Raw genomic sequence first — 56066 nt, forward strand, 5'->3', positions numbered from 1 at the left:
CGGCGACGCGGTCTTCCTGCACCTGGCCGCCACCGTCGCCGACCCGGTGCACGACCTGACCCTCATCTTCTACGACTGCGAGGAGATCGCCGCCGAGTACAACGGGCTGGGCCGCATCGAACGCGAACTCCCCGAATGGCTCGAGGGCGACCTGGCGATCCTCGGTGAGCCGTCCGGCGGCTGGATCGAGGCGGGTTGCCAGGGCACCCTGCGGGTCCGGCTGACCACCGCCGGCGTCCGCGCCCACACCGCGCGAGCCTGGCTGGGGGACAACGCCATTCACCGCCTCGCCCCGATCCTGGAGCGGCTGGCCGGATATCAGGCCCGCGAGGTCGAGATCGACGGCTGCACCTACCGCGAGGGCCTGTCCGCGGTCCGCGTCGAGGGCGGCGTGGCGGGCAATGTGGTGCCCGACGTCGCCACCGTGGACGTGAACTTCCGCTTCGCCCCCGACCGCACCCTGGACCAGGCCACCGAGCACGTGCGCGAGGTGTTCGCCGGACTGGAACTGGATTTCGAGCGCACCGACGGCGCGCCCGGCGCCCTGCCCGGCCTGTCGAATCCGGCCGCCAAGGACCTCATCGAGATCGTGCACGCGCACGGCTCCGGCGGGGTGCGCGCCAAGTACGGCTGGACCGATGTCTCGCGATTCGCCGCCCGCGGCATGCCCGCCGTGAATTTCGGTCCCGGCGACCCGAACCTGGCGCACAAGCGCGACGAGCACCTGCCCGTCGACCAGATCACCCAGGTGGCCTCGATGCTGCGCAGCTACCTCACCGGCGAGAAAAGCCGATGAACTGTTCAGCACCACGCTGAACGAGCGACCGACAACGGCCATTCGCTCGCTGTACGGTTGCCATTATGTCTGCTGACGGCGAAAACGAGGGTGTGGCTTTGTCGAAGACACCACGGTTCCGGGGCCCGATCATGTTGCGGCGGGACCGCAAGAAGGGGATCGGGACCACCGATCAGCATCTGCTCGACGAGCGCGGTCCGGCCGACTGGGTCCACACCGACCCGTGGCGCGTCCTGAGGATCCAGGCCGAATTCGTCGAGGGCTTCGGCGCTTTGGCGGAGGTGCCGCGCGCGGTGGCCGTCTTCGGCTCCGCCCGCACGCCCGCCGACTCGGCCGAGTATCGAGCCGGGGTCGCGATCGGAAGCGCGTTGGCCCATGCCGGTTTCGCGGTCATCACCGGCGGCGGGCCGGGCGTGATGGAGGCGGCCAACCGGGGCGCGTCGGAGGCGGGCGGCTATTCGATCGGCCTCGGCATCGAGCTGCCGTTCGAACAGCACCTCAACGAGTGGGTCGACCTCGGCATCAACTTCCGGTACTTTTTCGCGCGCAAGACCATGTTCGTGAAGTACTCCCAGGCGTTCGTATGCATGCCCGGCGGCTTCGGCACCCTCGACGAGCTGTTCGAGGCGCTCACCCTGGTGCAGACCCACAAGATCACCCGCTTCCCGATCATCCTGTTCGGCACCGAATACTGGGCGGGACTGGTGGATTGGATGCGCCACTCGCTGCTCGGCTCGGCCAAGATCGCGTCCGGTGACCTGGGGTTGCTGCACGTCACCGACAGCGTCGACGAGGTGGTGGAGATCGTCACCCTGGCCGCGCGGGCACGCCGGGAGATGAACGAGACAGGGGCGGAGGAGCAATGGTGAGCGATGCCTACGCGGTCTGCGTGTACTGCTCGGCCAGCGTCGACGATCCGGTGGCGCTGGACCTGGCCACCCGGGTCGGCACCGAGATCGGTCGTCGCGGTTGGCAATTGGTGTCCGGCGGCGGCAACGTCTCCATGATGGGCGCGGTCGCGCAGGCGGCGCGGGCAGGCGGGGCGCACACCGTCGGCGTCATCCCCAAGCACCTGGTGCACAAGGAGGTCGCCGACACCGACGCCGACGAGCTGATCGTCACCGACACCATGCGCGAGCGCAAACAGGTCATGGACGAGCGCGCCGACGCCTTCCTCACCTTGCCCGGCGGCATCGGCACGCTCGAGGAGCTCTTCGAAACCTGGACCGGCGCCTATCTGGGCGTGCACGCCAAACCGGTGGTGGTGCTCGACCCGCAGGACCACTACCGCGGACTGTTCGACTGGATCGGTGAGCTGCGGGTGCGCGGCTACGCCGGGCTGGAGGCCATCGACCGGGTGCTGGTGACCAAGAGCTTCGACACCGCCTTCGCCGGGCTGCGTCCCACCCGCTGACCGGAACTCCTCGGTTTCACTCGACAAGATCGGACAAATCGGTCAGGGTAGGCACACGAGAGCGGGGCGTTCGCACGACCCGGTGAGGAGCACAACGAAGTGATTACCGACGCCCGATCGACGGTCAGCCTGCTCGACCTGGTTCGCGCCCTGCCCGGCATGGCATTGCAAGCACCCGGCATGATCCGCAATGTCGGGCGCCTGGCGGTGAAAGCCGGCGACAAGGCGTCGATCGGACTGTTCTTCCAGCGTGGCGCGGCCAAGCACCCGGACCGGCCCTTCCTGAGATTCGAAGGGCGCGAATACACCTGGGGCGAGGCCAACGCGCTGGTCAATCGGTACGCGAAGGTGCTCGCGGCGCACGGCGTCACGCGCGGCGACGTGGTCGGCATCCTCATGGTGAACCGGCCCGAGGCGCTGTTCACCGTGCTCGCCACGGTGAAACTCGGCGCCACCGCGGGCCTGCTCAACCACAACCAGCGAGACGTGGTGCTGCGGCACAGCTTCGGACTGCTGAACTCGGTGCTCGACGTCATCGGCGAGGAGTGCGCCGACGCGCTGGAGACCCTCACCGAGACCCGGCCCGCCCTGCTGTGGACCGAACAGCTGGAGGCCGAGGCCGCCACCGCCGACCCCTCGAATCCCGCTGTCACCGAACAGATCACGGCCAAGGAACGCGCCTACCTGATCTTCACCTCCGGCACCACCGGCCTGCCCAAGGCCAGCGTCATGACCCACATGCGCTGGACCAAGTCCATGGCCGGGATCGGCGGGCTCGGAGTGCGATTGGACGGCAAGGACACGCTCTACAGCTGCCTGCCGCTCTATCACAACAACGCCCTCACGGTGGCCTTGTCCTCGGTGATCGCGGGCGGCGCCACCTTCGCGCTGGGCCGCAAGTTCTCAGCCACCCGCTTCTGGGACGAGGCCATCGCCAACCGGGCCACCGCCTTCGTCTACATCGGCGAACTGTGCCGCTATCTGCTCAACCAGCCGGCCAAGCCCACCGACCGGCAGCACACGATCCGGTTGTGCGTCGGCAACGGCCTGCGCCCCGAACTGTGGGACGAGTTCCAGCAGCGGTTCGGCATCGCGCGGATCGTCGAGTTCTACGGCGCCAGTGAGGGAAACGTCGCCTTCATCAACGCCTTCTCCGTCGCCCGCACCGCCGGATTCACCCCGCTGCCCTTCGCCATCGTGGAATACGACGACGCCACCGGCAAGGCGCTGCGCCACCCCGATGGCAGGCTGCGCCGGGTGCCCGCGGGCGGGGTCGGGCTGCTGCTGGCCAAGGTCACCGACCGCTCGCCGTTCGACGGCTACACCGATGCCTCCGCCACCGAATCCAAGCTGGTGCGTGACGGTTTCGCCGACGGCGACTGCTGGTTCGACACCGGCGACCTGGTCCGCGACCAGCGCTTCGGTCACATCGCCTTCGTGGACCGGCTCGGCGACACCTTCCGCTGGAAGGGCGAGAACGTGGCCACCACCGAGGTCGAGGGCGCGTTCGACGGCATCGGCGAGGTCACCCAGGCGGTCGTCTACGGCGTCGACATCCCCGGCACGGACGGCAAGGCGGGCATGGCCGCGGTGACCCTGCACGAGGACGCGCACTTCGACGGCAAGGTCGCCGCCAAGGCCCTCTACGACCGCCTGCCCACCTACGCGGTCCCGCTGTTCATCCGCGTGGTGCCCGAACTGGAGCAGACCTCCACGTTCAAGAACCGCAAAGTGGAACTGCGCAAACAAGGCTGTTCGCCGGACGCCGAGAGCGCTCTCTACGTCCTCGCGGGCCGCGCAGAAGGCTACGTCCCGGCCTATCCCGAATACGTTGCCGATGTCGCCGCGGGGCGCGCGCCCGGCAACTGAATATCGCACCGTCGGTCGCTCTCTCCAAATCCCTTTACAGCCAGGTCAACCCGGTGTTCGCGGCCCGCCCCGATCTGGACTGACGGAGCGGGGGAGCGAAGCGGAGGAGCGGAGGAGGGAAGATCGGGGTTACGAGGGCCGCGAACCGCCGCAGCGAAGCGGAGGCAAATTAGACGCAGTACAGTCGGGGGCATGTGTGCGCCGTTGCCGACATTGTGCGGGAAGCCGGTGGCGACGGATCGGGCGCTTGTCATGGCGATCGTGAACCGGACGCCGGACTCCTTCTATGACAAGGGCGCGACGTTCACCGACGAGGCCGCCCTGCGGGCCGTGGACACCGCGGTCGCCGGCGGCGCGGATCTGGTCGATATCGGCGGGGTGAAGGCCGGGCCCGGGTCGGAGGTGGACGCCGCGGAGGAGTCGCGCCGGGTGGTGCCGTTCGTGGCGGCTATCCGCGAGCGTTATCCCGAGCTGCTCATCAGCGTCGACACCTGGCGCGCCGATGTGGCGCGGGCCGCGGTCTCCGCGGGCGCCGACCTGATCAACGACACCTGGGCGGGCGCGGATCCGGAACTGGTCGGCGTGGCCGCCGAACTGGGTGTGGGAATCGTCTGCTCACATACCGGGGGCGCGATTCCGCGGACCCGTCCGCACCGGGTGCGGTACGCCGATGTAGTGACCGAGGTCACCGAGACGGTGGTGGCCGCGGCCGAAAATGCTGCGGCGGCCGGGGTGGCGAAGGACTCGATTCTGATCGACCCGACCCATGATTTCGGGAAAAATACCTACCACGGGCTCGAATTGTTGCGGGCGATAGACGTTCTTGTGAAAACCGGATGGCCCGTCTTGATGGCGCTGAGCAATAAGGATTTCATCGGAGAGACTCTTGGTGTCGAGCTGTCCGAACGATTGGAGGGCACATTGGCAGCGACTGCTTGGTCGGCAGCCGCGGGTGCTCGCGTCTTTCGAGTGCACGAGGTGGCCCAGACCCGCCGGGTCGTGGACATGATCGCCGCCATCCAGGGTCACCGCCCACCCGCCCGTACTTTGCGAGGTCTCGCATGAAAACAGACTGGGTGAACACCAACACCTTCGACCGTCCCGACTGGTCGGTCCCCGAACTCGTCGCGGCCAAGGGTGACCGCACCGTCTCGGTGGTCCTGCCCGCCCTCAACGAGGAGGCCACCGTGGCTGCCGTGGTGGCCAGCATCCGGCCCCTGCTCGGCACGCTGGTGGACGAACTCGTCGTCCTGGACTCCGGGTCCACCGACGCCACCGCCGCCCGCGCACAGGCCGCCGGGGCCCGCGTGGTCACCCGTGAACAGGCCGTCCCCGAACTCGACCCGGTCCCCGGCAAGGGCGAATGCCTGTGGCGGTCGCTGGCCGTCACCAGCGGCGACCTCATCGCGTTCGTCGACTCCGACCTCATCGATCCCGATCCGAACTTCGTGCCCAAGCTGCTGGGCCCGTTGCTCACGGTCGACGGCATGCACCTGGTCAAGGCGTACTACCGCCGCCCGCTGCGCACCGGCGAATCCGTCGACCACCACGGCGGCGGCCGCGTCACCGAACTGGTGGCCCGCCCGCTGCTGGCCGCGCTGCGCCCCGAACTCTCGAATGTGCTGCAGCCCTTGGGCGGCGAGTACGCGGGCACCCGCGAACTGCTCACCGCGGTGCCCTTCGCCCCCGGCTACGGCGTGGAGATCGGCCTGCTGCTCGACACCTACGACCTGCTCGGACTCTCGTCCATCGGACAGGTGAATCTCGGTGTCCGCCAGCACCGCAACCGCCCGCTGGCCGACCTGGGCGTCATGAGCCGCCAGATCCTGGGCACCGTCCTGGGTCGCAGCGGGATCCAGGACTCGGGTGCCGCGCTGACCCAATTCCCCATGGTGGCAGGCGAATTCATCGCGAACACGACCGACGTCTCGCTCGCCGACCGCCCGCCCATGAACACCCTGCGCTCCGAGGAGGCCGCGGCCTGACCCGCCGCGGCAGCCGCGATCAGGCTCGGTCGTGGCGATAGATCGGAGTGAGCAGGTCCGCTTCGATCGGCTCTCCCGTGGAGCGGTCGTAGCGGACGCCCACCACCGTCGAGAACGGGTGGGTGGCCGCCCGCTCGTGCAGGGTCGCGAGCCGGGTGGCCAGCAGCCGGATCGCCCCCAGGGAGGCGGGCGGGTGCAGGCCGTCGATGACCAGCACGCTGCCCTTGCCGTCCGGGCGGGGGAGGCGGGCCAGGTAGGCGATGTCGTAGGGCTCGGTGCCGCCCGGGCGGTAGACCCGCCGCGCGGCCCGGTCCTCGATGCCCCGCCGCACCCGGCCGGCCCGCGCCACCGTGCGGCGCAGCCGGGGATCGGCGGCCACCAGATAGCGCAGACTGGGCGACAATTCGGGCCCGCCCAGCACGATCAGGCCGTCCCGGTCCAGGTCGAGCGGGCGGCCGGGTAGGAACCGCTGGACATTCGCGGTGAAGCCGAGTTCGCGCAGCAGCTCCACCAGCCGGTGCGGCGCGGCCGCGTCGGGTGCGCCGACCAGGGCCATGGAGCGGGTGGTGCTGCGCACGTCCGGCGTGAGGATGGTGAGCGGACCGTGACCGAAGAACAGGCCCTCGGGCACCGGGCCCTGCGTGCTCACCTGATGGATGCGGGCGCGGGAAAGACCCGCGGCCGCACCGATTCTGGCGAACGTCCAGCCCTCGGCATGTAGTTCGCGGATGACTGCGCGGCGGATGCGCGTCAGCTCATTGATCTGCTGCTGCGCGGCTGCCACGCCTTCGGTGGCGGCTTTCAGGCGTTCGACCTTGTCCTCGATCGCGAATACCCGGGCCACCTCGTCGGCCGACATGTGCGCAGTCTAGATAGCTGGACAGCATCATGTGTCAAGTCCGGTAGACAGAATTGATCTCAGGTGGCGTCGGGATCCACCGGCGGACGTTCGTTGCGCTCCAGTGGTTTCTGTTCCGCCGGCATGGAAATGGGGCCGTATCCCGTATTGCTGGAACCGTTTCCGCTGTTCGCGGGGCTGCCCGGCTTGTCGAATTTGGTCAGATCGGTGAAGCTGTTCAGGATCGAGTCGTCCCCGTCCAGCAGGTGTTTGGTCACCATCGACCGTGGATTCATACCCCGCAGTTCGTTCAACTGCTCCAATGGTTTACGGATCTCGTCGAATTCCGGGCCGAGCTCATTGCGCAATTGCTGGGAAGCGCCGGTCGCGTAATCGCGGGCCTGTTTCAAGGCGTGCGCGGTCCAGCGAACGGCGCCCGGCAGTCGCTCCGGACCCAGAATCACGAGGGCGGCGACAAGCAGAATGAGCATCTCGCCCCAGCCGATATTGCTGAACACGAGTACAGGCTACCTACTCGTTCTTTCTATCCGTTTCCAGCGTCACCGGAACATCCACCTCACGACCGTCGCGAATGAGTTTCACGTTCACGGTCTGACCGATCTCGTGGGACTGCACCGCCACGGTGAGCTCCTCGGGACCCGCCACGTCGCGGTCGCCGACCTTCACGATGACGTCGCCCTCGACGATGCCCGCCTTGGCCGCCGGGCTTCCGGCCTGCACGTCGGCCACCGCCGCGCCGCTCATCACGTCATTGGCGACCAGCTTGGTCTTGGCGCTCACGCCCAGCATCGGGTGGTAGACCTTGCCCTCGCGGATCAGCGCCTGCGAGATGCGCTTGACCTGATCGACCGGGATCGAGAAGCCCAGGCCCACCGAACCGCCGCTCTCGGACTTGATGGCCGAGTTGATGCCGATCAGCCGGCCCTGCATGTCCACCAGCGCGCCACCGGAGTTGCCGTGGTTGATCGCGGCGTCGGTCTGCACGGCGTCCAGGGTGGCATCGGTGTCGGTGCCCTCGCCGCCCACCTTCACCGGCCGGTGCAGCGCCGACACGATGCCGGAGGTGACCGTCTTCTCCAGGCCCAGCGGGGAGCCCAGCGCCAGCACCTCGTCGCCGACCTGCACGTCACCGGAACTACCGAGCTGGATCACCGACAGGTTCTTCACGTCGACCTTGAGCACCGCCAGATCCGTCTTGGTGTCGCGCCCGACGATGCGGGTCGGCACCCGCTGGCCGTCGGAGAACACCACGTCCAGCTTGGCCTTGCCCGACTTGTCATTGGCGGCCAGTGAGATCACGTGGTTGTTGGTGACGATGTAGCCCTCGCCGTCGATCACCACGCCCGAACCGGTGGAACCGGTGTCGCCCAGCCAGGCGCGGACCGTCACCACCGCGGGCATCACCGCGTTGACCACCTTGGTGATCTGGTTGTGTGATTCGGGGGCCGCGGGCGCGGACTGCAACGACACCTTGCGGGAGGTCAGCACCGACGCCGACGAACCCGTGAAGGCCCCGACGACCCCACCGATCAGGCCGATCACCGCGGCGATGGCCGCCAGCAGCGACAGCGCCCGCCACGACACCCGGCCACCGAACAGCACCTCGCGCGCACCCAGCTTGGGTCCGGGGGCGAGCGGCGGCGCCGGGGGCTGCGGCACGGCCGGAGTGCCCAGGCGCGCGGCCGAATTCGGATCCCGCCACGGGTCGGCGGGCGCACTCGGCGCGGCGCTCTCGCCCTTGGCTTCGGGATCGCGCTGCAACAGCTCGGACGAACCCTCCGGGCGTCCGAACGCCTCGGCCAGCACCGCGTCCGGCGGCCGGTTCTGAATCTCGGAGCCCCCCGGCGACGCCGCGGCCGCGGCACCCGCGGTGCGGGCCGCGAACGAGCCGTTCTGGCCGTTCGGGCGGCGGAAAGCGCGCGCGGTGTGATTGTCCACGTGCGGCCGGTACACCGGCCGCGGCCCCAGCACCGGTGCGTCCGACGGCCGCAGGTTCCCCCGATCGGCCGCCGAATCGGAGGTCGCCTCCCGTTCGGGCTCGGGCCCGGTGTTCTTCGATTCGGTGGTCACGCTATGGACTCTACTTGCGCCACCATGAGGTCCACCGTCTGCTGTCGAACGAATCTTGGCGCAGTCCGAAGGAACTCATGCCGCGCGCCAGCGGACCCCGATCCCGATCGGCCGGATCCGGCGCGGGGTGATTGGCGCACTCCTGCAACAGCGCCCGCGGAATGCGGCTCAGCGTGTCGTGCAGGCTCAGCGGTGCGGAGATCTGGTCCGAGGACTGCCGCAGCGCGATCCGCGCCTGCTGCTGGGCGTCCACCTCGGCCGCGCACTCGCGGCACACGGAAATGTGGTGGGCGGCACGCAGATACGCGTTCATCCGTAGTTCGCCGTCCACGTAGGCGGCGATGGCCTCACTGGCCAGATGCTCGGTGGGGGCGAAACGCGGGGGACGACGGTGCGGTCGGTCCTCGCCGTTCATACGCTGCACACCCTTCCGGACGATTCGAGGTCTTCGGGCGAGCGCTGCCCGCGGGTCACCCGATCTGCTCGGCGGCGACGCGCCGCTCCACCCCATTATGCTCGAGTTGCTCGCGCAGTGCCTGACGTCCTCGGTGGATGCGGCTGCGCACGGTGCCCAGCTTGACGCCCAGCGTCGCGCCGATCTCCTCGTACGACAGGCCCTCGATGTCACAGAGCACCACGGCGGCACGGAACTCCGGGGCCAGCGAGTCCAGCGCGGACTGCAGATCCGGATCCAGGTTGGCGTCGTGGTAGGCCTGCTCCGGATCGGGACCCTCGGACGGGACGCGGTCGTAGTCCTCGGGCAGCGCCTCCATGCGGATGCGGTTGCGGCGGCGGACCATGTCCAGGAACAGGTTGGTGGTGATGCGGTGCAGCCAGCCCTCGAAGGTGCCGGGCTGATAGTTCTGCAGGGAACGGAAGACCCGGATGAAGGTCTCCTGGGTCAGATCCTCGGCGTCCTGCGGATCACCGGTGAGGCGATAGGCCAGGCGGTACACGCGGTCGGCGTGCTCACGGACCAGTTCGTCCCAGGTGGGCATGACATTGCGGTCGCCGGTGGCGTCGAAGGCGGCGGTCCCGGTGAGGGCGGCCTCGTCGTCGGCAGGGGACAGCAGCAGAGCACTGTCCAGCGGGGTGTCGCTGTCGTGCGGCTGGATCTGCGGGTGCAGGGTGTTGGCGTGTTCACGCGCCGCGTCGACCATGTGGATGGGGTTACCTCCTACTCGGGACCGTGAACCTCGGTTACCGGTGTCAACCCATCCGTTCGATCGGCTGTTCCCGTTCCCCGAGACCGCGGTCGCTGGCCTGGCGTGAGCATTACTCTGGTCGGTCGTGATGAGGCAGCCGTATGCAGAGGCTGAGGGACACCTGAGAAAAATCGCCACACCGGCCGGTCACCGCCACGCCTTACCGGTGTATCGCCATTAGCCTCTACTGCGTGAGCCTGACTCCCGCGGCACAGAACCTGCAGCGCAACCTCGAATACGTCGAGGAATCCGTCGCCGAGGACGACATCCTCGTCGGCGCACGCGAACGCGCCCTCGAACTCGGCGCCGCCCCGGTCGCGCCGGCCGTCGGTGCGCTGCTCAGCATGTACGCCCAGTTGCTCGGGGCGCGGGCCGTGGTCGAGGTCGGCACCGGGGCGGGGGTGAGCGGGCTGTGGCTGCTCGACGGCATGCGCGAGGACGGCACGCTGACCACCATCGACTCCGAGCCCGAGCATCAGCGTGCGGCCCGTGAGGCGTTCCGGTCGGCCGAGATCGCGCCCGCGCGCACCCGGCTCATCAACGGCCGCGCCCTCGACGTGCTGCCGCGGCTCGCCGACGGGGCCTACGACCTGGTCTTCATCGACGCCGCGCCGCTCGAGCACCCGCAGTACGTGGAGCAGGCGGTCCGGTTGCTCCGCGAGGGCGGGGCGATCCTGCTGCACAACGCGCTGCTCGGCGGGCGCGTGCCGGATCCGAACCAGCGCGACCCGCAGACGACGGCCGTGCGCGCCGCGACCCGGGCGATCGCCGAGGATCCGGATCTGACCAGCGTGCTGATCCCGGTGGGGGACGGCCTGCTCTGCGCCTCGCGCGGCTGAGATCATTGCGCCTCGCGCGGCTGAGATCACTGTGTCTCGCGGCTGAGATTCCAGCGCGCGGGGCGAGAACCTCACGCCCGGTGATGATTTCGACGTCGCCGGGGTGTTCCGCCCGGCGATAGTCCGCGCGGCGATCATTGCTCACGGGCGTTTTTCCGCGCGCGGAAAATCCCCTCTGCGCCCACTGGATTTCTCTGATGACCAATCGGACCGAATGTGTCCCGCGCTCCCCCTTGCGCTCGCGTTGAACGAGTGTTTAATCTGTTGAACGTGCGTTCAATCGACGATCTGACCACCCGGGCGCGGATTCGCGACGCCGCGATCACCGTGTTCGGGGAGCAAGGGTTCGGGGTCGGCGTGCGTGCCATCGCCACCGCCGCCGGAGTGTCCCCGGGGCTGGTCATCCACTATTTCGGGTCCAAGGACGGACTCCGGGAGGCGTGCGATGACCAGGTGCGCGCGACCGTCAAGACCGCCAAGCTGGAGTCGGTCCAGGACCCCTCGCCCACCGCGACGATGCGGCAGCTCGCCGAGATCGAGGAATTCGCGCCGCTGATGGCCTACCTGATGCGCAGTCTCCAGGCGGGCGGGCCACTGTTGCGGAACTTCTTCGAGCACATGGTCGAGGACACCGAGTTGTACCTGCGGGCCGGGATCGCGTCCGGCACCGTGCGGGCCATGTCCGACATCCCGGCCATGGCGCGCTACATCGCCACCCAGAACGGCGGCGGCATGATGATGTTCCTGCAGCTGTACGCGGCCGAGCACGACGGGCCCGTGGACTACCGGAAGGCGTTGCGCGAGTACGCCGATCACATGATGCTGCCCGCGCTCGAGCTCTACAGCTCCGGCCTGCTGGCCGACCGCACGATGCTGGACGCCTACCTCCAACAGCAAGCCGAATAGACCATCGGCTCCCCACAATCGTTTTCCTGCAAGGAGATTCGATGACCACTCCCGCCAGCCCGGCGATCGAAGTCCGGGATCTGCACAAGAACTTCGGGCAGGTGCGCGCGCTGGACGGCCTCGACCTCGAGGTCGCGCACGGCGAGGTGCACGGCTTCCTCGGGCCGAACGGCTCCGGGAAGTCCACCACCATCCGCGTCCTGCTCGGCATCCTGTCCCGCACCTCGGGCGAGGCCCGGGTACTGGGTCGGGACCCGTGGACCGACGCCGTCGCGCTGCACCGTGACATCGCCTACGTGCCCGGCGATGTCACGCTGTGGCCCTCGCTGTCCGGCGGCGAGACCATCGACCTGCTGGCCCGCATGCGCGGCGGCATCAACCAGGACCGGCGCGCCGAACTGATCGAGCGCTACGAGCTGGACCCGACCAAGAAGGCGCGCACCTACTCCAAGGGCAATCGGCAGAAAGTGGCGCTGGTGTCGGCTTTCTCGTCGGACGCGCGACTGCTGCTGCTCGACGAACCCACCTCCGGCCTGGACCCGTTGATGGAGCAGGTGTTCGGCGAATGCGTGGCCGAGGCGGTGGCGCGCGGCACCACCGTGCTGCTGTCCAGCCACATCCTGTCCGAGGTGGAGAAGCTGTGCCAGCGGGTCACCATCATCCGGTCCGGCAAGACCGTCGAGACCGGCACGCTCGCGCAGATGCGGCACCTGTCGCGCACCTCCATCACCGCCGAGATGATCGGCAGCCCGGGTGATCTCAGCCGGGTGCCCGGTGTCGAGGACATCAGCGTCGAGGGCAACACCCTGCACTGTCAGGTCGACAGCGAGCACCTCGGCGAACTCATCCGGGTGCTGGGCGACGCGGGGGTGCGCAGCCTGGTCAGCCAGCCGCCGACCCTGGAAGAACTGTTCCTGCGCCACTATTCGCTCGACGGCGGCGCGCCCGCCGGCGAGCGCGAGAAGGTGTCGAAATGACCGCCGTCACCGCCACCGCTCCCCGCATCGCCGAATCACCGTTGCGCGCTGCCGATTTCACCGGCACCGGCCAGCTGCTGCGGTTGTACCTGCGGCGCGACCGGATCGTGCTGACGCTGTGGGTGCTGCTGCTGTCGCTGCCCCTGGGCAGCGTCTACATCAAGAGCGTGGAGAAGGTGTACAGCACACCGGAGGATCTGGCGCACCTCGCGACCAGCATCCTCGCCAGCCCCGCGCAGCTCGCCATGTACGGGCCCGTCTACAACCCCACCGACCTGGGGGCCGTGGGCATCTGGAAGGCGGGGATGTTCCACACGCTCATCGGCATCGCCACCATCCTCACCGTCATCCGGCACACCCGCGCCGACGAGGAGACCGGCCGCACCGAACTGCTGGCCGCCACCCGGGTGGGACGCTTCGCGGGCCTCACTGCGGTGCTGATCATGACCTACGGTGCGGCACTGGCCACGGGACTGCTCGGATTCGTCAGTCTCGCGGGCACTTCGGTGCCGAGGACCGGGTCGCTGGCGTTCGGGCTGGCGCTGGCCGCGTCCGGCATCGTGTTCGCCTCGGTCGCGGCGGTCACCGCGCAGCTGTCGGTGAGCGCGCGGGTGGCGCGCGGGCTCGCCTTCGCGGTGCTGGGCGTCACCTACACGCTGCGGGCCATCGGCGACGCACGCGCCGGAGACGGGCCGACCAGTCCGCTCACCTGGCTCTCGCCGCAGGGCTGGTCCCTGCAGGTGCGGCCGTACGCGGGCGACCACTTCGCCATCCTGCTGCTGCACCTGGCCGCCACCGCGGTGCTGACGGTGGCCGCGTATTACCTGCTGGCACACCGGGATATCGGCGCCGGCCTGATCGCCGAGCGACCCGGCGCGGCCGGCGCGGGGCCCGCCCTGAGCGGTCCCTTCGGACTCGCGTGGCGGTTGCAGCGCGGCACCCTGCTGGCCTGGACCGTCGGGCTCGGGCTGTACGGGCTGCTGATCGGCAGCGTGATCCACGGCATCGGCGACGAGCTCGGCACCAGCCAGACCATCAAGGACCTGATCACCCGCATGGGCGGCTCGGACTCGCTGGAGAAGGCGATGGTGAACTACGCGTTCACCATGGTCGCGGTCGGCGCGGCCGCGTACGCGGTATCGGCCACGCTGCGGCTGCACGCCGAGGAGAGCACCGCGCACGCCGAGACCCTGCTCACCGGCGCGGTATCGCGAACCCGCTGGGTGGCATCGCATCTGGCGTACGGGCTGCTCGGTCCGCTGCTGGCCCTGGTGGTGTCGGCCGGGCTCGCCGGGCTGGTCTACGGCCGTGCCGCCGGGGACGTCGGCGGCAAGCTGGGGCAGACCCTGGCCGCCGCCCTGGTGCAGGTGCCCGCGGTGTGGACCTTCGCGGCCATCACCGTGGCCCTGTTCGGGCTGCTGCCGCGCTGGAGTTCCGTCGCCTGGGGTGTGCTGACCGCCGCCATCGCCGCGTTCCTGCTCGGCTCGCTGTCCGGTGCGCCGCAATGGCTGCGCGACCTGAACCCCTTCGAGCACGCGCCCAAGGTGCCGGGCGCGGCATTCACCGCCACCCCGATCGTGGTGCTGCTGCTGGTGGACGTGGCCTTGATCACGGTGGGACTCATCGCATTCCGCCGCCGGGACCTGCGCTCGGCCTGACGGCGACCGCCCCGCGAACGGCCGCCCCGGACATCCGGGGCGGCCGTTCGCGTGCCCGGGACACCCGCGACCCGGCAGCGAATCCTCAGCTGCCGGTGCGGGTATGGCGGGAGGGCAGCGGTGGCGGTGCAGGGGCAGTGTCCAGGGGTGGATTCGGGCCGGGCCGGGGGTGTACCCCAGAAAGGGATCGATTTATCGCTAGGAGGTGGGGGAGATGTTCGAGGGACTGGCCCTCGGGGTGCACCTGCCGACCGGATGGCTGTGGCCGGCACTGGTCGTCTTCGGCGGCATCCTGGGCGCGGCGCTACTGGTGCTCATGCTGGTGAGCGGCGCCCGGTTCGACGACCGCGAATCCCGCTACGTGCCGACCACGACGGGCTCGTGTCAGCCGTTCTGTGGCACCGGCACACCCGCGCCCGGGCTCCCGATGAGACCCGGAATCACGAACTGATCGGTTGCGTAGAGGTTTCCGGTCGGCGTCGCCGGATACTCCACGAGAATAGTTCGACGAGTGGGGGTTCCATGGGTCAGCGGGTACCGGCCGTGGTCGGGTTGTACTTCCGCGACGGCGGGCAGTGGCGGCGCATCGCCGAATTCCGGCTCGCCGCGGACGGCCGCGTCACCTTCCGGGCGGTGGATCCGATCGAGGGCCTGGTCGCGCGGGTCTGGTATCACCAGGGCGTCGACATACTCGGCGGGCAGCGTACCGTGCTGCCCGCCGACGGCGCGGAATTCCTGCGAGCGCTGCTGCAGCCGTTCGGTTTTCGCGATTACCGGTTCCGGGACGACAGCACGCCGCGCGGCGGGCTCACCCGGGCCCGGCACACCGTCTCCCGCAGCGCGGCCGCGCCGTGTCCGGCCGACAATGAAACCGACTGCGCGGTAGTGGAATCGGAGTGTCGCCACTGCGCCGAGCCGGAACCCGCCACCGGCGACCGCGCCCGTCGACCCGCCGCCTGGCGACTGCTGGACACGGATCGCATCCGCTTCTGAGATGCGGCGCCCGGAGCGCCGCACCAGGATTCGCTACAGGCTGTTGGCCAGCAGGGCGTACTGCGCGACCGCCTTCTTCTTCGCCTCGGCGTCATTGGCCCCGTCCGCTACGCCCACGTACTGCTTGTAGCGGACATAGCAGCGGCTGGGCTTCTTGTCCGAGGACCGGTGCACGCACTGGGAATCCGGCACCTTGTCGTCCACGGCGGTCGTGGTGGTCTCCTGCAGATTCCGGATCATCCCGGCCATCAGATCCGCGCCCGCCTGCGTGTCGCGCACCCGGATCACGAAACTGCCGTCCGCGACCGACATCTCGCTCGCGCCGGTATCGGCCACCAGCTTGGTCCAGAAGCCCAGATCATCCGACGGCAGCACCAGCCAGTTGGCCGGGAACACCGCGAACTTGTCCGGATCCACCGTGCGGTGGTCGCGGTCCATCACCAGGGTGCGGGCCAGCAGGCGATCCGGATCCACCGGCAGCTGCGCGATCTGATCGTTCGGGGTCGCCGCGAACGCGTCCAGCACCGGGATCTCCGCGTCCAGGGTCTTCTTGGACCAGGACAGCAGGCTCTGCAGATCGGCCGTGGGGCGCAGGATGAACAGCGAGATCACGAAATCCTTGTGCGCCATCGCGACTCCGATGGTGGGCACGCCCGGCCGCCAGTGCGCGTACGCGTCCGGATAGTCGGGCAGGGTGAGCTTCTGATTGATGTTCAACGCCACGGTGAAGTCGGCGTCCTCCAACTCGCGGGCCGCCAGCTTCGCGGCATCCGCGGTCGGGAAGCGCAGCACGCGGGTGGTGATGGTGGTGCCGTTCGGGTCCGGATTGTCGTTGACGTCCTCACGATCGGAGCCGCTGGCCGCGAAACCGGCTACGAAGCCGCGATTCACCAGCACGTTCTTCACCGCGGACGCCAGGTGACTGACATTGAGCACATCGTCGACGCTGGCCAGCACGGCGCCGCCGCGGCCGATGTTCAACGCCGGATCGATCTTCACCGCGGGAGCCACCGCGGCGGTCATGCGAATGCCCTCGAGCGTCGCGCCCTTGCCGCCGTTGTTGCGGTCGTAGGTGTAGCGGTTCACCGGATAGGTCCCGGTGTCGAGGGTCCGGACATCCAGTTCGCCGGGGACGGCGGTGCCCGAACGGCCGCAGCCGGAGGCCAGTGCGGCGATCAAGGCGAGACAGGTGAGTGCGGTGACGACACGCGCCGGACGGCCCATGATGATCCCTCCCGCGCGGCCCTGCGTCGGCAGCGCTCCCTATCGAAAGATTTTCGGGCCAACGACCGCCGACTGTCCACTCCTATACCGTGTCGCGATCAGACCCAGATGCCCTTGCCCACAGTCACGACGCCGCCGTTGCTGACCGCGAAGCGTTCCCGATCGCGCTCCAGGTCGACGCCGATGATCTCGCCCTCGGTCACCACCACGTTCTTGTCCAGGATGGCGTGCCGCACCACCGCGCCCCGGCCGATCCGGGTTCCCGGCATGAGCACGCTGCCCTCCACCGTCGCGCCGTCCTCCACCAGCACGTTGGAGAACAGCACCGAATTGCGGACGGTCGCCGCCGACAGGATGCTGCCCGCGCCCACGATCGACTCCTGGGCCAGCCCGCCGCGGCCGAACTTGGCGGGTGGGAGGTTCTCGGCCGCACCGCGAATCGGCCAGTGCTTGTTGTAGAGGTCGAACACCGGATCCACCGACACCAGATCCATGTGGGCGTCGTAGAAGGCGTCGATGGTGCCGACGTCACGCCAGTAGCCGCGGCTGCGGTCGGTCGTGCCGGGCACCACATTGGTGGAGAAGTCGTAGACCGCCGCCGCACCGCCGCGCACCAGGGACGGGATGATGTCGCCGCCCATGTCGTGGTCGGAGTCGTTGTCGTCGGCGTCGGCGCGGATGGCGTCCACCAGCACCTTCGTGGTGAAGACGTAGTTGCCCATGGAGGCGAAGGTGACGTTCGGGTCGTCGGGGGTGCCCGGCGGGTGCACCGGCTTCTCCAGAAAGCCGATGATGCGGCCGGATTCGTCGGAATCGATGCAGCCGAAGGCGCTGGCCGAGCTGCGCGGGACCCGGATGCCCGCCACCGTCACGCCCGCCCCGGACTCGATATGCGCCTGCACCATCTGCTCGGGATCCATCCGGTACACGTGGTCCGCGCCGAACACCACGATGTACTCGGGGTCCTCGTCGTAGATCAGATTCAGCGACTGCATGATCGCGTCCGCCGAGCCGGTGTACCAGCGCGGCCCCAGCCGCTGCTGCGCCGGCACCGGAGTGATGTACTCCCCGCCGAACCCCGACAACCGCCAGGTCTGCGAGATATGCCGGTCCAGGGAATGCGACTTGTACTGCGTCAGTACACAAATCCGCAGGTAACCGGCGTTCACCAGATTCGACAGCACGAAGTCGATGAGCCGGTACGCGCCCCCGAACGGCACCGCGGGCTTGGCGCGGTCCTTGGTGAGCGGAAAGAGTCGCTTGCCCTCGCCACCGGCGAGCACGATCCCGAGTACGTGCGGCTGGCTCCTCACACCACTGAAACTACCGGGTGCACCCGAACGTGGAATGTCCAGCATGTGCCGTGTTCATCGCGATCTTGCTGGCCACGTCGATTGGATGGTTCCACGATGAGCGTTTACGTTGGACCCGTGCACACGTCGCGATGAACTGCCGGGGATGAGAGACCCCGGGGCCGCGAACAGCCGGAGCGAAGCGGAGGCCATGGACAGAGCATCTCGTGGACTGCGAGTGGCCATGATGACCCGTGAATACCCGCCCGAGGTGTACGGCGGGGCGGGGGTGCACGTCACCGAACTGGTGCCCAGGCTGCGGGAACTGTGCGACGTCACCGTGCACTGCATGGGGGTCGCGCGCCCGGATGCGGTGGTGCATCAACCGGATCCGATGCTCTACGCCGCCAATTCCGCGGTCCAGATGATGTCGGCGCAGTTGCGGATGGCCGACGCCGCCAGCTTCGCCGACGTGGTGCACTCGCACACCTGGTACACCGGGCTGGCCGGGCATCTGGCCGCGCAGCTGTACGGGATTCCGCATGTGCTGACCGCGCATTCGCTGGAACCGCGGCGGCCGTGGAAGGCCGAACAGCTCGGCGGCGGCTACCGGCTCTCGTCGTGGTCCGAGCACAATGCCGTGGTCTACGCCGACGCCGTGATCGCGGTCAGCGCGGGCATGCGGGCCGACGTCCTCGACGCCTACCCCGACATCGACCCCGGGAAGGTCCACGTGGTGCACAACGGCATCGACGCCCGGGTCTGGCATCCGGGCGGGCCCGCCCTCGGCTCCCGTGACGTGCTCACCGAACTCGGGGTGTCGCAGGACCGGCCGATCGCCGCCTTCGTCGGGCGCATCACCCGGCAGAAGGGCGTGCCGCACCTGCTGGCCGCCGCCCGCCATCTGGACCCGGACATCCAGCTCGTCCTGCTGGCCGGTGCCGCCGACACCCCCGCCATGGAGGCGGAGGTGGCGACCGCGGTCCGCGCGCTGCGCGACGATCGCGACGGGGTGTTCTGGATCAAGGAGATGCTGCCGACCGAACTGGTCCGGCAGGTGCTCGCCGCCGCAACGGTTTTCGTGTGCCCGTCGGTGTACGAGCCGCTGGGCATCGTGAACCTCGAGGCCATGGCCTGCGGGACCGCCGTGGTCGCCTCCGACGTCGGCGGCATTCCGGAGGTGGTGGCCGAAGGGGAGACCGGGCGGCTGGTCCACTACGACGAGCACGCGCCCCACGACTACGAACGCGGCCTGGCCCGGGCCGTCAACATGGTGGCCGCCGACCCCGTCACCGCCGCCGCCATGGGGACGGCCGGGCGGGTCCGGGCCATCGACCACTTCGACTGGACGCAGATCGCGGCCCGCACCGCGCGGATCTACGACCAGCTTCGCAAGGGCTGAATCAGAGCGGGTAGCGCATGAACACGTCGGCGCGGTCGTAGGGGCTGGGCGGCAACTCCGACGGCGGGACGTGGACGAAACCCATCGACTCGTACAGGTGCACGGCGCTCGCCAGGCGGGCATTGCTGGCCAGGAAGAACTGCTCCGCCCCCAACTCGCGGGCCTGGTCGATGGCCGCCTGCAACACCACGCGGCCGATGCCCCGGCCCCGGAAGCGCGGCGACACAGCCATTTTCGACAATTCGAAGACTCCCGGATGCTCCTGGACCAGGGCCACGCAGCCGACGGCCGCACCGTCCAGCCGGGCGATGAGCACCTCGCCGCCGTTCGCGACGATGGCCTCGGCATTGTCGAGGGTGGCCAGGTCGGCGGCCTCGACCGTGAAGAAGGCCTCGATCCACTCCAGATTCAGGTCCCTGAAGGCGCGCGCGTCCTCGGGTCCGGCCATCGGCGCGACCACGATCGAATCGAGTTCGGGGGCTTCGGCGTCCGTCTGCTGAGTCACCCCGAAAGCATGTCGGACTTCGAACCATAACGTCCAATACTTGATAGCTGAGATTGATATCATCAGCTTATGAACGCTGGGGTGGAGCTGCGGCACCTGCGCTATTTCCAGGCCGTCGCCGAGGAACTGCACTTCGGGCGCGCCGCGGCCCGCCTGCACATCGCCCAGCCCGCCCTCACCCAGCAGATCCAGCGCCTGGAAACCCTGCTCGGCACCCGGCTCCTCGACCGGACCTCCCGCACCGTCGCCCTCACCCCGGCCGGGATCGTGCTGCGCGACCGCGCCGCCGCCCTGCTCGGCCACGCCGATCGCGACCTCGCCGAGGTGATCCGCATCGGCCAGGGCGGCCAGGGCACCCTGCACCTCGGCTTCGTGCCCTCGGTCCTGCCCCTCGAACCCCTGCGCGGCGTCCGCGAATTCCGTGCGCGCTTCCCCCTCGTCCACGTCGATCTGACCGAAGGCTTCACCAGCCACCTGATGGCCCGCCTCGCCTCCGGCACCCTCGACATGGCCATCGTCCGCGACCCCGACGACCAGCCCGGCACGGTCACCACCCCGCTCATCACCGAACCGTTCGTAGCGGTCCTGCCCGCCGACCACCCCGACGCCGCCCGCCCCACCCTGACCGGCGCCGAACTCGCCGACGACCCCGTGGTCTTCTTCCCCCGCGCGGCAGGCGAACTCGCCTACGAGAAGAACCTCACGCCGCTCCTGGAATCCGGCCGCCGACCCCACATAGTCCAGGAAGCCACCAATTGGACGATCATCCTCTACCTGGTGGCCGCGGGCCTCGGCATCACCATCGCCCCGCGCAGCGCCACCTTCACCGCCCCCGACTCGGTCCGCATCATCCCTCTGACCGGAACCGAAGCCGCCACCACCATCTACACCGCGACCCGCGTGGGCGACGACCGGCCGCTGGTCCACAATCTGCTCGCCCTGCTCCCGCACCGCCCGACCGCACCACGCGAACAGCCGTGGGCGCCAGGCTCTTCCGGGACCGGATAGGCCAGGCTCAGCGTGGCCGGTACGCCGAGACCGTCACCGAAGCGGTCACCGCCACCGGATCGGGCAGCGCCGCAATAGCTTCGGCGCGGCCCTCGTCTCCGTGGAACGCCGACGGTCCCATCGCCACCACTCGCGCCACATCCTCGTGCGTGAGCGACATGGTGTACTCGACGGCCTCGCGCCCCACCAGCTCGAAACGCTCCCCGAGGGATTCGGCGAGCCGATCCTCCTTGGCCGCGTCCACGCTCACCATCCCCAGCGGCTCGATCAGCTCCCGCAGATGCCTCGAGGTCGGAGTCACCACCACGAACCGCCCGCCCTCGGCCAGCACCCGAGCGACCTCGTCCGCCTTCCGGGGCGCGAACACCGACACGACCGCGCTCATCACCCCGTCGGGCACGGGCAGCCCGCGCCACGCGTCCGCCAGCACCGACCCCGCCCGCGCATGCGCCCGAGCCGCCCGACGGGCCGCCGCCTTCGACACATCCAGGGCGATGCCGCGTGCTCCGGGCAGCGCGTCCAGTACCGCGGCCACGTAATAGCCGGTGCCCGCGCCTATCTCGAGGACCGCGAGGCCGCGATCGGCCGCTTCGGTCCGAACGGGCGTCGGCGATTCTGCGGCGGGGTCCGGCCCCGCCCAGGATCGGCCGGCGACCGGACTCTCCGGCGTGCCGGGGGCCTCGGTGCGCCCGCCGCTCGTCGCGGCCGGGACGGCGGACAGGAGCGTGGCGGCCAGCCGTGCGGCGGAGGCCGTGGCGACGGACATCCCGGGCGTGGCGATACCGGCGCGGGCTCGATGGTGGCGGGCGTCGGTGGTAGCGGCAGCCGGGGGCGAGTCCGCTCCGAATAGTGAGGAGTCGGCAGCGCGGCCGGGTAGGGGCGTCGCGATCGCGGCGGCCAGGGCGGCGGCGATCGGGGTGAAGTGGCCGGCGGCTTGGAAGGCGGCGCGGGCGTCGAGCATGGCCGGGGTGTCGCCGGTCATCTTGGTGGACGCGCCGGTGAGGAGACTGACGTAGCCCTGTTTGGCCAGGTCGTAGCTGTGGCCGAGCCGACAGCGCAGGGTTCTGGCCGGCGAGTCGTCGGCAGCCGGGTCGACGCCGGCCGTCAGGGGGTGGCCGCACTGTGGGCAGGCCAGCAGGTCGGCGCAAGCCAGGAGCCGATCCGCGGGGGAGGGCTGGGCCGTGCCGACTACGGGGTTCTGTGTGTTGTCGTTCACCGCGATACCGGTAAGCCGGGGGCTCCGGGGAGGAGCCCCCGGGTTGGGCTCACCGGCAGCGATCAGCTGGTGACCTTGACGAGTTCGTCACCGAGCGCCGCGGCTTCATCCGGCGTGAGCTCGACGACCAGACGCCCGCCACCCTCGAGTGGAACCCGCATCACGATTCCACGCCCTTCCTTGGTTGCCTCGAGGGGACCGTCCCCGGTGCGGGGCTTCATGGCCGCCATCCTCTGCTCCCTCCAGATCTGCGCGGTCTGCTGCGCACTTTCATGGAACTCCAGTTGTCACCAACCAGGCAGCCCGCCGGTATGTGGCGGGCTACACCTTGCCCATTCTTCCCTATCGCGGATCGGGGCGGGTACCTGAGTTCCAAAAACCGACCGACGTGGCGTTCAGCGTGTCCCCACATTCACCCAGCAATCGGCGATGTGATCGTCTACCATCCCTGTCGCTTGCATGAGTGCGTACGCCGTGGTGGGTCCCACGAATTTGAACCCGCGCCGCTTGAGTTCTTTTGCGAGAGCGGTGGATTCGGGCGTGACAGCGGGTACATCGGACATTTTCCGCGGCCGCCTCCGCGGGGCTGGGGCAAAGCTCCAGAGCAGCGTGTCGAGACTCTCGTCGAGATCCCGGGCAACCCGCGCATTGTGGACGCTGGCCTCGATTTTGGCTCGATTGCGAACAATGCCCGGGTCGGTCAGAAGGCGTTCCACATCGGTCTCCCCGAACCCCGCCACCCGCTCGATGGAGAAGCCCGCGAATGCCGCCCGGAACGCGGGCCGCTTGCGCAGAATCGTGATCCACGCCAGCCCCGATTGGAAGGCCTCCAGGCATACCCGTTCGAACAGCGCGTCATCGCCGTGCAGCGGGCGGCCCCACTCCTGATCGTGGTAATCCCGGTACAGCTGCGAGCCCTCCGACCAACCGCACCGAATTCGTCCGTCGGATTCCACGGGCACGGTCATCGAGTGGCCTCGGGGCCCGGCTCGGCGGGATCGGCCGTCAGCACTTCGGGAACTTCCCGTTCGCCGTCCGGGCGTGGCGTCTCCTCGGACGCGACCTCCGGGGCCGTCGCCCGCGCCAGCTCACCCTCGAGTTCGTCGATGCGGGCGGCGAGCCGGGTCAGCGCCCAGTCGACCTCGCCGGCCTTGTACCCCCGGAACACCTGCTGGAAGCGCAGCGACCGCACATCGGTCCCGCTGATGCCCGCCACGGGCAGCACGGTCACCGTGGTGCCCTCCGGTAGCGGCCCGAGCTCCTCGGACCGCCCGAAGATCGCACTGGCCACCAGGAACAGCAGGGCGGCGACCAGTCCGACGATCAGCACGTACAGCAGCATGGTGAGCATGCCCCGAGCTTAGGGGTCACCGTCGTGGGCGGCTGCCCACACCCCGGCGGAATTCGGCCGTCGAATTCCGCACCGCCCCTTCGCTACAGGTGGCGGGTGGTGTCGATGGACAGCGACATGCCCGCCAGGCCGCGGCGGCGGACCGAGAGCTTCTCGGCGATGTCCAGCAGCGCCTTGCCCGAGGGGCTCTCGGGCGCGCGCAGCACGATCGGGGTGCCCTCGTCGCCGGCCTCACGCAGCTGCTGCTCGATCGGGATCTGGCCCAGCAGCGGCACATTCGCGCCGATGGTGCGGGTGAGGTTGTCGGCCACGGTCTGACCGCCGCCCGAGCCGTACAGCTCCATGCGCGAGCCGTCCGGCAGATCCAGCCAGGACATGTTCTCGATGACGCCCGCGATCCGCTGCCGGGTCTGCAGGGCGATGCTGCCCGCGCGCTCGGCGACCTCGGCGGCGGCCAGCTGCGGGGTGGTGACGACCAGGATCTCGGCATTGGGGATCAGCTGGGCCAGCGAGATGGCCACGTCGCCGGTGCCCGGCGGCAGGTCCAGCAGCAGGATGTCGAGGTCGCCCCAGAAGACGTCGGCCAGGAACTGCTGCAGCGCGCGGTGCAGCATCGGGCCGCGCCACACCACGGGCGTGTTGCCCTCGGTGAACATGGAGATCGAGATGACCTTCACGTCGTGCGCGATGGGCGGCATGATCATCCGCTCGACCTGGGTGGGCCGCTGCTCGGTGCCCAGCATGCGCGGCACGCTGTGGCCGTAGATGTCGGCGTCGAGCACACCCACCGAGAGGCCCTTCGCGGCCATGGCGGCGGCCAGATTCACGGTGACCGAGGACTTTCCGACGCCACCCTTGCCGGAGGCGACCGCGTACACGCGGGTGAGCGATCCGGGCTGGGCGAACGGGATGACCGGCTCGGCGGCGTCACCGCGCAGCTTGCGGCGCAGCTCGGTGCGCTGCTCGTCGTTCATCACGTCCAGGTCGACGCTGACGGCGCCGACTCCGGGCACGTCGTTGACGGCCTTCGTGACCCGTTCCTGGATGGCGGATTTCATCGGGCAGGCCGAGGTGGTCAGGTAGATCACGACCTTGACCGCGCCGTCCGCGCCGACGTCGACGCTCTTCACCATGCCCAGCTCGGTGATCGGTTTCCGGATCTCCGGGTCGTTCACCTTCGCGAGCGCGCCCCGCACATCCGATTCCGTAACCACTGGCATGGGCCCAAGTCTAGGAGCGCCGGTTTCGCGCCCCGATGCGGGGCACACTCATGTCAGATGCGGGGGAGGGCGGCGGCCGAGGGGGTGATGCCCGAGCCGTACGCGGTCTCCCACGCCATCACGTTGGCGACGTAGGCCATCGAGTTGTTGTAGCGCAGGATGGCCCGCGTCTGCTGGCCCGGGTCACGCATGTCGAGGCCGCCCGAGCACAGGTACTTGCCCGCGGTGAGCGTGGCGTCGTAGATGTTCTGCGGATCGGCGATGCCGTCCCCGTTGCCGTCGGCCGCGTACTTGCGCCAGGTCTCGGGCAGGAACTGCATGGGCCCGACGGCGCGGCGATAGCTGCCGGACAGGCCGTCCAGGTCGCCGCCGTCGGAGGTCTGGATGACGTTGTTGCCGTAGAGGCTTCCGTCGAGCACCGGGCCGTAGATGGGCTGCAGCGGATTGCCGTCCTCGTCGACCTTGCCGCCGAAGCCGTGCGTGGATTCCACCCGGCCGATGCCGGCCAGCAGGTTCCACGGCATGTTGCAGGTCGGGTTCTCCACGGCCAGCACGCGTTCGGCGTTCTGGTAGGCGTCGTGGGCGATGCCGGGCATGCCGAGCGGTCCGGCGGCGCGGGCGGCGGGCACCCGGCCTTCGGGGAGGGCGACGGACTTGATCTCCGGCGGGCCCACGGGCGCAACCTGTTTGGCCTCGTGCAGCAGGGGTTCGGGGGCCGGGGCGGCGGGCGGGGCCGCCTCCGGTTCGGGTAGCTGGTCTTCGTCGCCGCCGAACTGGTGCTGGAAGGTTGCCGCGAGCTTGTCGGTGATGTGGCCATCACCCGCTCCGGTAACTGTGGCGAGCCCTGCGGGCACGAGCCCGGTCAATGCGATGACCGATCCACGACGAACTCTGGGGACCGGGGGTTTACGGTGACGACCCACTGTGTGGTGACCCTCCATTGCCATCGGTTGATACCGGGGAGATGCAACACAGGTCACGTTACCTCATCCGAGACCTTCTTGTTACATCTTCGTGATCAACTTTCAGGTTTTGAAGGAATGCCTAGTCAAACGCGAGTTCCGGAGCGGCGCGCCGAAACTCGCGAATCACACCTTCGTTACGGAACCGGCGCGGGGGCCGGAGCCGGGAGCGGGATCGTGATGCCGAACGGCAGCGTGATGCCGGGCGCCGGAGTGGTCGGATCGACGGCCTCCGGGGCGGTGTCCGCGGGCGGTTGCGGCTGCGGCTCCGGCGTCTTGGAGGGCGTCACCGTTTGCTGGTCCTGCGGTTGCTGGACACCCGGCTGCGGCTGATCCTGCGGCTTGTTCTCGGCCTGCTGCACCGGCGCGGTGCAGGTGGTGATGATGGGCTGATCCTTCGGCAACGGCTTGCCGTCGGGGCCCAGCTTCTGGTCGGCGGGCTGGGCGTCGGCGGGCTTGGTGTCGGCGGGCTTGGCCGGATCCTCGGCGGCCGGGTCGGTGGCCGCGTCGGCGGGCTTCTGATCCGGCGCCGGCGCCGGAACCGCCACCTGCTCACAGGGATTGGCGGGCACGGCCGGGGTGGCCGGGCAGAAGATGCCGCACGGGATCGGCGGCAGGCCCGCGATGGTGATCATCACCTGGGTCGCGCCGGGCGTGGTGGTCACGACCGTCTGCTGGGTGCGCTCCGGCGCGGGCCCGGCCGGAATCGTGGTGGAGGCCACCGTGATGTCCGGGCCGTTGACCGGAACGTAGTTGTTGGGCACCAGATCCGGCGAGATGCTCACCTGCTGCGGCGCGCCGCCGGTCCGGTAGGCGTTTGCCCAGCTGAGCACATTGGCCGCGTAGGAGATCGAATTGTTGTAGCGCAGCACCGCCCGCAGCTGCTGCTGCGAGTCCGCCAGATCCAGGCCGCCCGAGCACAAGTACTTCCCGGCCGCCAGCGCGGCGTCGAAGACGTTGTTGGGATCGGGTGTGCCGCTGCCCTTTCCGTTGGCGGCGTACAGCGACCAGGTGCTGGGCAGGAACTGCATGGGCCCGACGGCGCGCACGTATTTGCCGTCGGCGGCCTTGATGATCTCGTTGCCGGGCAGTGTCCCGTCCAGCGCCGGACCGTAGATAGGGGTGACCGTGGTGCCCGCGGCGTCGGTGCGGCCGTTGTTGGCGTGGTTGGACTCGATGCGGCCGATACCGGCCAGCAGGTACCACGGCAGATGGCAGTTGGGGTCCGAAGACTGCAGTGCCAGTTCGGCATTGCGGTAGGCGGCCAGCACGATCTCCGGGATGCCGAGCAGTCCGCCGCCGCCGGGCAGGGCGATGTCGCGCAGCGGGACGGTGCCGCCGAAGAGCGGCATGCCGTCCGCGGGCGGAGTCATTGCGCTGAGTTTGCGGGGCGCCTCCGGAGCCGCCGGAACCAGTCCGACGAGCCGATCCGACGGCGTGTCGACGGGAGTGTTCAGACTCGCGTCGGTCGCGGCGGAGGCCGCGAGCAACGCATCGGGCGCGGCCTGCGGGGCGACGGGGGGGACCGTCGTGTTGGTGGCGGAACCGGCGGTGACCAGGCCCGCTATCAACAGCGCAGACGCTGTCACCGGAGCAGAAATTCTCTTCGCCACCACACAATCCCCTCAGTCGTGCGGCCGGAGCCCCGTGGTGACACGTGTGCTGCGGCAGTGTCTGGGTCGGTCGCTCGGAACAACGTGATCCAGGTTACCCATGAGTCAGCTTGTTCGGTACAGCTTCTGTGGTCAGTCGCCATCTTTCTGTGCCGAAATCGGGACCTCGGTAGCCTTTCGATCGGTACCCTTCTTTGCTTTCCGCGATTGGACGATCTCCCCGTCGACGGCCAGTTTTTCCAATCTGACCAGGGTTTCCTTGATGTCGTCCAGTTCCCTGCGCACGTAGTCGCGCGTGGCGACCTCACCCACGGCGAGTCGCAGGGCGGCCAGCTCCCTTGCCAGGAACTCGGTGTCGGCCTTCGTCTGGGCCGCTCGGGTCCGATCCTCCTCGAGCGAGACCCGGTCGCGGTTGTCCTGCCGGTTCTGCGCCAGCAGGATCAGCGGCGCGGCGTAGGCGGCCTGGGTGGAGAACGCGAGGTTCAACAGGATGAACGGGTACGGGTCCCACTGCAGCCGCAGCGCGAACACGTTGAGCAGGATCCACACCGCCACGATGACGGTCTGGATCACCAGATAGCGGCCGGTGCCCAGGAATCGGGCGATCCGCTCGCTGGTGACCGCGAGTGCCTCGGCGTCCCAGTCCAGGCCGCGGAAGCGATTCTCGAGAGGCGTCTCCAGGCGTTGGCGCGCACTGGATTTGTCGAGCCGTTCGCTCATGAGCGGCCTCCCGTCCCTTCGATCACGGGCATCCCGTGCGCGTCGTGATTGTCCTCGTCCTGCTCACGCCAGTCCTCGGGGAGCAGATGGTCGAGCACGTCGTCGACGCTGACGGCGCCCAAGAGATGATTCTCCGCGTCCACCACCGGTCCGCACACCAGGTTGTAGGTGGCGAAATATCGGGTGACCGCGGTGAGCGGGGCATCGGGGCGCAGCTGCACCAGATCGGTGTCCACGATGCCGCCGACCAGGTTCGCCGGCGGTTCCCGCAGCAGTTGCTGGAAGTGCACGCAGCCCAGGTACCGGCCGGTCGGGGTGGCGGTGGGCGGGCGCACCACGAAGGCCATGGAGGCCAGCGCCGGGGTGAGCTCGGGATCTCGGATCCGGGCCAGCGCCTCGGCGACGGTGGTGGAGGCGGTCAGCACCACCGCGTCCGGGGTCATCAGACCGCCCGCGGTGTAGGGCGCGTGCTCGAGCAGGCGGCGGACCGGTTCGGAATCCTCCGGATCCATCAGCGCCAGCAGCGATTCCGCCTCGCCCGCGGGCAGTTCGCCCAACAGGTCGGCCGCGTCGTCGGGGTCCATGGCCTCGAGCAGGTCGGCGGCGCGTTCCACGCCGAGCTGTTCGAGCAGCTCCACCTGGTCGTTCTCGGGCAGTTCCTGGACCACGTCGGCGAGGCGTTCGTCGTCGAAGGCCGCGGACACCTCGATGCGGCGCTTGGGCGGCAGTTCCCGCAGCATGTGCGCGACGTCGGCGGCCCGCATGCCCTCGAACTGTCCCAGCAGCTGGGTGACGTCCTGACCGGGCATGTTCAGTTCGGTCTGGGTGAGCCCACGCACCTGCGCCCAGTCGACCACGTGCACCGCGCCGCGGCGGCCGAAACCCACACCGAGGCGGCGGCGTTCGCGCACCGCGACCCGCGACACCACCCAGTCGCGGGTGCGGCCCTTGTCGATGCCGAGGTCGACCACCACCACGTCCACGCCCGCCAGATGCTCGAGCTCGGGGTCGGCGACGCGCACGGTGGAGTCGAGAATCTGTGCGATGGCCAGCAGTTCGCCCGGCCGCTGCTCGAAGCGGCGCACACTGATGGTTCCGGTGGTGAGGGTGATCGCGCCGGGTTCGATGGCCTGCACCCGCAACATGGGCACGAAAATCCGCTTCCGGGTGGGCAGTTCGACGAGAATGCCCAGTACCCGGGGCTGCTGCCGGTCGTATCGGATGGAGATCACGATGTCGCGGACGCGGCCGATAGACTCGCCGTCCGGTCCCAGTACCACCAAGCCCGCCAACCGGGCGGCGAAAACCTTCGTCGCTGCCATGTTTGATAAGGCTAGTGGGTCCAGCGCGTCGGAATTGCCGCGCCACGAGAAGGAGTGACCCATGACATCGCGTCGATCGGTGCTGGCCGTACCCGGCAGTAACCCGCGCATGATCGAGAAGGCCAAGGGGCTGGGCGCCGACGAGGTGTTCCTGGATCTCGAGGACGCGGTCGCACCGGCGGCGAAGGCCGCCGCGCGGGCGAACATCGTGGCGGCTCTCAACTCCGGCGGCTGGGGTTCCCAGATCCGCGTGGTGCGGGTCAACGACTGGACCACCGAGTACACCTACGCCGATGTCATCACGGTGGTGGAGGGCGCGGGCTCCGAACTCGACGCCATCCTGCTGCCCAAGGTCACCGACGCCGGCCAGGTGCAGGCGCTGGACCTGCTGCTCACCCAGCTGGAGAAGGCCAACGGCCTGCCGGTCGGGCGGATCGGCATCGAACCGCAGATCGAGAACGCGCTGGGCCTGCGCAATATCGACGCCATCGCCACCGCGAGCCCGCGGGTGCAGACCCTGGTGTTCGGCCCGGCCGACTTCATGGCCTCGATCAATATGCGCACCCTCGTGGTGGGCGAGCAGCCCGAGGGCTACGAGCCCGGCGACGCCTACCACCACATCTATATGACGATCCTGCTCGCGGCCCGCGCCCACGGCCTGCAGGCCATCGACGGCCCCTACCTGGCGGTCCGTGATATCGACGGCTTCCGCCGCAACGCCTCCCGCACGGCGGCGCTGGGATTCGACGGCAAGTGGGTGCTGCACCCGGACCAGATCACCGCGTGCAACGAGATCTTCAGCCCGCGCCAGGCCGACTACGACCGGGCCGAGGAGATCCTCGACGCGTACGCCTTCCACACCTCCGTCGAGGGCGGCGCGCGCGGCGCGGTCATGCTCGGGGACGAGATGATCGACGAGGCCAGCGCCAAGATGGCTCAGGTGATCGCTGACAAAGGTCGGGCCGCGGGAATGGCGCGAACCGCGCGAGCTCTGTGAATCCGGCACGGCGATCGGGCGGGTGTCGGCCGGAAATAGCATGATGGAGTCATGACGAATCCCATGGGGAATGCGAGCCGGGGCCGGCAGCCCGCCCTGCCGACGCCGCCGTCGGGCTGGCCGATCGGCTCCTACCCAACCTACGCGGAGGCGCAGCGGTCGGTCGACTATCTGGCCGACAACCAGTTCCCGGTGGAGGGCGTGACCATCGTCGGTGTCGACCTCATGCAGGTCGAGCGTGTGCTGTACCGGCTGACCTGGGGCAAAGTCATTGGCGGCGGCATGGTTTCGGGCGCCTGGCTGGGCCTGTTCCTAGGCTTGCTGCTGAGCATGTTCACCACCGGCGGCACCCTGGGCCCGCTGGTGGTCGGCCTGGTCGGCGGCATCATCTTCGGTCTCATCTCCGCGTCCATCCCGTACGCGGCGACCCGGGGCCAGCGTGACTTCGCCTCCACCATGCAGCTGGTGGCGGGCCGTTACGACGTGTTGTGCGATCCGAAGACCGCCGAGCAGGCGCGCGACATGCTCGCCAGACTGGCCATCTGAATCGATGGAGGTATTGGACAAGGTCCGGGCCGCGGTGCTTGGTCACTTCGGCGTGGAGTCCGCGGACGCGGCGTCGGTGACGTTCCTGGGTCTGGAGCCCATCGACATCCTGCGCATCCCGGACGGCGAGTTCGTGCACTATTCGACGTTGGGCGGGTCCCGGCATCCGATGACCGATCCGGCGGCGGCGCTGGCCGATCCGGTGCGCGGGCCGCGCGCGGAGCTGGTGCTGACCCTGCGCGGCGGCGCGGGCGCGGGTTCGGGGCTGACCCGGACCCTCGGCGTGCTGGTGGCCGCGCCCGCGGTCGAAGGCGTTGTGCTGCAGGCGGACGCGTTGCTGGACCTGGGCGAGCCGATCTGGGCCAACGCGCCGTTCACGGCGGTCCTGCTGGGCGACAGCGAGATCCCGGAAGTGGTGCTGCCCGATCCCGCGGACCCGGTGCGCTTCCTGACGGTCGCGCCGATCACGGCGACCGAGGCGGCGTGGGTGCGCATCCGCGGCGCGGCGGCGCTGCGCGACGCGTGGGCCGAGGCGGGCATCGACGTCCGCGACCCGGCCCGCCCGGCTGCGAGCCTCTAGCGCGCCGCGGGGTTTGCTCAAAGCCATTTGTTCCGACGGAAATTCACGTAGAGCATCGTGCACAGCAGCACCATGACACCGATCACGATCGGATAGCCGTAGTGCCATCGGAGCTCCGGTAGGAAGTCGAAATTCATGCCGTAGATCCCCGCGATGGCGGTCGGCACCGCAGCCATGGCCGCCCACGCCGAGATCTTGCGCATGTCCGTGTTCTGCTGGACGCTCACCTTGGCCAGCGCCGCATTGATGAGGGCGCTGAGGGATTCGTTGAAGTCGAGGATCTGTTCGGTGACCGCGGTGTGGTGGTCGGCGACGTCGCGCAGGTAGCGCCGAATCTCCTTGGGCAGGGGCAGGGTGGTGTCGTGGGTGAGCACCTGCAGGGGTAGCTGGAGGGGCTTCACGGCCCGGCGTAGTTCCACCACTTCGCGTTTGAGCTGGTAGATCGCCTCGATCTGGAGTTTGTTGGCGGGGGTGAAGACCTCTTCCTCCATGGCGTCGACGTCTTCCTCGATGTCGGCGGTGACGGTGACGTAGGTGTCGACGACGTGGTCGGCCACCGCGTGCAGCACCGCGCCCGGGCCGAGCGCGAGTTGCGCGGGGTCGGCTTCCAGGTCCTTCCGCAGTCCGGCCAGTCCGCCGTGCTCGCCGTGGCGCACGGTGATGACGAAGTCGGGTCCGGTGAAGACCATGATCTCGCCGGTATCGACGATCTCGGCGACGGTTTTGAGTTCGTGCTCGAGGTACTGCACGGTGCGCATGACCAGGAACAGGATGTCGTCGTAGCGTTCGAGTTTCGGGCGCTGGTGGGCGTGCACCGCGTCCTCGGCGGCCAGCGAGTGCAGGCCGAAGGTCTCGGCGACGTCGGTCATCAGCTCCTTGCCGGGCTCGAGCAGACCCAGCCAGACGAAGCCCGCCTTGCGTTCGCGCACTTCGGCGAGGGCGTTCTTGTAGGTGCACCGGTCCCACAGCCGCTGTCCGTCCACGTAGACGGCGCAGTCGACGATCGCGCCGTGCGGTACGGCCGGTTTGGCGGGCGTCGGTTCGCCGGGCCGCCCGGGCCAGTGGAACGAGGGCAGCGGCGGTAGGGAGGACACATCAACGATGCTAATCGTCCCGGGTCGGGGTGATCGTTTGCGCCGCAGGCAAGATAGGTGGGGTGCGCATCGATCTCCACACCCATTCCAACGCGTCCGACGGCACGGACACCCCGGCCGAACTGATCGCGAAGGCTGCCGCCGCCGGTCTCGACGTGGTGGCCCTCACCGACCATGACACCACGTCCGGCTGGGCCGAGGCCGTCGACGCCTTGCCGCCGGGTTTGACGCTGGTCCGGGGCATGGAGATGTCGTGTGTGGGGCTCGGCGAGGACGGTTACCCGGTGCCGGTGCACCTGCTGGCCTACCTGTTCGATCCGACCGACGAGTCCTTCGCGCAGGAGCGGGAGCGGCTGCGCGCCGAGCGGGTGGTGCGGTTGCGCGCCATGGCCGAGCAGATGGCCGCGGACGGCCTGCCCATCGATCCGGAGGAAGTGATGGCCTCGGTGGGCCCGTCGGCGGGCCGCCCGCATCTGGCCCGGGCGCTGGTGGCCGCGGGCGTGGTGCCGACGGTGGACGCCGCGTTCCAGGATCTGCTGGCCCCGCACGGCCGGTACTACGTCGAGAAGGCCGACACGCCGCTGCGGCGGGCGGTCGAGATGGTGGCGTCGGCGGGCGGGGTGTCGGTGGTGGCGCATCCGCGCGCCCGCAAGCGGGGGCGGCTGCTGGCGCTGGACCACATTCGCGAGCTGACCGAGTTCGGGCTGGGCGGTCTGGAGATCGACCACATCGATCACAGCGAGGCCGACCGTGAGGTGCTGCGCGGGCTGGCCGCGGAGCTGGGGCTGCTGACCACCGGATCCTCCGACTACCACGGCGCCAACAAGACCATTCGGCTCGGTGAATTCACCACCGACCCAACACAATTCGAGGAAATTGTGGGCAAAGCCAGTGGGGTTCCGGTGATCACCGCGTGAAGGTGTTCCGGGGTCTGAGCGGGATCGTCGCCGGAGGCACGGTGGTGTTGGCGGTCACGGTCGCCGGGGCCGCGAGCATCGGTGCTCGGCGCGGTTTTCCGGGCCCCGGAGCGGAGTCGGTGACATGGCATGTGGCCGCCGCGCTCGCGGTTGTCGCCGCCCAGATATATGCGGATAGACGTCAAGGTTTTGCCGCTTTTTTCGGATGCTTGGTAGTTTTCGGGATAGCGGGATATCTGCTGTGGGCGCAGTGGTGGAATTGAAATACGCATAACGGTTGCGGCGAGTTGAACTGTCGTCGAACATTTGTCGTTATGACCGAATTCGACGCCGATGTGCTGGTGCTGGGAGGTGGCCCGGCCGGATCCTGGGCCGCCCTTGCCGCGGCCGCCGCGGGCGCGCGGGTATTGGTCGTCGACAAGGCCCGCTGTGGATCCAGCGGGCCGACGGCGCGGGGCGGGGTCACCCTGTGGAACATCCCGTCGGGCGCGGCCCGCGAGGACGCCGTGCGGCAGAACTTCGCGCACGGCGGCGGGCTGGGCGAACCGGACTGGATGTACCGCGTGCTGGAGGAGACGCATCGGCGGGTCGGCCAGCTGGTGCACGGCGGCTTCCGCTTCCAGGGCGAACACGCGGAGCGTCCGGCGCGGGTCTACCTCGACGGCGCGAAGTATCTGGGCAGGCTGCGGCGCAGCATGGTGATCGCGGGGGTCCGCATCCTCGACCACCATCCGGCATTGCAGCTGATCACCGACAAGGACGGCGTGGTGTCCGGCGCGGCGGGCGTGGCGCTGCACGGCGAGTCGCCCAACTGGATCGTTCGTGCTCGCGCGGTGGTGCTGGCGACCGGCGGCTGCGCGTTCCTCTCCGGCGGCGCGGGCACCGATGTGGATACCGGGGACGGCCTGCTCATGGGCGCGGAGGCCGGGGCCGAACTGTCGGGCATGGAGTTCTCCAACGCGTATTCGCTGGCTCCGGTGGCTGATTCCCGGCCGCTCGGGGGTCGCCCGGTGTCGGCGGTCTTCGCCTCGGATCAGGTCATGCATTTCGCGACCCTGTACGACGAATCGCGGTCGGTGCTGTGGGGTCAGGGATGCGGTTCGCGGGCACAGGCTTTCGCGGCCATCGCCGATGGCCGGCGGGTGTATGCCGCGCTGGACGAGCTGCCCGAGGCGGTCCGCGCGGGGCTGCTGCGGCTGGGCCCGACCCCGACCGGTCAGGTGCCGATGGGCGCGGTGCTGGAGGGCACGGTGCGCGGTACGGGTGGATTGCGCCTGGTGGGACCGGATTGCGCCACCACCGTGCCGGGCCTCTACGGCGCGGGGGATGTCACCACCCGGGAGCCGATCACCGGCGCGGTCAGCGGTTTCGGTGGCCAGAACGGCGCGTGGTCCATTTCGTCGGGGGTGTGGGCGGGTGCCGGTGCGGCCGGTTTCGCGGCGTCGCGGCGCAAGCTGGGCAAGGCGCGGCCGGTGCCGGGGGTGGGCCTGGGGGACAAGTCCCGCCTGGATCCGCGCGCGGTGGTGGGGCTGGTCCAGGAGCACACTCTGCCCTTGCGCCGCAGCTACTGGCGCAGTGACGGCAGTCTGCGCGACAGCATCGGCGAACTGGACGGCCTGTGGCCGGGTGCGGAGTTGGCGCTGGGCGGAAAAGGTCCCGATCGGTTGTGGGCCCGGCAGGCCGCGGCGCTGCTCGCGGTGGCGCGTTGGACGAAATATTCGGCGCTCGCCCGAACCGAGACACGGGGAATGCATCGGCGTACCGACCACCCCGGCGCGGGAAATGACTGGCGGGTACGGTTGCTCTCCGGCGGTCTCGAATCCGTGTGGGTACGACCGCAACCCGTGGTAGCCGAGGCGGCGCCGGCGTGAACCGGGCGGTAGGTTACTGATCGGTCGTGCAGCCCCTTTGGCAACCTCACAGCCGTCCCCGCGACCGGGTTGTGACAGTTCTCCGAGTTCGGGTTCCCACCAGCGAGTTTCCGTTCACCTGCGCGTGACGCGGCTGACTTACTCTTCAACGATGGTGAGGCGACGCGACGGACCCGGGGTCGATTTGGCACCCCGTCGCAGCGACTGGCAGAATGGGCCGATCCCGGCCGCAGCCACCGCCCGGCCCGGGACACTCGGTGATCACGAACTCCGACTCGCGGGTTCACCCGGGATCACCCCGACTGTCTCGTCCGGACACACCCCTCCGGTTCTCGCTCGACGATCTGTGCCGCCGTCGACCATTACGTCGCGGCGAAAAGATATATATGAGCACCGAAACCATAAAAACAGCTATTACCGAACGGTAACCGTCAAACGGTTGAGTCCGAACCGATCAGGAGTGAAAGCGTGTCACCCGTGACTGAAGCAGTGAATGCCACCGAGGCCCCCGCGTCCAATGGCGCGAACCTGTCCGACATCACCACGGAAGAAATTTTCGCCGGGCATCTTGGCGGCAAGCTTTCGGTCGAACTCACCGCACCGCTGGAGACCCAGCGGGATCTGTCCATCGCCTACACCCCGGGCGTCGCGAAGGTCTGCCTCGGCATCGCCGAGGACGAGTCCCTCGCCAAGACCTACACCTGGGCCGAGCGCCTGGTGGTCGTCGTCTCCGACGGCACCGCCGTGTTGGGTCTGGGCGACATCGGCCCGCGCGCCTCGCTGCCGGTGATGGAGGGCAAGGCGGCGCTGTTCAAGAAGTTCGCCGGGCTGGACTCGATCCCGCTCGTGCTGGACACCAAGGACCCCGACGAGATCGTCGAGACCCTGATCCGCCTGCGCCCGAGCTTCGGCGCGGTCAACCTGGAGGACATCTCCGCCCCGCGCTGCTTCGAGATCGAGAAGCGCGTCATCGAGGCGCTGGACTGCCCGGTCATGCACGACGACCAGCACGGCACCGCCATCGTGGTGCTGGCCGGCCTCAAGGGTGCGGCCGCGGTGCAGGGCCGCGACATGTCCGGCATGAAGGTCGTGGTCTCGGGCGCTGGCGCGGCCGGTGTCGCGTGCACCGACATCCTGCTGGCCGCGGGTGTTTCCGACATCGTGGTGCTCGACTCCAAGGGCATCGTGAGCGGGGACCGTGGCGACCTGAACGAGTACAAGACGGCGCTGGCCGAGCGCACCAACCCGCGTAATGTGACCGGCGGTCCCGCCGAGGCGCTGGCGGGCGCGGACGTGTTCCTGGGCCTGTCGGCGGGCACCATCGCCGAGGAGCTCATCGCGTCCATGGCGCCGGAATCCATCGTGTTCGCCATGTCGAACCCGAACCCGGAGATCCACCCCGAGGTCGCCGCCAAGTACGCGTCCATCGTGGCCACCGGCCGCAGCGACTTCCCGAACCAGCTCAACAACGTGCTGGCCTTCCCGGGCGTCTTCAAGGGCGCGCTGGATGCCGGCGCCCGCCGCATCACCGAGGGCATGAAGGTGGCCGCGGCCGAGGCGATCTTCAACGTGGTCGCCGGTGAGCTGTCCGCGGACAAGATCATCCCGAGCCCGCTGGACCCGCGCGTGGCCCCGGCGGTCGCCGAGGCCGTGGGCAATGCCGCCCGCGCCGAGGGTGTCGCGTAATCGCACGCTGAACCGAGCCGGAAGGGGCGCTTCGTCATCGACGAAGCGCCCCTTCCGCGTTCGCGGGCGCGGGATTCGGTCGTCCCCCACACGGGGGAGGAGGGGTCCGGACGGTACCGTGCGGCCATGGATGTGACCAGGTCACTGGCCCGGCAGTCGCTGCTGGTGGCCGCGGTGGCGGCCGTGCTGGACGGCGCGCAGATGGTGATGTGCGGCGGGTTCGGCCTGGCCCCGGTGGCGGCCACCGTGCTGACCGTGGCCACGGTGGCCGCGGATCTGGCGCTGGCGGCTCCGGCGGCGACGGCGGCCGCGGTGGCGGTGGCGCAGGTGGTGGTGAAGGTGTCGGTGGCGGTGTTCGCGCACCATTACGGGCTCACCGCCAGGGTTTTCGATGTCGGGTTCCTGGTAGCCGGGTATCAGGCGGGCGCGTGGCTGAGCGGGGTGGTGTCGGTGCTGACCGTCACGCTGCTGGCGGGCGGCGCGTTGACGGTGAACGCGATGGCGGCGCTGGCGGGTACGAACAATCCTGTGCGGCTGGTGATCTCGGCGCTCGGGGCGGGGGTGGTGCCGTGGCTGGTGGGCCGGTACACGGCGGCGCGCGGGGCCTATATCGCGGAATTGGAGCAGCGGGAGCGGCTGCGGCGGCAAGAGCAGCGGGCGGCGCTGGATCGGGCGCTGGCCGATGAGCGGGAGGCGATCGCGCGGGATCTGCACGATGTCATCTCGCATCATGTGAGCGCGATCGGGATTCATGCGGGAGTGGCGCGAATGGCTTTGTCGCGCAGTGATTCCGAGTCGGCGGCCCGGTCGGTCGATGCGGTGGAGTCCAGTAGCCGGGCGGCGATGGTGGATCTGCGGCGGCAGCTGGATCTGCTGCACGGCCGCGAGGACGACGGTGAGCGGCAGCCCGGGCTGGCCGATATCGACGATCTGGTGCACCGGGTGCGGGATGCCGGATTGACTGTGGGCGTGATCTTCTCGGGGGATGCGCCGGTGCTGCCGGAGTCGCTCGACGTCATGCTCTATCGGGTCGTGCAGGAGATGCTGACCAATGCGCTGCGTCATGGCGGCGAGCGGGCCGAGCTCGAAATCGTCTACCGGCCCGGCTCGGTGGAGATCCGCGAGACCAATCCGATCACGGCCAGAGCGCCGGGTGTGAATGTGCATCGCGGTCTGGACGGTCTGGACGGGATCCGCCGCCGTGCCGAACTGTTCGACGGGACCGTGGTCCACGGTTCCGATTCCTCCGGAACCCGTTGGGATATCCGGGTTTCCGTCCCGATCGGAGTCGCATGAGCATCACGGTCCTGATCGCCGACGATCACACGGTCTTCCGTTCCGGCCTGCGCGCGGTGGTGGACGCTCACCCCGATCTGGAGTGTGTGGCCGAGGTGGGTGACGGCCGTGCGGCCATCGAGGCGGCCGCTCGCACGCATCCCGATGTGGCGATTCTCGATGTCCGCATGCCCAGGCTGGACGGTTTGGCCGCGACCGAGGCGATCGTCGCCGCGGGCGGCACCCGGGTGCTGCTGCTCACCACGTACGACAGCGAGGCGAATCTGCATCGGGCCCTGTCGGCGGGCGCGAGCGGATTCCTGCTGAAAAGTCTTCCCCCGGAGGAGCTCGTGGCCGCGATCCGGGTCGCGGTGCGTGGGGACGCGGTCATCGACCCGTCCATGACACGCAGGCTCGCAACGCGTTTCGCGCTCGGCATCGCGACCGCCGGTGGAGTCGCCCGCGCTGGCGCAGTTGACCGCCCGGGAACGGGAGGTGCTGTTGTTGCTGGCGGATGCGCGCAGTAACGGCGAGATCGCGGCCGCGCTGGGTGTCGGCGAGGAGACGATCAAGACGCACGTGTCCCGGGTGCTCGCCAAACTCGGTGTGCGCGATCGCATTCAGGCGGTGGTGTTCGCGCACCAGCACGGACTCGGCCGGTAGCCGGCCGAGTCCGTGGCGGGGATCAGAATCCGAAGGATCCGGTGCTCGGCTTGGGGGTCGGGGTCGGGGTGGGGGTCGTCACGTCGGCGACGGTGACCACCTTGGTGGTCGACGAGGCGGCCACGCCGGTGCGGCCGGAGAAGTTCGCGCCGATGGTGTACGAGCCCGCCGCGCCCGGGGTCCACACGATGGTGGCCTTGCCGTTCGCGTTGACCGGGATGTCGCCGAGGACCTGGTCGCCCGCCTTGAACTGGACGGTGCCGCCCGCGGCCGCCGGGGACACGGTGGCCTCCAGGGTGACCGGCGTGTTGATCTTGGCGCCGCTCACGTCGGTGAGCACGGTGGTCGACACGGCGTCGCTGGACACGGTGATGGCCGGGCCCTTGTCGGTGTAGTTGCCCGAGCCCAGGGAACCGCTGTAGCTCATGGAGGTCGCCAGCGGGGTGTCGCGGGCGCAGTTGACGCCCACGGTGTACTGCACCTCGAAGGTCTGCGACTTCGGCGAGATGTTCGGGTACACAGGGTATTTGACGATGCTGAACGAGGCGCTGACGGCGTCCGGCGTGGTGTCGATGGAGACCTGGTCGCCGCCCATCTTGGCCGAGCCCGCGACCGGGGTCAGGCAGGTCGGGTGCTCATCCTTGATCGAGTAGATGTACTCCACCGGGATGCCGGTCCGCTCGAACTTCGTCGACACGGTCACGACCTCGCCGGCGATCGGGTTGGTGTTGGACACCGTCCGGGTGAACTTGCTGTTCCCGTCGTTCCAGGTCACCGTTCCGGACGCGGCCGAGGCCATGCCGGGCATCGCCGCGACCGCGAACCCGGCCGCCACCGCAAACGCGGCAACCGACCCGGCCGCCCGCTGCATACTTCTGTCCACCATCGTTTCTCCCACGCACCGGGCGCCCTCGATATCGTCATCGAGGCAGGATTCACCCGAGTTGGCGGAATTAGATCACGCCGTTTACTTCTATGGACCCAATTCCGAAATGAACCCATGTCAGATGGGCCTTCGATCATCCGTTTCCTGGTCAAACGACCATCTGCGGCGTGCCCACCCCGGCTATTTCGGGGTGGCGTAGAGGGTGATGGTGTGGGCGATGCAGCGGGCGATGAAAGGGGGGTCGAGGGGCTGGTTGCCGGTGAGGAGCCGGAAATAGAGGGGGGCGGAGAGGGTTTCGATGAGGTCGTGGGGGTTGGTGTGGGGTGGGAGGTCGCCGCGGGCGATCGCGCGGTGGACGATGGCGGCGCTCTGGGTGAAGCGGGTGGTCCAGAAGTGATCGCGGGCGGCTGATACTTCCGGGTCGGGGGAGAGGGCGAGGGCGGTGCCGAGCAGGCGGGAGATGCCGGGGCGGGTGATGAGGGCGGAGATCTGGGCGGCCAGGTGGTGGAGGTCGTCGTGGAGGGTGCCGGTGTCGGGGATGGGGTTGGCTTCGGCGGCCAGTTCGGTGACGGCGTCGGCGATGAGGGCGGTGCGGGTGCCCCAGCGGCGGTAGATGGTGGTTTCGGCGACGGCGGCTCGGGCGGCTACCGCGGTGATGGTCAGGCCCTCGACGCCGTTGTCGGCTATCTGATCGAGGGTGGCGGCGAGAATGGCCTGGCGGACTCGCGCGGATCGGCCTCCGGTCCTGCGGCGGGGGCTCGAGTCCGGGTTGTCGCGGTCTCCGGGCTGGTCCATGCCCTGTTCATAACAGGTTCCGAGATTGAAAGCTAACAATCCTGGCTTTAGCATTCCCCTCGAACCGGGCTTAATGCTAGGTTCGCTTGCGTTAAGGATGGGGATGAGAGGACACGATATGGCCGAGCCCATCGAGATTCGTGCGGACCTGGGGGGACGGCGGATCACGCGAGATCAGGTGCGGGCGTGGGAATCGCGGCGTGCCGGTGCTGTTCTGAGAAAGCTCGCCTCCCGGCTCGGGGAGCGTGCTGTCGCTGAACTGCTGCCGGATCGCACGATGGCGGAGTTGCTCGACGCGCCCCTCTCTGGGCAGCGAGTCACGTTGACGGACTTGAAGATTCGACTCGGGCATGCCGGGATCTACGCGCTGCTCGAGCGGGATCTGGTCATGTCGGAGCGGATGGCTCGCGTTGGGATGGCGATGAGCCGGGGCCGGACGAAACACTCCGTGATTCGTCTGGAGGTCCCGGGCTACTCCGCGGAACGGTTCGCCGCGTGGTTCGAGAACCTGGTCGTCGACAACCGTGAGGCCGAGATGGTCGACGCCTGCCCGGATCACTATCTGCTCCGAGGGCTGCCCGACGGACGGCAGGAAGTCGTCGAGACCACCGGCGGATCGCCGATGCCGACGCGGTTCCTGGTCGACTACACCACGACCGATGCCCTGACCGTTCCGGTCGACCCGCGATATCCGATTCAGATCGCGGGGCAAGCGGTTCTCGATGATGGTGTGGTCATCGGCGGCGTCCGCCATCAGTTCGGCGATCGGGGCGGCGCTTTGAATGCGCTTCTCACCGTTCAGTTTCCGGCGAGCCTGCCCGGGAGGTTCATCCGGCAGCATCGGTGGCATCTGGCCGCGGAGTTCAGCAACTGGGTGATCGCGGCCGCACCCGTGGCCGCGACGGTGTAGAAGTCCCGAAACGCGTGTGGGGCCCGGTCGTTTCGACCGGGCCCCACACGCGATGACCGACTACTTGTGCTGCTTGCCGCAAGCCTTGTGGTAGTCGATGACGGCCTGGCGCGCCGCCTTCAGATCCTGCGCCTGCTGCGGGTTGGCCTCGCGCCAGGCCTTCAGCTCCGCCCGCCGCTGATCCTTCGGCAGCGCCTTGACCTTGGCGATCTCGGCGGCGACATCGGGATGCGCGGCCAGGTAGGCGGCGACCTTGGGGGCGGAGTCGGCGCGCGCGGCGGCCGCGGCGGCGGGGCCGCAGGTGGGGGTGTCGGCGGAGGCGGTGCCCGGGATCGCGAGGGCGATGGCGGCGGCTCCGGCGGCTCCGGCGAGGGCCACGGCGAGGGTGCGTTTCATGCTCACTCCAGGTTGTGTGGGTGGGTTCGCCGTCGAATCTGCCCGCCGAACCTGAAGCCTCCCTGAAGCCGGCGGGCTTCTTCAGGTGATCTTCAGGCGGGGAGGGTGAGACGAAAGACCGCGCCCTGCGCGCCGCGGGACTCGGGGGCGATACAGGCCAGGTCGCCGCCGTGGGCGCGGGCGAGACCGCGCGCGATGGCCAGGCCGAGACCGGACCCGTCGGGACGGGTGTCGCGGGCGGAGTCGAGGCGGACCAGGCGGTCGAAGACGCGTTCGCGGGCTGCGGCGGGGATGCCGGGCCCGGTGTCGGAGACGGTCAGTTCGACTGTGCTGGAACCGGATTCGGACCGTCGCACGTCGACGGTGGCCGAGCCGTGGTCGCGCATGGCCTGGCAGGCGTTGCTCAGCAGATTGGTGAGGATCTGCGTGATCCGTTCGGGATCGGCGGAGACGGTGACGGCGTCGCCGGTGAGACGGAATTCGGTGTCCGGGTACAGCATTCGCATGCTGTCGAGCTGGGCGGCGGCGAGTGCGCGCAGGTCCACGGGTTCGCGCCGGAGTTGGAGCCCGGCGTCGATGCGCGCCAGGTCGAGCAGGTCATCGACCAGCCTGCCCGCGCGATGCGTTTCACGGACCAGCAGGAGCAGCATGCGCTGTCGATCCTCGGGATCGGTGTCGGTGGGTTGTTGCAGGACCGCTTCGGCGAGCGAGCGGACCCCGGTGATGGGTGTGCGCAACTCGTGGGCGGCGTCCCCGACGAATGCGCGGATCTGCTGTTCGGAGGCGCGAGCCCGGGCCTCGGCGGCCGCGGTGTCGCGCAACGCCCCTTCCAGCGCGTCCAGCATTTCGTCGAATGCCGCGGCCGTGCGCCCCAATTCGGTGTCGGTGCGGGAGGGTTCGAGCCGTCGTCCGAGGTGACCGCGGGCGATATCGCGGGCGAGCCGGGTCATGGCGTCGAGTGGTTCGAGGGCGCGGCGCACCCCGAACCAGAGCGCGAGGGAGATGATCGCGATGGCGGAGGTGGTGGCGACGGTCAGCAGCACGCCCAGCCGCGACTGCACCCGAGCCAGCAGGGGAGTGTCGATCTGCAGGGTGAGCCGGCCGCCGTCGAGCGCGCCGGACCCGGTCAATCGGATGAGGCGGGTCTTGGTGGTGCTGTCCTCGGCGAGCCGGTGATCGAGGCTGCCGAAGGTGCGGCCGTCGGCGAGCACGAGCCGCACCCGCACGGATCGGGTGTCGACGTGGGCGATGAGATCTTCCGGTGTCACCCCGTTCTGCGCGAGCTCGCGGGCCAGCTGCGCCCGGTCGGTGAGCACCGTGTTCTCGCTGCGGTTGACGACCAGCCCGAACAACGCGTGCACGCTCAGCGCGACCAGCACCAGCACGATGCCGGAAACCAGTGCGGCGGTGAGGGTTACCCGCCCACGCAGCGAGACCGTATTCACTTCGGCGCCCGCAGGGTGTAGCCCAGCCCGCGCACCGTGTGCACGACCCGCTCCCCGTGTTCCTCGAGCTTGCGACGCAGCGCGCTGACGTGCACCTCGACCAGGTTCGGGTCGTAATCCTCGTATCCCCACACCGCCGTGAGGATCTGGGTCTTGGTCACCACGCGATCCCGTTGCGCGGCCAGATACGCGAGCAGCTTGAACTCGGTCGCGGTGAGCGTGAGTTCCTGTCCGCCCCGGCGCGCGGTGCCGGTGTCCACGGTCACCTCGAGGTCGCCGATCACGGTGCGGCGCTGGAGTTTCCCCATTCGCCGCAGCAGCGCGTCCACGCGTGCCACGAGTTCGGTGAGGTCGAACGGCTTCACCAGGTAGTCGTCGGATCCGGCGCGCAGCCCCCGGACCCGGTCCTCGACGCCGTCGCGGGCGGTGAGCATGACCACCCCCGCCGCGGAGCGCGCCCGCACCGCTTCGAGTAGCGCGAACCCGTCCCGCCCGGGCAGTCCGACGTCGAGCACCACCACGTCGGGCCGGTAGCGGGTGAGGTCTTGTTCCAGCAGCGCGCCGTCGCCTCGCGCGAGCACGTCGTGCCCGGCGGCGGTGAGCCCGGCTCCGACCGCGGCGCGAATGGCCTCGGCGTCTTCGATGACAAGAATGCGTCCCGGTTGCACCCGGCAATTCTCCGGTCGCTGCCTGTGAATCCGCTGCGAACCGGGACGCTTCCCGTGGATTTAGTGCGGCACCGCCACGGCACTGATGAACGTGGCGAGCTGCTTGTCGCTGACGTTCTTGGCGAGGTCGGATTCGCAGATCATGCCCGCGAGCTTGTTGCCCTTGCGCATGTCGAGGACCGGCATGCGTTTGATCTGGTTCTGCTCCATGACGTCCAGGACGGTGCCGAGGTCGGTGTCGACGTCCACCGACCACACCCGGCCCTGGGCCAGGTCTCCGGCGCGGACCTTGCCCGGATCGTGTCCCATGGCGATGCAGTTGACCACGATGTCGCGGTCGGTGAGCATGCCGATCATCTGGTCGCCGTCACAGATCGGCAGGGCGCCGACGTCCATGTTGCGCATCATCTGGGCGGCGCGGTCGAGCGTCTCATCAGCGGGGATGCATTCCGCATTCCGGTGCATGATGTCGCGAGCCTTCACTGCGAACCTCCTGTCTCGGATGGGTGTGCCACGAGACATCGTGACCCCGATCACACCGGAAGGTCAATGCGCCTGTTTCGGATCCGGGCGGTGAGCTGGGCGAATCGTCCGGTCCCGGGCGCGCTCAGCCACACCACGAAGGCCAGTAGCCCGTCCAGGGCGAGCGCCAGCGCGGCCACCAGGATCGCGCCGACCAACACCTTGTCGTACCGGTAGAGGCTGATGCCGTCGAAGATGTACCGGCCCAGCCCGCCCAGGTTCACGTAGGCGGCGATGGTCGCGGTCGCCACTACCTGCAGGGTGGCCGCGCGCAGGCCGCTGAGCAGCACCGGCAGCGCGTTGGGGAGTTCGACGCGAAGCAGCACCCGCGGCTCGCTCATGCCCATGGCGCGGGAGGCGTCGACCACGATCGGGTCCACGTTCGCGATGCCCGCGTACGCGCCCGCCAGCAGCGGCGGAATGCCGACGGTGAGCAGCGCCAGCAGCGGCGGGGTGAGCCCCAACCCCATGAGCAGCACCACGAAGGTGAGCACGCCCAGGGTCGGCAGGGCGCGCATGGAGTTCGCGAACCCGACGATGAGCGCCGATCCGCGCCGGGTGTGCCCGATCAGCAGTCCGATCGGCACCGCGATCACGGCCGAGAGTCCCACGGCCAGCAGGCTGTACCAGAGGTGTTCGAGCAGCCGCCGCCCGATCCCGGCGGGCCCGGACCAGTTCGCGCCGTCGGTGAGGAAGTGCCAGGCGTCCACGAAAAGGTTCACCGTGCAGCCCCTTTCAGCCACGGCGTCGCCACCTTGCCCAGCAGGTACAGCGCCCGGTCCACGATCAAGGCCAGCACCAGTACGACGATGACGCCCGCCACGATCTCGTCCGGATAGTCACGCTGATATCCCTGCGTGAACAGCTTGCCGAGCCCGCCCACCCCGATCAGCGCGCCGACGGTCACCATCGAGATATTGGTGACGGCGACGACTCGCAGGTTGGCGAGGAAGACGGGCAGCGCGAGCGGGAAGTCGACGGTGAGCACCCGCCGCCAGCGCGGGTAGCCGATGGCGTCGGCAGCGTCGAGGGTGGCGTCGGGCACCGAGTCCAGCGCCGCCGGAACCGCCGTCACCAGCAGCGCGACCGAGTAGATGGTCAGGGCGATAACGACATTCAGTGGATCGATGACCCCGATGCCGAGCAGCGGCGGCAGGATCACGAACAATGCCAGCGACGGAATCGTGTAGGCGATCCCGGCCGCGGTGGTGGTGATCCGCCGCAGCCAGCGCGCCCGGTGCGCGAGCGCACCCGCCGGGATCGCGATCACCAGTCCGAGCGCCAGCGGCAGCAGCGCCAGCCACAGGTGGGTGCGGGCGTATCCGGCGATCTCGCCGAAATTGTCCAGCAGGTACTTCACGTGGTCTCCTCGAAGAAGACCCGATTGCGTTCGGCGTCCTCGGCGGTGCGCTGCCGGTGTAGCTGTTCGAGCACGTCGCGGGCGTAGATGGCACCGCGCACGCCGCCGGAATCGTCCACGGCGACACCGATTTCCGCCGGCGAGGAGATGGTGGCGTCGAGTGCCTGGCGCAGGTCGCCGCCGGGTGGGAACAGGGAGCCGCCCGAGGCCATGCTGTCGGCGAGCGCGTGCCCGGCGCGGACGCCTTCCACGCCGGTGGTGTCGATCCAGCCCATGGGCTTCTTGGCCTCGTCGATGACGAGCCGCCATTCGCCCTCGTCCAACCGGATGCCGGGCACCTGTTCGGGGGAGACGGTGGAGAGGTCGTGCAGGGGTACGGCGTCGGCGGGCCGGAAGGACAGTTCGCGGTAGCCGCGGTCGCGGCCCACGAAGCCGGCCACGAAATCGGTTGCGGGCCGGGCGAGTACGGTCTGCGGGACGTCGTGTTGTTGCAGGCGCCCGCCGGGTCCGAAGACGGCGATGTGGTCGCCGAGTTTGATGGCCTCGTCGATGTCGTGGGTGACGAAGACGATGGTCTTGTGCAGTTCGGCCTGCAACCGCAGCATCTCGTTCTGGAGTTCGGTGCGCACGACGGGGTCGACGGCGCTGAACGGCTCGTCCATGAGCAGGATGGGCGGGTCGGCGGCCAGCGCCCGGGCGACGCCGACGCGCTGCTGCTGGCCGCCGGAGAGTTGCGCCGGATAGCGTTGCGCCAGACCGCGATCCAGTCCGACGCGGTCCATCACCTCCAGCGCCGCCTGCCGGGCCGCGCGCCGGGACTGCCCGCGCAGCACCGGCACGGTGGCCACATTGTCGACGACGGTGCGGTGCGGCAGCAGGCCCGCGCTCTGGATCACGTACCCGATGCCGAGCCGCAGTTCGACGGGGTCGACACGGGAGATGTCCTGTCCACCTACGGTGATGGTGCCGCGGCTGGGGCTGATCATCCGGTTGATCATGCGCATGGAGGTGGTCTTGCCGCAGCCGGACGGTCCCACGAACACGGTGAACGACCCGGATTCGATGCGCAGGCTCAGGTCGTGGACGGCGGTGGTGCCGTCCGGGTAGGTCTTGCTGACGCCGGTGAATTCGATGTCGGACACCGTGTTCCGCCTCTCCTTACGCGATCGGCTTGTCGAGCCCCCGCGCGGCGACCCACTGGCGGGCGGCGGCGGCCGGTTCGGTCTTGCTGCTGCCGGAGACGGCGGTATTGAGCGAGATGAGCTCGGCGGTGGTGAGTTTCGCGGACGTCGCGTCGAGCACCTTGGTCAGCTTGTCGCTCTTCTTGGCGGTGTTATAGAGCGGCACCACGTTCTGCGGCGGGAAGTTGTGCTTGGGGTCGGTCAGCACCACCAGGTTGTTGGCGGCGATGGCGGGGGAGGTGGTGAAGATGTCGGCGGCGGTGACCTGGCCGTCGGTCAGCGCCTTCACGGTGGCGGGGCCGCCGCCGTCGGCGATCGGCACGAAGTTGGCGGCGGCGATGTCGAGTCGGTAGTTCTTCTTCAGGCCGGGTAGCCCGCCCGGCCGTTCGGAGAATTCCGCGGGCGCGGCCAGTTTCACCTCGGCCGAGTGCGCGGCCAGGTCGGCGATGCTGGTGAGATTCCATTTCTCGGCGGTCGCCTTGGTGACGACGACGGCGTCGGAGTCCTCGCCGGGTGCGGGGGTGCCGATGGCGAGCTGATCGCCGAGCGCCTTGGCGAGTGCGGCGTTCACCTCGTCGGGCGTCGTGGCGGTGCTCGATTTGTCCAGGTATTGCAGCAGATTCCCGGTGTAGTCCGGGATCAGGTCGATGGCGCACTGCTTCAACGCGGGCACGTACGCTTCACGGCTGCCGATATTGAGTTTGGCGTCGACGCTGAACCCATTGGCCCGCAACGCTTCCGCGTACACGTCGGCCACGGTCTCGGATTCGGGGAAGTTGGCGGACCCGACGGTCACCTTGTTCGCGTCGCCGCCGCAGCCGCCGCCCCCACCGAGCGGATTGGACTTGTTGTCGCCACAGGCGGACAGTGCCATGGCGGCGGCCAGCGCGACCGACGCGGCCAGGATTCGGAGTACGGTCCGGGAGATGCGCTTGCCATCGGCGCGCGTGGTGATGAGCGATTGCACTGTCGTCCTTCCGAGCGGAATGCCTGCAGCGGGCGGGGTGTCTCCACCCCTGGAACAGACCTAACTGCCCATATTGCCCGTCTCATCCCGCGAACGGTGCCTACCTACGGTCGGTTTCGCGCTTCCGGCGGAAACGGCACGCCCGATGTCCGGCCCGGTTTCACCGCCGCGAGGGTCGGCGCGGCAGACTGTTGCGCGTGTCCGGCACTGACTCCCACCCCTCGCAGGCGCTCGGCCGTCGCGCCGCCCATCGTCGCCCGTCGCGTCGCGCGCGCACGTCCGGGACCGGATCCAACCGATTGGTTTGCGCCGTGCGAACACTGGGCCGGGGCGCGCTCGTCACCGCGATCGCGGTGGCCGCGGTGGCCTGCGGCGGCAAGGACACCGGTCCGGTTGTGACGGTGGGAGCGGGAGATTCGCCCCAGTCCCGGATCATCGCCGAACTCTACGCGGGCGCGCTGGCCCGCACCGGCCTGCACACCCGCGTCGAGGAACGGGTGGGTTCCCGCGGCGATCTGCTCGCCGCCCTCGACTCCGGCGACCTCGCCCTGTTCGGCGACATCACCGGCGACATCCTCACCGCCCTCGACTCGACCGCCACCGTCACCAAGCCGGACGCGGTGAATGCGGCCCTCGCCAAAGCCCTTCCGCAGGGCATCACCACCTCCGACCCCGCCGACGGCACCGACCTGCGCCCCACCGTGGTCGCCTCCGCCGCGCACCCCACGACCCTCCCGTCCTCCCTGAAGGACCTCGGTCCCCGCTGCGACGACCTCATCGTCGGCATCGACACCGGCGCCCCGGTGGACGCCCAGCGCGCCCCCCTCGACCCGGACCGCGACGTCCTCACCCCCCTGCGCGCCACCTACCACTGCGCCATCACCCGCACGGTCACCTTCACCACCCCCGCCGACCTCCGAAAAGCCCTCTCCGAAGGTGAGATCCAGCTGGCCGTCCTCCCCGGCCCCGCCGCCTTCCTCCCCGGCGACGGCGCCGACCTCACCGCCCTGGCCGACCCCGACTACGCCTTCCGCGCCGCCATGGTCGCCCCCATCCTCCGCAAGTCCGCCCTCACCGACCCTCAGCTCCGCAAACTCAACTACGTGGCAGGCGAACTCACCACCACCGAGCTCGCCGACATGGTCCACCAGATCCGCGACCAGAACGCCATCCCCTCCGCCGTGGCCCGAACCTGGCTCGACGCCCACGCCCTCTGATTCGGGTCCGCCATCGCCGCGCTGTGCCACAAACCCTTTCGGTCGCTTACCGTGGAGGGTTCGGGGGCAGCTTCCAACGGCGGTACGGAACTGGATACGACGGTGAACTCACCTGGCGACGATCATCTGGGCAATTGGCCTTGGCCCACAGGCACTTTCATGGAGCGGCTGTGCCCGCGATCCCGGAGGTCGCTGCTCCGGCTCGGGACGCGGACGTACGGCCCGCCGGGCACGGTTCTCATGCGGCAGGGCGATCCCGGCAGCATGGTGTATCTGCTGCGCTCGCGCGACCGCTCGGTGTCGGCGTGCGTGAAGATCACCACGGCCGACGGCCGGCTGCTCGCGATCCGGGTCAGCGGTGACGTGATCGGTGAACTCGGTGCGCTGGTGCCGGATTCGCTGCGCTCCAACACCGCGATCGTGTGCACGCCCACCATCGTGCACCGCATCCCGGGCACGGCGTTCATGACCTTCCTGGAAACCCATCACGACGGTTCCCTGGTGCTGTGCCGTTCCCTGGCCGACCGGCTGGCCTGGTCGGATCAGCGCCGCCTGGATTTCGGCGACCATCAGGTGCGGGTGCGGCTGGCGCGCCTGCTCGTCGAGTTCGTCGAATCGTACGGTCGGCGGGTGGAGTCGGGGTGGGAGCTCACCGTGCGGCTGTCCTACGAGGAGCTGGGCAATCTGGTCGGGGCGCGGGTGGACGCGGTGGGCAAGGCGATGAAGGAACTGGGCGCGGACGGTTCCGTGTGCCTGATGAAGCGGCACGTCATCGTCCGTGATCTCGAAAACCTGCGGCGGGCAGCCGAGTTGACGGATGTTTTCGTGAAAGACGCCCGGGTGACCTGATTTTTCAGGCGTGCTCGCATCCGGCGCGTGCGACTCTCGGGAAGAAGTCTCCCCACCATCCGGTTCGGGGCACGACCCACGGGAGGTGACCGATGCCGGCACCCGCATCACCGTCCGGATGTATCGCGGTCGACGAGCTGTATCGCCGATTGCTGGTGGTCCACAGTCAGCTGGCGGCCGAGCTCATGCTCGCCGCGGTGGCGCTCACTGCCGAAGGGCGGCGGCCAGATCTGCGTTGAGGGCGAGGGCGGGCAGTGAGGTCACGAGCATGTCCACGAGGGCTTCTCGGGGGATGGGTTCCTCGCGGAGCCAGGTGAGCGTGGTTTCCTCGACGAACGCGATCCAGCCGCGGACCGCCAGGGCGAGGCGGGGGCGGTCGGGGTCGTCGGCCGGGATGGGGGCCTCGGTGAGGATACGGTTGACGAGGGCCATGCGGGTGGCGTTGACGAGGGCCACGAGTTCCGGGCTGGCGCTGGCGGGGCCGCGGAGCAACGCCAGGTACGAGGTGCGGTTCTCGGTGACGTAGGCGATGTAGCGCTCGATCGCGTCCTGCAGCATGTCGAACAGCGACAGGGTGGGGTCGGGGGTGGTGCGTTCGAGGAGTTCGGCATTGGCGTGATTGACGATCGCCAGGTGGAAGTCGTGCTTGGTGGGGAAGTAGTGGAAGAGCAGGCCGCGGGAGATGCCGGCCTGGGTGGCGATCTCGCCGATGGAGATGTCCTCGAGGGCGCGTTCGCGCAACATGCGGGCGCCGAGGGTGATCAGCTGCTCGCGGCGTTCGCCGGGGCTGAGGCGCACGCGTTTGGCCCGGCTGTCCGGTCTGCTGCTCACGGCGCGCTCCTTGGTCACTTGTCCGATAGTGCTGACTGGGGTCGACAGTTACTGAACACGAGTCAATAATATTGACCAGCGCTCAATAAGAGTATTGACTCCCACTCAATAAGACCATATTCTCGGGTACATGAGTCGCAAGGTTACAGACAAAGCTGTCGGCAACCGGCCTGCCCGGCACTCCCACGTGATCATCGTCGGCAGCGGGTTCTCGGGCCTGGGCCTGGCCATCCGGCTGAGCAAGCAGGGACGCACCGACTACCTCGTGCTGGAGCGCGGCAGCGATGTCGGCGGAACCTGGCGCGACAACACCTACCCGGGTGCGGCCTGCGACGTCCCCTCGCAGCTGTACTCGTACTCCTTCGCCACCAACCCGGAGTGGTCGCGCTCGTTCTCCAAGCAGCCGGAGATCCAGCGCTACATCCAGGGCGTCGCCGACGAGTACGGCGTGCGCGACAAGCACATCTTCGACTGCGAGATGACCGGCGCCCAGTGGAACGCCGCCGAGGCGCGCTGGGAGATCCAGACCAGCCAGGGCCCGTTCACCGCGGACATCCTGGTCTCCGCCGTCGGCGCGCTGTGCGAGCCCAACCTGCCGGACATCAAGGGCATCAACGACTTCCAGGGCGAGATCTTCCACTCCGCCCGCTGGAACCACGACTCCGATCTGGCCGGCAAGCGCGTCGCCGTCATCGGCACCGGCGCCTCCGCCATTCAGATCGTCCCGAACATCGCGGCCGAGGTCGCGCACCTGGACGTCTACCAGCGCACCGCCCCCTGGCTGCTGCCCCGCGTCGACCGCGAGTACCTGGCCCCGGAGAAGTTCGCGCTCAAGCGCATTCCCGCGCTGCGCAGCCTCTACCGCGCCGGCATCTACGCCGCCCGCGAGACCCAGGTGGTCGGCCTGGCCAAGTTCCCGCCCGCCATGCTCGCCCTCGAGACCGTGGCCCGCGCCAAGCTGTTCGCCGAGGTCCGCGATCCGGAACTGCGCAAGAAGGTCACCCCGAACTTCCGCATCGGCTGCAAGCGCATGCTGATCTCCAACGAGTACTACCCGGCCCTGAGCCGCGACAACGTGGACGTCGTCACCGACGGCATCAAGGAGATCCGCCCGAACGCCATCGTCACCAAGGACGGCGTCGAGCGCGAAGTGGACGCGATCATCGTGGCCACCGGCTTCCATGTCACCGACTCGCCGGTCTACGACACGGTTTCCGGCCGTGACGGCCGTACCCTGTCCGAGGTGTTCGACGCCATCGGCCAGCAGGGCTACAAGGGTTCGGCGATCAACAACTACCCCAACATGTTCTTCATGCTCGGCCCGAACGTCGGCCTGGGGCACACCTCGATGGTGTTCATGCTGGAGTCGCAGATCAACTACATCTCCGACGCCATCGCCCAGTTCGACAATCTGCGCCTGCGCACTGTCGAGGTCCGCAAGGACGTGCAGGACGAGTACAACGCGGGTCTGCAGCGCAAGCTGGAGGGCGCGGTGTGGAGCACCGGCGGCTGCGCCTCCTGGTACCTGGACAAGCACGGCAACAACACCACGCTGTGGCCGGACTTCACCTTCCGGTTCCGTAGTCTGCTCGAGCACTTCGACGTCGCGGCCTACGAGACCACCGGCCGGCCTGTCGCACAGGCCGTTTAATCACACCCCCCACTCCTGACGAACCGAAAGCGGTAACCGTGAGCAACGACGCTTACTTCAAGGACAAGGTCTGCGTGATCACCGGTGCGGGTTCCGGCATCGGCCGCGCGCTGGCGGAGAACCTGGCCAAGCGGGGCGCGCACCTGGCGCTGTCCGACATCGACACCGAGGGCCTCGCCGAAACCGTGCGGCGCTGCGAGAAGTTCGGCGTCAAGATCAAGTCCGATCGCCTGAACGTGGCCGAGCGCGAGGCCGTGCTGCTCTACGCCGACGAGGTGAAGAAACACTTCGGCAAGGTCAACCAGATCTACAACAACGCCGGTATCGCCCACCACGGCAATGTCACCGACACCGCGTTCAAGGACATCGAACGCATCATGGATGTCGACTTCTGGGGTGTCGTCAACGGCACCAAGGCGTTCCTGCCGTACCTCATCGAATCCGGTGACGGCCACGTGGTGAACGTGTCCAGCCTCTTCGGCCTGATCGCGGTCCCCGGCCAGAGCGCCTACAACTCGGCCAAGTTCGCGGTCCGCGGCTTCACCGAGGCGCTGCGCCAGGAAATGCTGATGAGCGGCACCCCGGTCAAGGTCACCTGTGTGCACCCCGGCGGCATCAAGACCGCCGTCGCCCGCAACGCCACCGTCTCCGAGGGCCTGGACCAGAAGAACCTGGCCAGCCTCTTCGACAGCAAGCTCGCCCTGCACACCCCGGAGATGGCCGCGCAGACCATCACCGAGGCGGTCCGCAAGGGCTACGGCCGCGTGCTGATCGGCTGGGAGGCCAAGGCTCTCGACCTGTTCGTGCGCACCACGGCTTCGTACTACCAGCGGATCTCCGCGGTCGTGCAGAAGCGGTTCCTGCCGTAATACAGCGATTCTGAAGGACATTCGGACATGCCCGATGTGACACTGCCGTTGCCCGTCGTCCGAGCCGTGCTGAACCCGGTCTTCCGGGTCATGCTCCATCACCGGCTCCCGTTCGGTGTCCAGCGGGCACTGATGGATTGGGGTTCGGCGGCGCAGCGCGCGCCGCGCGGCACCCACCTCGAGCACGTCCGCCTCGGCGGCCGCCCGACCGAGCGGGTCTCGGTCGGGCCGGTCTCCGACAGCGCCACCGTGCTGTATCTGCACGGCGGCGGCTACACCGTCGGCTCGCCGCTCACGCACCGCTCGCTGGCGGCCTACCTGTCCCGCGAAACCGGGTGCGCCGTGCAGGTTCCCGACTACCGGCTGGCCCCCGAGCACCCGTTCCCGGCGGCGCTCGAGGACGCCGAGGCCGCGTTCCTGGAACTGGTGGCGGCCGGTTTCCGGCCGGAACGCATCGCGGTGGCCGGTGATTCGGCCGGTGGCGGGCTGTCGCTGGCTTTGGCCGAGCGGCTGCGCGACCGGCACGGCCTGACCCCGGCCGCCCTGGGCCTGATCGCGCCGTGGACCGACCCGAACGAGGTCCCCACCCGCAACCGCGATCTGGTCATCAACAAGCCGTGGTCGCGGGTCTGCGCGGCGGCCTACCTGGGTGGCGGCGACGGCCAGGACGCCGGGTACGCGCCGCTGCTGGGCGACCTGCGCGGACTGCCGCCCACCTATGTCCAGGCCGACAAGGCCGAGCTGCTGCACGACCAGTGCACGCGGCTGGTGGCGCAGCTGCGCGCGGCGGGTGTGCCGACCGAGTTCACCGAGACCGAAGGTCTCTGGCATGTCGCCCAGTTGCAGGCGGCTCTGGTGGCGCCGGCCGCCGCGGTCACCGTCGAACTCGGGCAATTCCTGCGCCAGGCGCTTCGACCGGCGCAAACTCGGTCAATAGGATAGAGACGAGTCACAGCGCGAGACCGTCCGGGAACAGGTTCGGGCGGTCCGCGGAGAGTTACCTGTGAGCGTGGCGTAAATTACCCGCCAGTAAACCTCTGTGGAAGGGCAGCGATGCGAGAGTTCGAAGTCCCGGCTACCTACACCATTCCGGAAAACGCCAACATGTCGGACGGCGCGTTCCGGCATGCTGAGAAGACCCCTGAGCTGGTGGTCTTCAACACCCCGAATGGCAAGGGCGGCTGGAACGACGTCACGGCGGCGACGTTCGCGAAGACCGTGACCGACGTGGCCAAGGGACTGGTGGCCTCCGGTATCGAGCTCGGCGACCGCGTCGCCGTCATGGCTCAGACCAGCTACGAGTGGGTCGTGCTGGACTTCGCCATCTGGGCGGCCGGCGGCTGCACCGTCGCGATCTACGACTCCTCCTCCGCCGAGCAGGCGCGCTGGATCCTCGAGGACTCCGCCACCAAGCTCACCATCGTCCAGAACGACAAGCACCGCGCCACCATCGCCGAGATCGAGGCCGGGCTCGACAGCCTGCGCGAGGTGCTGCAGATCGACAAGGGCGCGATCGCCGAGCTCACCGCGCGCGGCAAGGATCTCGACGACGCCGTGGTGCACGAGCGTCGCGCCCAGGTGAAGGCCGCCTCCCCGGCCACCCTGATCTACACCTCCGGCACCACCGGCCGGCCCAAGGGCGTCATGCTCTCGCATGCCAACCTCTACGCCGAGTCGGCCGCCGACCGCTCCTCCATGAGCGAGTTCCTGCAGCCCGGCCGCAAGTCGCTGCTGTTCCTGCCGCTGGCCCACGTCTTCGCCCGCGCGGTCGCGCTGGCCGCCTTCGACGCCGGCGTCACCGTGGCCCACACCGCCGACTGGTCCACCCTGGTCGAGCAGTTCGGCCAGTACAAGCCGAACTTCATCCTCTCGGTGCCCCGCGTGTTCGAGAAGGTGTTCAACGGCGCCAAGCAGAAGGCGCACGACGGCGGCAAGGGCAAGATCTTCGATTACGCCACCGAGATCGCCATCCAGTACAGCCAGTCGCTCGAGACCGGCGGCCCCGGCATCGTGCTCAAGCTGCAGCACGCGGTGCTCGACAAGCTGGTGTTCAGCAAGCTGCGCGAGGCCATGGGCGGCCAGTGCTCCTCCGCCGTCTCCGGCGGCGGCCCGCTGGGCGCGCGCCTGGGCCACTACTTCCGCGGCGCCGGCGTCACCATCTACGAGGGCTACGGCCTGACCGAGTCCACCGCGGCCGTCAGCGTCAACACCCCCAAGTACATCAAGGTCGGCTCGGTCGGCCGCCCGCTGCCCGGCCACGGCGCCAAGGTCGCCGACGATGGCGAACTGCTGATCCGCGGCCCGGTCGTGTTCGGCGGCTACTGGAACAACCCGGAGGCCAGCGCCGACGCGTTCGACGCCGACGGCTGGTTCAAGACCGGCGACCTGGGCGCCATCGACGAGCAGGGCTTCATCGCGATCACCGGTCGCAAGAAGGAAATCCTGGTCACTGCGGGCGGCAAGAACGTCTCCCCGGCCATGCTC

At 69.0% G+C, this 56066-nt stretch carries 56 protein-coding genes and 3 pseudogenes (2 of these 59 only partly in view); 29 read left to right on the top strand and 30 right to left on the bottom strand.

Features of this window, described 5'->3' with window-relative positions; genetic code table 11:
* The 6 genes from dapE to ABZ412_RS22885 form a co-directional block, all read left to right on the top strand.
* On the top strand, positions 1-796 hold the 3' portion of the coding sequence (gene dapE / locus ABZ412_RS22860; protein ID WP_357283295.1) for a succinyl-diaminopimelate desuccinylase. Its footprint begins 311 nt before the window's first position; 796 of the gene's 1107 nt are visible here — the last part of the coding sequence; the start codon falls outside the window, past its left edge; the stop codon is at positions 794-796.
* Positions 797-861: 65 nt separating this feature from the next.
* Positions 862-1665 carry a TIGR00730 family Rossman fold protein gene (locus ABZ412_RS22865; protein ID WP_357283297.1) on the top strand — a complete coding sequence of 268 codons (804 nt, stop codon included), beginning with the start codon at positions 862-864 and terminating at the stop codon, positions 1663-1665.
* Positions 1659-2210, top strand: coding sequence for a TIGR00730 family Rossman fold protein (locus tag ABZ412_RS22870; protein WP_357283298.1), 552 nt, complete (start codon positions 1659-1661; stop codon positions 2208-2210). Before ABZ412_RS22865 ends, ABZ412_RS22870 begins: the two co-directional genes overlap by 7 nt.
* A gap of 99 nt (positions 2211-2309) precedes the next feature.
* Positions 2310-4079 carry a long-chain-acyl-CoA synthetase gene (locus ABZ412_RS22875; protein WP_357283300.1) on the top strand — a complete coding sequence of 590 codons (1770 nt, stop codon included), beginning with the start codon at positions 2310-2312 and terminating at the stop codon, positions 4077-4079.
* Positions 4080-4271: 192 nt separating this feature from the next.
* Entirely contained in the window at positions 4272-5144 is an 873-nt protein-coding gene (gene folP / locus ABZ412_RS22880; RefSeq protein ID WP_357283301.1) for a dihydropteroate synthase, read from the top strand.
* Positions 5141-6064, top strand: coding sequence for a glucosyl-3-phosphoglycerate synthase (locus ABZ412_RS22885; protein ID WP_357283302.1), 924 nt, complete (start codon positions 5141-5143; stop codon positions 6062-6064). Before folP ends, ABZ412_RS22885 begins: the two co-directional genes overlap by 4 nt.
* A gap of 19 nt (positions 6065-6083) precedes the next feature.
* Here the strand turns inward: ABZ412_RS22885 and ABZ412_RS22890 are convergent, their stop codons facing one another.
* Genes ABZ412_RS22890 through sigE form a run of 5 tightly spaced genes read right to left on the bottom strand, consistent with a single transcriptional unit; the run spans position 6084 to position 10081 of the window.
* Positions 6084-6923 carry a hypothetical protein gene (locus ABZ412_RS22890; protein WP_357283304.1) on the bottom strand — a complete coding sequence of 280 codons (840 nt, stop codon included), beginning with the start codon at positions 6921-6923 and terminating at the stop codon, positions 6084-6086.
* 59 nt (positions 6924-6982) lie between these two features.
* A complete protein-coding gene (gene tatB / locus ABZ412_RS22895) occupies positions 6983-7420 on the bottom strand; it encodes a Sec-independent protein translocase protein TatB (protein ID WP_357283306.1) in 438 nt (145 codons plus the stop codon).
* 13 nt (positions 7421-7433) lie between these two features.
* Positions 7434-8993 (bottom strand): trypsin-like peptidase domain-containing protein, encoded by a 1560-nt coding sequence (locus tag ABZ412_RS22900; RefSeq protein WP_357283307.1) that lies wholly within the window; start codon positions 8991-8993, stop codon positions 7434-7436.
* A 10-nt stretch (positions 8994-9003) separates the two neighbouring features.
* The gene (locus ABZ412_RS22905; protein ID WP_357283308.1) at positions 9004-9408 is read right to left on the bottom strand and encodes a hypothetical protein; all 405 of its coding nucleotides are present in this window, start codon (positions 9406-9408) and stop codon (positions 9004-9006) included.
* A gap of 55 nt (positions 9409-9463) precedes the next feature.
* Entirely contained in the window at positions 9464-10081 is a 618-nt protein-coding gene (gene sigE / locus ABZ412_RS22910; RefSeq protein ID WP_357283694.1) for an RNA polymerase sigma factor SigE, read from the bottom strand.
* 308 nt (positions 10082-10389) lie between these two features.
* Between sigE and ABZ412_RS22915 the strand changes: the two genes are divergently transcribed.
* The 6 genes from ABZ412_RS22915 to ABZ412_RS22940 all read left to right on the top strand — a co-directional run bounded on the left by ABZ412_RS22915 (position 10390) and on the right by ABZ412_RS22940 (position 15571).
* The gene (locus ABZ412_RS22915; RefSeq protein ID WP_357283310.1) at positions 10390-11037 is read left to right on the top strand and encodes an O-methyltransferase; all 648 of its coding nucleotides are present in this window, start codon (positions 10390-10392) and stop codon (positions 11035-11037) included.
* A gap of 270 nt (positions 11038-11307) precedes the next feature.
* Positions 11308-11943, top strand: coding sequence for a TetR family transcriptional regulator (locus ABZ412_RS22920; protein ID WP_357283312.1), 636 nt, complete (start codon positions 11308-11310; stop codon positions 11941-11943).
* 41 nt (positions 11944-11984) lie between these two features.
* Positions 11985-12920, top strand: a complete 936-nt coding sequence (locus ABZ412_RS22925) for an ABC transporter ATP-binding protein (RefSeq protein WP_357283314.1) — start codon at positions 11985-11987, stop codon at positions 12918-12920.
* Entirely contained in the window at positions 12917-14578 is a 1662-nt protein-coding gene (locus ABZ412_RS22930; protein WP_357283315.1) for an ABC transporter permease, read from the top strand. Before ABZ412_RS22925 ends, ABZ412_RS22930 begins: the two co-directional genes overlap by 4 nt.
* Before the next feature lie 214 nt (positions 14579-14792).
* On the top strand, positions 14793-15029 hold the full coding sequence (locus ABZ412_RS22935; protein ID WP_357283316.1) for a hypothetical protein: 237 nt from the start codon (positions 14793-14795) through the stop codon (positions 15027-15029).
* A gap of 71 nt (positions 15030-15100) precedes the next feature.
* A complete protein-coding gene (locus ABZ412_RS22940) occupies positions 15101-15571 on the top strand; it encodes a hypothetical protein (RefSeq protein ID WP_357283318.1) in 471 nt (156 codons plus the stop codon).
* A gap of 33 nt (positions 15572-15604) precedes the next feature.
* Here the strand turns inward: ABZ412_RS22940 and ABZ412_RS22945 are convergent, their stop codons facing one another.
* Positions 15605-16795 carry a hypothetical protein gene (locus ABZ412_RS22945; protein WP_357283319.1) on the bottom strand — a complete coding sequence of 397 codons (1191 nt, stop codon included), beginning with the start codon at positions 16793-16795 and terminating at the stop codon, positions 15605-15607.
* Between the two features lie 98 nt (positions 16796-16893).
* Positions 16894-18108 carry a glucose-1-phosphate adenylyltransferase gene (gene glgC / locus ABZ412_RS22950; protein ID WP_357283321.1) on the bottom strand — a complete coding sequence of 405 codons (1215 nt, stop codon included), beginning with the start codon at positions 18106-18108 and terminating at the stop codon, positions 16894-16896.
* Between the two features lie 211 nt (positions 18109-18319).
* Here glgC and glgA point away from each other — a divergent pair, with 211 nt between their 5' ends.
* The gene (gene glgA / locus ABZ412_RS22955) at positions 18320-19489 is read left to right on the top strand and encodes a glycogen synthase (protein ID WP_357283697.1); all 1170 of its coding nucleotides are present in this window, start codon (positions 18320-18322) and stop codon (positions 19487-19489) included.
* 1 nt (position 19490) lies between these two features.
* Here glgA and ABZ412_RS22960 read toward each other — a convergent pair whose 3' ends face one another.
* Positions 19491-19994, bottom strand: coding sequence for a GNAT family N-acetyltransferase (locus ABZ412_RS22960; RefSeq protein ID WP_357283323.1), 504 nt, complete (start codon positions 19992-19994; stop codon positions 19491-19493).
* A 69-nt stretch (positions 19995-20063) separates the two neighbouring features.
* On the opposite strand from ABZ412_RS22960, the gene ABZ412_RS22965 reads away from it, so the two are divergent.
* Positions 20064-21002: a LysR substrate-binding domain-containing protein gene (locus tag ABZ412_RS22965; RefSeq protein WP_357283325.1), complete on the top strand. Its 939-nt coding sequence runs from the start codon at positions 20064-20066 to the stop codon at positions 21000-21002.
* 7 nt (positions 21003-21009) lie between these two features.
* On the opposite strand, the pseudogene ABZ412_RS22970 reads toward ABZ412_RS22965, so the two are convergent.
* The 10 genes and pseudogenes from ABZ412_RS22970 to ABZ412_RS23015 form a co-directional block, all read right to left on the bottom strand.
* Positions 21010-21570, bottom strand: a pseudogene (locus tag ABZ412_RS22970) (methyltransferase domain-containing protein); the annotation flags it as partial.
* Between the two features lie 444 nt (positions 21571-22014).
* Positions 22015-22218 (bottom strand): annotated as a pseudogene (locus ABZ412_RS22975) (hypothetical protein); the annotation flags it as partial.
* Positions 22219-22280: 62 nt separating this feature from the next.
* Positions 22281-22448: a DUF3117 domain-containing protein gene (locus ABZ412_RS22980; protein ID WP_083869218.1), complete on the bottom strand. Its 168-nt coding sequence runs from the start codon at positions 22446-22448 to the stop codon at positions 22281-22283.
* Between the two features lie 165 nt (positions 22449-22613).
* A complete protein-coding gene (locus ABZ412_RS22985) occupies positions 22614-23186 on the bottom strand; it encodes a DNA-3-methyladenine glycosylase I (RefSeq protein ID WP_357283327.1) in 573 nt (190 codons plus the stop codon).
* On the bottom strand, positions 23183-23569 hold the full coding sequence (locus tag ABZ412_RS22990) for a DivIVA domain-containing protein (protein ID WP_357283329.1): 387 nt from the start codon (positions 23567-23569) through the stop codon (positions 23183-23185). Before ABZ412_RS22990 ends, ABZ412_RS22985 begins: the two co-directional genes overlap by 4 nt.
* A gap of 83 nt (positions 23570-23652) precedes the next feature.
* Positions 23653-24789 (bottom strand): Mrp/NBP35 family ATP-binding protein, encoded by a 1137-nt coding sequence (locus ABZ412_RS22995; protein ID WP_357283330.1) that lies wholly within the window; start codon positions 24787-24789, stop codon positions 23653-23655.
* Between the two features lie 53 nt (positions 24790-24842).
* The gene (locus ABZ412_RS23000) at positions 24843-25730 is read right to left on the bottom strand and encodes a lytic murein transglycosylase (RefSeq protein WP_357283700.1); all 888 of its coding nucleotides are present in this window, start codon (positions 25728-25730) and stop codon (positions 24843-24845) included.
* 158 nt (positions 25731-25888) lie between these two features.
* On the bottom strand, positions 25889-27340 hold the full coding sequence (locus tag ABZ412_RS23005; RefSeq protein ID WP_357283332.1) for a lytic transglycosylase: 1452 nt from the start codon (positions 27338-27340) through the stop codon (positions 25889-25891).
* A gap of 156 nt (positions 27341-27496) precedes the next feature.
* Positions 27497-28084: a DUF1003 domain-containing protein gene (locus ABZ412_RS23010; RefSeq protein ID WP_357283333.1), complete on the bottom strand. Its 588-nt coding sequence runs from the start codon at positions 28082-28084 to the stop codon at positions 27497-27499.
* Positions 28081-29406 carry a CBS domain-containing protein gene (locus ABZ412_RS23015; RefSeq protein WP_357283334.1) on the bottom strand — a complete coding sequence of 442 codons (1326 nt, stop codon included), beginning with the start codon at positions 29404-29406 and terminating at the stop codon, positions 28081-28083. Before ABZ412_RS23015 ends, ABZ412_RS23010 begins: the two co-directional genes overlap by 4 nt.
* A 61-nt stretch (positions 29407-29467) precedes the next feature.
* Between ABZ412_RS23015 and ABZ412_RS23020 the strand changes: the two genes are divergently transcribed.
* From ABZ412_RS23020 to ABZ412_RS23030, 3 genes are read left to right on the top strand one after another with little or no spacing between them, the layout of a single operon-like run.
* Entirely contained in the window at positions 29468-30403 is a 936-nt protein-coding gene (locus tag ABZ412_RS23020) for a CoA ester lyase (protein ID WP_357283336.1), read from the top strand.
* A 51-nt stretch (positions 30404-30454) separates the two neighbouring features.
* A complete protein-coding gene (locus ABZ412_RS23025) occupies positions 30455-30949 on the top strand; it encodes a general stress protein (protein WP_357091391.1) in 495 nt (164 codons plus the stop codon).
* Between the two features lie 4 nt (positions 30950-30953).
* On the top strand, positions 30954-31529 hold the full coding sequence (locus ABZ412_RS23030) for a suppressor of fused domain protein (protein ID WP_357283338.1): 576 nt from the start codon (positions 30954-30956) through the stop codon (positions 31527-31529).
* A 17-nt stretch (positions 31530-31546) separates the two neighbouring features.
* On the opposite strand, the gene corA is transcribed toward ABZ412_RS23030, so the two are convergent.
* Positions 31547-32533, bottom strand: a complete 987-nt coding sequence (corA, locus tag ABZ412_RS23035; RefSeq protein ID WP_357283702.1) for a magnesium/cobalt transporter CorA — start codon at positions 32531-32533, stop codon at positions 31547-31549.
* 152 nt (positions 32534-32685) lie between these two features.
* Between corA and ABZ412_RS23040 the strand changes: the two genes are divergently transcribed.
* The 5 genes and pseudogenes from ABZ412_RS23040 (at position 32686) to ABZ412_RS23060 (ending at position 39035) form a co-directional block, all read left to right on the top strand.
* Entirely contained in the window at positions 32686-33540 is an 855-nt protein-coding gene (locus ABZ412_RS23040) for a PHP domain-containing protein (RefSeq protein ID WP_357283340.1), read from the top strand.
* 314 nt (positions 33541-33854) lie between these two features.
* Positions 33855-35411, top strand: a complete 1557-nt coding sequence (locus ABZ412_RS23045; protein WP_357283341.1) for an FAD-binding protein — start codon at positions 33855-33857, stop codon at positions 35409-35411.
* A 477-nt stretch (positions 35412-35888) separates the two neighbouring features.
* A complete protein-coding gene (locus ABZ412_RS23050) occupies positions 35889-37097 on the top strand; it encodes an NADP-dependent malic enzyme (RefSeq protein ID WP_357283342.1) in 1209 nt (402 codons plus the stop codon).
* 126 nt (positions 37098-37223) lie between these two features.
* Positions 37224-38393, top strand: coding sequence for a histidine kinase (locus ABZ412_RS23055; RefSeq protein WP_357283343.1), 1170 nt, complete (start codon positions 37224-37226; stop codon positions 38391-38393).
* Positions 38390-39035, top strand: a pseudogene (locus ABZ412_RS23060) (response regulator transcription factor). Before ABZ412_RS23055 ends, ABZ412_RS23060 begins: the two are co-directional and overlap by 4 nt.
* Positions 39036-39057: 22 nt before the next feature.
* Here ABZ412_RS23060 and ABZ412_RS23065 read toward each other — a convergent pair.
* Both ABZ412_RS23065 and ABZ412_RS23070 read right to left on the bottom strand, forming a co-directional pair.
* A complete protein-coding gene (locus tag ABZ412_RS23065; protein WP_357283345.1) occupies positions 39058-39921 on the bottom strand; it encodes an Ig-like domain-containing protein in 864 nt (287 codons plus the stop codon).
* A gap of 180 nt (positions 39922-40101) precedes the next feature.
* Positions 40102-40716, bottom strand: coding sequence for a TetR-like C-terminal domain-containing protein (locus ABZ412_RS23070; RefSeq protein ID WP_357283347.1), 615 nt, complete (start codon positions 40714-40716; stop codon positions 40102-40104).
* Between the two features lie 118 nt (positions 40717-40834).
* On the opposite strand from ABZ412_RS23070, the gene ABZ412_RS23075 reads away from it, so the two are divergent.
* Positions 40835-41626 carry a hypothetical protein gene (locus ABZ412_RS23075; protein WP_357283350.1) on the top strand — a complete coding sequence of 264 codons (792 nt, stop codon included), beginning with the start codon at positions 40835-40837 and terminating at the stop codon, positions 41624-41626.
* A 60-nt stretch (positions 41627-41686) separates the two neighbouring features.
* Here the strand turns inward: ABZ412_RS23075 and ABZ412_RS23080 are convergent, their stop codons facing one another.
* The 8 genes from ABZ412_RS23080 to ABZ412_RS23115 form a co-directional block, all read right to left on the bottom strand.
* Positions 41687-42022: a hemophore-related protein gene (locus ABZ412_RS23080; RefSeq protein ID WP_357087298.1), complete on the bottom strand. Its 336-nt coding sequence runs from the start codon at positions 42020-42022 to the stop codon at positions 41687-41689.
* A 92-nt stretch (positions 42023-42114) separates the two neighbouring features.
* On the bottom strand, positions 42115-43467 hold the full coding sequence (locus tag ABZ412_RS23085) for a HAMP domain-containing sensor histidine kinase (RefSeq protein ID WP_357283352.1): 1353 nt from the start codon (positions 43465-43467) through the stop codon (positions 42115-42117).
* On the bottom strand, positions 43464-44135 hold the full coding sequence (locus ABZ412_RS23090; RefSeq protein ID WP_357283354.1) for a response regulator transcription factor: 672 nt from the start codon (positions 44133-44135) through the stop codon (positions 43464-43466). Before ABZ412_RS23090 ends, ABZ412_RS23085 begins: the two co-directional genes overlap by 4 nt.
* A gap of 60 nt (positions 44136-44195) precedes the next feature.
* Positions 44196-44618, bottom strand: coding sequence for a CBS domain-containing protein (locus ABZ412_RS23095; RefSeq protein ID WP_357283357.1), 423 nt, complete (start codon positions 44616-44618; stop codon positions 44196-44198).
* A 50-nt stretch (positions 44619-44668) separates the two neighbouring features.
* The gene (locus tag ABZ412_RS23100) at positions 44669-45379 is read right to left on the bottom strand and encodes an ABC transporter permease (protein ID WP_357283705.1); all 711 of its coding nucleotides are present in this window, start codon (positions 45377-45379) and stop codon (positions 44669-44671) included.
* Positions 45376-46017 carry an ABC transporter permease gene (locus tag ABZ412_RS23105; protein WP_357283360.1) on the bottom strand — a complete coding sequence of 214 codons (642 nt, stop codon included), beginning with the start codon at positions 46015-46017 and terminating at the stop codon, positions 45376-45378. Before ABZ412_RS23105 ends, ABZ412_RS23100 begins: the two co-directional genes overlap by 4 nt.
* Positions 46014-47159: an ATP-binding cassette domain-containing protein gene (locus ABZ412_RS23110; protein ID WP_357283363.1), complete on the bottom strand. Its 1146-nt coding sequence runs from the start codon at positions 47157-47159 to the stop codon at positions 46014-46016. The genes ABZ412_RS23105 and ABZ412_RS23110 overlap by 4 nt, the downstream gene beginning before the upstream one ends.
* 16 nt (positions 47160-47175) lie before the next feature.
* Positions 47176-48072 (bottom strand): ABC transporter substrate-binding protein, encoded by an 897-nt coding sequence (locus ABZ412_RS23115; protein ID WP_357283707.1) that lies wholly within the window; start codon positions 48070-48072, stop codon positions 47176-47178.
* A 404-nt stretch (positions 48073-48476) separates the two neighbouring features.
* Here ABZ412_RS23115 and ABZ412_RS23120 point away from each other — a divergent pair, with 404 nt between their 5' ends.
* Positions 48477-49382 (top strand): glycine betaine ABC transporter substrate-binding protein, encoded by a 906-nt coding sequence (locus ABZ412_RS23120; RefSeq protein ID WP_357283366.1) that lies wholly within the window; start codon positions 48477-48479, stop codon positions 49380-49382.
* Positions 49383-49541: 159 nt separating this feature from the next.
* Positions 49542-50231: a Crp/Fnr family transcriptional regulator gene (locus tag ABZ412_RS23125; RefSeq protein WP_357283710.1), complete on the top strand. Its 690-nt coding sequence runs from the start codon at positions 49542-49544 to the stop codon at positions 50229-50231.
* 204 nt (positions 50232-50435) lie between these two features.
* On the opposite strand, the gene ABZ412_RS23130 is transcribed toward ABZ412_RS23125, so the two are convergent.
* A complete protein-coding gene (locus tag ABZ412_RS23130; protein ID WP_357283368.1) occupies positions 50436-51062 on the bottom strand; it encodes a TetR/AcrR family transcriptional regulator in 627 nt (208 codons plus the stop codon).
* 130 nt (positions 51063-51192) lie between these two features.
* Between ABZ412_RS23130 and ABZ412_RS23135 the strand changes: the two genes are divergently transcribed.
* The 4 genes from ABZ412_RS23135 to ABZ412_RS23150 form a co-directional block, all read left to right on the top strand.
* Positions 51193-52713 carry an NAD(P)/FAD-dependent oxidoreductase gene (locus tag ABZ412_RS23135; RefSeq protein WP_357283371.1) on the top strand — a complete coding sequence of 507 codons (1521 nt, stop codon included), beginning with the start codon at positions 51193-51195 and terminating at the stop codon, positions 52711-52713.
* Positions 52714-52751: 38 nt separating this feature from the next.
* Positions 52752-53582 carry an SDR family NAD(P)-dependent oxidoreductase gene (locus ABZ412_RS23140; protein ID WP_357283374.1) on the top strand — a complete coding sequence of 277 codons (831 nt, stop codon included), beginning with the start codon at positions 52752-52754 and terminating at the stop codon, positions 53580-53582.
* Positions 53583-53609: 27 nt separating this feature from the next.
* A complete protein-coding gene (locus ABZ412_RS23145; RefSeq protein ID WP_357283376.1) occupies positions 53610-54524 on the top strand; it encodes an alpha/beta hydrolase in 915 nt (304 codons plus the stop codon).
* A 111-nt stretch (positions 54525-54635) separates the two neighbouring features.
* Positions 54636-56066: the 5' portion of a long-chain fatty acid--CoA ligase gene (locus ABZ412_RS23150; protein ID WP_357283379.1), read on the top strand. The gene runs 366 nt beyond the window's last position; the window shows 1431 of its 1797 coding nt (coding positions 1-1431); it begins with the start codon at positions 54636-54638; its stop codon lies beyond the right edge, outside the window.

It is taken from the genome of Nocardia sp. NPDC005746, assembly GCF_040630785.1.
Lineage (GTDB): Bacteria > Actinomycetota > Actinomycetes > Mycobacteriales > Mycobacteriaceae > Nocardia.

Bases quoted from the DNA above. Each gene is read 5' to 3' on its own strand.
- ABZ412_RS22865 (WP_357283297.1), top strand. From the start codon at position 862: ATGTCTGCTGACGGCGAAAACGAGGGTGTGGCTTTGTCGAAGACACCA.
- ABZ412_RS22870 (WP_357283298.1), top strand. From the start codon at position 1,659: ATGGTGAGCGATGCCTACGCGGTCTGCGTGTACTGCTCGGCCAGCGTC.
- folP (WP_357283301.1), top strand. From the start codon at position 4,272: ATGTGTGCGCCGTTGCCGACATTGTGCGGGAAGCCGGTGGCGACGGAT.
- ABZ412_RS22885 (WP_357283302.1), top strand. From the start codon at position 5,141: ATGAAAACAGACTGGGTGAACACCAACACCTTCGACCGTCCCGACTGG.
- ABZ412_RS22890 (WP_357283304.1), bottom strand. From the start codon at position 6,923: ATGTCGGCCGACGAGGTGGCCCGGGTATTCGCGATCGAGGACAAGGTC.
- ABZ412_RS22905 (WP_357283308.1), bottom strand. From the start codon at position 9,408: ATGAACGGCGAGGACCGACCGCACCGTCGTCCCCCGCGTTTCGCCCCC.
- ABZ412_RS22925 (WP_357283314.1), top strand. From the start codon at position 11,985: ATGACCACTCCCGCCAGCCCGGCGATCGAAGTCCGGGATCTGCACAAG.
- ABZ412_RS22930 (WP_357283315.1), top strand. From the start codon at position 12,917: ATGACCGCCGTCACCGCCACCGCTCCCCGCATCGCCGAATCACCGTTG.
- ABZ412_RS22935 (WP_357283316.1), top strand. From the start codon at position 14,793: ATGTTCGAGGGACTGGCCCTCGGGGTGCACCTGCCGACCGGATGGCTG.
- ABZ412_RS22940 (WP_357283318.1), top strand. From the start codon at position 15,101: ATGGGTCAGCGGGTACCGGCCGTGGTCGGGTTGTACTTCCGCGACGGC.
- ABZ412_RS22945 (WP_357283319.1), bottom strand. From the start codon at position 16,795: ATGGGCCGTCCGGCGCGTGTCGTCACCGCACTCACCTGTCTCGCCTTG.
- ABZ412_RS22965 (WP_357283325.1), top strand. From the start codon at position 20,064: ATGAACGCTGGGGTGGAGCTGCGGCACCTGCGCTATTTCCAGGCCGTC.
- ABZ412_RS22980 (WP_083869218.1), bottom strand. From the start codon at position 22,448: ATGGCGGCCATGAAGCCCCGCACCGGGGACGGTCCCCTCGAGGCAACC.
- ABZ412_RS22985 (WP_357283327.1), bottom strand. From the start codon at position 23,186: ATGACCGTGCCCGTGGAATCCGACGGACGAATTCGGTGCGGTTGGTCG.
- ABZ412_RS22990 (WP_357283329.1), bottom strand. From the start codon at position 23,569: ATGCTCACCATGCTGCTGTACGTGCTGATCGTCGGACTGGTCGCCGCC.
- ABZ412_RS22995 (WP_357283330.1), bottom strand. From the start codon at position 24,789: ATGCCAGTGGTTACGGAATCGGATGTGCGGGGCGCGCTCGCGAAGGTG.
- ABZ412_RS23000 (WP_357283700.1), bottom strand. From the start codon at position 25,730: ATGGAGGGTCACCACACAGTGGGTCGTCACCGTAAACCCCCGGTCCCC.
- ABZ412_RS23010 (WP_357283333.1), bottom strand. From the start codon at position 28,084: ATGAGCGAACGGCTCGACAAATCCAGTGCGCGCCAACGCCTGGAGACG.
- ABZ412_RS23015 (WP_357283334.1), bottom strand. From the start codon at position 29,406: ATGGCAGCGACGAAGGTTTTCGCCGCCCGGTTGGCGGGCTTGGTGGTA.
- ABZ412_RS23020 (WP_357283336.1), top strand. From the start codon at position 29,468: ATGACATCGCGTCGATCGGTGCTGGCCGTACCCGGCAGTAACCCGCGC.
- ABZ412_RS23025 (WP_357091391.1), top strand. From the start codon at position 30,455: ATGACGAATCCCATGGGGAATGCGAGCCGGGGCCGGCAGCCCGCCCTG.
- ABZ412_RS23030 (WP_357283338.1), top strand. From the start codon at position 30,954: ATGGAGGTATTGGACAAGGTCCGGGCCGCGGTGCTTGGTCACTTCGGC.
- ABZ412_RS23045 (WP_357283341.1), top strand. From the start codon at position 33,855: ATGACCGAATTCGACGCCGATGTGCTGGTGCTGGGAGGTGGCCCGGCC.
- ABZ412_RS23055 (WP_357283343.1), top strand. From the start codon at position 37,224: ATGGATGTGACCAGGTCACTGGCCCGGCAGTCGCTGCTGGTGGCCGCG.
- ABZ412_RS23065 (WP_357283345.1), bottom strand. From the start codon at position 39,921: ATGGTGGACAGAAGTATGCAGCGGGCGGCCGGGTCGGTTGCCGCGTTT.
- ABZ412_RS23070 (WP_357283347.1), bottom strand. From the start codon at position 40,716: ATGGACCAGCCCGGAGACCGCGACAACCCGGACTCGAGCCCCCGCCGC.
- ABZ412_RS23075 (WP_357283350.1), top strand. From the start codon at position 40,835: ATGGCCGAGCCCATCGAGATTCGTGCGGACCTGGGGGGACGGCGGATC.
- ABZ412_RS23080 (WP_357087298.1), bottom strand. From the start codon at position 42,022: ATGAAACGCACCCTCGCCGTGGCCCTCGCCGGAGCCGCCGGAGCCGCC.
- ABZ412_RS23115 (WP_357283707.1), bottom strand. From the start codon at position 48,072: ATGGCACTGTCCGCCTGTGGCGACAACAAGTCCAATCCGCTCGGTGGG.
- ABZ412_RS23125 (WP_357283710.1), top strand. From the start codon at position 49,542: ATGGAGCGGCTGTGCCCGCGATCCCGGAGGTCGCTGCTCCGGCTCGGG.
- ABZ412_RS23135 (WP_357283371.1), top strand. From the start codon at position 51,193: ATGAGTCGCAAGGTTACAGACAAAGCTGTCGGCAACCGGCCTGCCCGG.
- ABZ412_RS23145 (WP_357283376.1), top strand. From the start codon at position 53,610: ATGCCCGATGTGACACTGCCGTTGCCCGTCGTCCGAGCCGTGCTGAAC.